The 51,029-nt window shown below is 64.7% G+C and carries 48 protein-coding genes and 2 pseudogenes; 27 read left to right on the forward strand and 23 right to left on the reverse strand.

Annotation, left to right across the window (positions count from 1 at the left end):
- Positions 1 to 95 precede the first annotated feature (95 nt).
- On the reverse strand, positions 96 to 2,099 hold the full coding sequence (locus tag IEV62_RS16110; RefSeq protein WP_188449300.1) for a TonB-dependent receptor domain-containing protein: 2,004 nt from the start codon (positions 2,097 to 2,099) through the stop codon (positions 96 to 98).
- 121 nt (positions 2,100 to 2,220) lie between these two features.
- Between IEV62_RS16110 and IEV62_RS16115 the strand changes: the two genes are divergently transcribed.
- Both IEV62_RS16115 and IEV62_RS16120 read left to right on the forward strand, forming a co-directional pair.
- On the forward strand, positions 2,221 to 2,943 hold the full coding sequence (locus IEV62_RS16115; RefSeq protein ID WP_188449302.1) for a response regulator: 723 nt from the start codon (positions 2,221 to 2,223) through the stop codon (positions 2,941 to 2,943).
- Positions 2,940 to 4,334, forward strand: coding sequence for a sensor histidine kinase (locus IEV62_RS16120; RefSeq protein ID WP_188449304.1), 1,395 nt, complete (start codon positions 2,940 to 2,942; stop codon positions 4,332 to 4,334). The genes IEV62_RS16115 and IEV62_RS16120 overlap by 4 nt, the downstream gene beginning before the upstream one ends.
- Positions 4,335 to 4,445: 111 nt before the next feature.
- On the opposite strand, the gene IEV62_RS16125 is transcribed toward IEV62_RS16120, so the two are convergent.
- Both IEV62_RS16125 and IEV62_RS16130 read right to left on the reverse strand, forming a co-directional pair.
- A complete protein-coding gene (locus tag IEV62_RS16125) occupies positions 4,446 to 4,784 on the reverse strand; it encodes a hypothetical protein (protein ID WP_188449386.1) in 339 nt (112 codons plus the stop codon).
- Between the two features lie 208 nt (positions 4,785 to 4,992).
- Entirely contained in the window at positions 4,993 to 5,829 is an 837-nt protein-coding gene (locus IEV62_RS16130; protein ID WP_188449306.1) for an alpha/beta fold hydrolase, read from the reverse strand.
- A 348-nt stretch (positions 5,830 to 6,177) separates the two neighbouring features.
- Here IEV62_RS16130 and IEV62_RS16135 point away from each other — a divergent pair, with 348 nt between their 5' ends.
- Positions 6,178 to 6,573 (forward strand): hypothetical protein, encoded by a 396-nt coding sequence (locus IEV62_RS16135; protein ID WP_188449308.1) that lies wholly within the window; start codon positions 6,178 to 6,180, stop codon positions 6,571 to 6,573.
- A gap of 4 nt (positions 6,574 to 6,577) precedes the next feature.
- On the opposite strand, the gene IEV62_RS16140 is transcribed toward IEV62_RS16135, so the two are convergent.
- Positions 6,578 to 6,790 carry a helix-turn-helix transcriptional regulator gene (locus tag IEV62_RS16140; RefSeq protein ID WP_188449310.1) on the reverse strand — a complete coding sequence of 71 codons (213 nt, stop codon included), beginning with the start codon at positions 6,788 to 6,790 and terminating at the stop codon, positions 6,578 to 6,580.
- Position 6,791: 1 nt separating this feature from the next.
- Positions 6,792 to 7,208, reverse strand: coding sequence for a hypothetical protein (locus IEV62_RS16145; protein ID WP_188449312.1), 417 nt, complete (start codon positions 7,206 to 7,208; stop codon positions 6,792 to 6,794).
- Positions 7,209 to 7,332: 124 nt separating this feature from the next.
- Between IEV62_RS16145 and panB the strand changes: the two genes are divergently transcribed.
- From panB to IEV62_RS16170, 5 genes are all read left to right on the forward strand, one after another.
- Positions 7,333 to 8,193, forward strand: a complete 861-nt coding sequence (panB, locus tag IEV62_RS16150; RefSeq protein WP_188449314.1) for a 3-methyl-2-oxobutanoate hydroxymethyltransferase — start codon at positions 7,333 to 7,335, stop codon at positions 8,191 to 8,193.
- An 89-nt stretch (positions 8,194 to 8,282) separates the two neighbouring features.
- Positions 8,283 to 8,984: a tetratricopeptide repeat protein gene (locus IEV62_RS16155; protein WP_188449315.1), complete on the forward strand. Its 702-nt coding sequence runs from the start codon at positions 8,283 to 8,285 to the stop codon at positions 8,982 to 8,984.
- Positions 8,981 to 10,333, forward strand: a complete 1,353-nt coding sequence (locus tag IEV62_RS16160) for a PQQ-like beta-propeller repeat protein (RefSeq protein WP_188449317.1) — start codon at positions 8,981 to 8,983, stop codon at positions 10,331 to 10,333. Before IEV62_RS16155 ends, IEV62_RS16160 begins: the two co-directional genes overlap by 4 nt.
- Positions 10,334 to 10,383: 50 nt before the next feature.
- Positions 10,384 to 11,781, forward strand: a complete 1,398-nt coding sequence (gene der, locus IEV62_RS16165) for a ribosome biogenesis GTPase Der (protein ID WP_188449319.1) — start codon at positions 10,384 to 10,386, stop codon at positions 11,779 to 11,781.
- Between the two features lie 148 nt (positions 11,782 to 11,929).
- A complete protein-coding gene (locus IEV62_RS16170; protein ID WP_188449321.1) occupies positions 11,930 to 12,343 on the forward strand; it encodes an Hpt domain-containing protein in 414 nt (137 codons plus the stop codon).
- A gap of 3 nt (positions 12,344 to 12,346) precedes the next feature.
- On the opposite strand, the gene IEV62_RS16175 is transcribed toward IEV62_RS16170, so the two are convergent.
- Positions 12,347 to 14,674: a coiled-coil domain-containing protein gene (locus IEV62_RS16175; RefSeq protein WP_188449323.1), complete on the reverse strand. Its 2,328-nt coding sequence runs from the start codon at positions 14,672 to 14,674 to the stop codon at positions 12,347 to 12,349.
- An 82-nt stretch (positions 14,675 to 14,756) separates the two neighbouring features.
- On the opposite strand from IEV62_RS16175, the gene IEV62_RS16180 reads away from it, so the two are divergent.
- The 6 genes from IEV62_RS16180 (at position 14,757) to IEV62_RS16205 (ending at position 20,669) form a co-directional block, all read left to right on the forward strand.
- Positions 14,757 to 15,050 carry an Hpt domain-containing protein gene (locus IEV62_RS16180; RefSeq protein WP_188449324.1) on the forward strand — a complete coding sequence of 98 codons (294 nt, stop codon included), beginning with the start codon at positions 14,757 to 14,759 and terminating at the stop codon, positions 15,048 to 15,050.
- Between the two features lie 50 nt (positions 15,051 to 15,100).
- The gene (locus IEV62_RS16185) at positions 15,101 to 16,261 is read left to right on the forward strand and encodes a hypothetical protein (RefSeq protein WP_188449326.1); all 1,161 of its coding nucleotides are present in this window, start codon (positions 15,101 to 15,103) and stop codon (positions 16,259 to 16,261) included.
- 35 nt (positions 16,262 to 16,296) lie between these two features.
- Positions 16,297 to 17,418 (forward strand): DUF2336 domain-containing protein, encoded by a 1,122-nt coding sequence (locus IEV62_RS16190; RefSeq protein ID WP_188449328.1) that lies wholly within the window; start codon positions 16,297 to 16,299, stop codon positions 17,416 to 17,418.
- The gene (locus IEV62_RS16195) at positions 17,415 to 18,794 is read left to right on the forward strand and encodes a sensor histidine kinase (protein WP_188449330.1); all 1,380 of its coding nucleotides are present in this window, start codon (positions 17,415 to 17,417) and stop codon (positions 18,792 to 18,794) included. The genes IEV62_RS16190 and IEV62_RS16195 overlap by 4 nt, the downstream gene beginning before the upstream one ends.
- A gap of 136 nt (positions 18,795 to 18,930) precedes the next feature.
- The gene (locus IEV62_RS16200) at positions 18,931 to 19,089 is read left to right on the forward strand and encodes a Flp family type IVb pilin (RefSeq protein WP_188449332.1); all 159 of its coding nucleotides are present in this window, start codon (positions 18,931 to 18,933) and stop codon (positions 19,087 to 19,089) included.
- A 137-nt stretch (positions 19,090 to 19,226) separates the two neighbouring features.
- A complete protein-coding gene (locus IEV62_RS16205) occupies positions 19,227 to 20,669 on the forward strand; it encodes a methyl-accepting chemotaxis protein (protein ID WP_308511282.1) in 1,443 nt (480 codons plus the stop codon).
- A gap of 101 nt (positions 20,670 to 20,770) precedes the next feature.
- On the opposite strand, the gene IEV62_RS16210 is transcribed toward IEV62_RS16205, so the two are convergent.
- The 3 genes from IEV62_RS16210 to gltX are packed head-to-tail and all read right to left on the reverse strand — an operon-like array spanning position 20,771 to position 23,731.
- Positions 20,771 to 20,959, reverse strand: a complete 189-nt coding sequence (locus tag IEV62_RS16210) for a hypothetical protein (RefSeq protein WP_188449334.1) — start codon at positions 20,957 to 20,959, stop codon at positions 20,771 to 20,773.
- Positions 20,956 to 22,242, reverse strand: coding sequence for a citrate synthase (locus IEV62_RS16215; RefSeq protein WP_188449336.1), 1,287 nt, complete (start codon positions 22,240 to 22,242; stop codon positions 20,956 to 20,958). The genes IEV62_RS16210 and IEV62_RS16215 overlap by 4 nt, the downstream gene beginning before the upstream one ends.
- Positions 22,243 to 22,273: 31 nt before the next feature.
- Positions 22,274 to 23,731: a glutamate--tRNA ligase gene (gene gltX / locus IEV62_RS16220; protein WP_188449338.1), complete on the reverse strand. Its 1,458-nt coding sequence runs from the start codon at positions 23,729 to 23,731 to the stop codon at positions 22,274 to 22,276.
- 27 nt (positions 23,732 to 23,758) lie between these two features.
- Here gltX and IEV62_RS16225 point away from each other — a divergent pair.
- Positions 23,759 to 25,999: pseudogene (locus IEV62_RS16225) on the forward strand (ComEC/Rec2 family competence protein).
- Positions 25,996 to 26,658: a 2OG-Fe(II) oxygenase gene (locus IEV62_RS16230; protein WP_188449340.1), complete on the forward strand. Its 663-nt coding sequence runs from the start codon at positions 25,996 to 25,998 to the stop codon at positions 26,656 to 26,658. The pseudogene IEV62_RS16225 and the gene IEV62_RS16230 overlap by 4 nt, the downstream one beginning before the upstream one ends.
- Here the strand turns inward: IEV62_RS16230 and lexA are convergent.
- On the reverse strand, positions 26,649 to 27,326 hold the full coding sequence (gene lexA, locus IEV62_RS16235; protein ID WP_188449342.1) for a transcriptional repressor LexA: 678 nt from the start codon (positions 27,324 to 27,326) through the stop codon (positions 26,649 to 26,651). The two genes, IEV62_RS16230 and lexA, sit on opposite strands and share 10 nt — an antisense overlap.
- Before the next feature lie 71 nt (positions 27,327 to 27,397).
- The gene (locus IEV62_RS16240; RefSeq protein ID WP_188449344.1) at positions 27,398 to 28,582 is read right to left on the reverse strand and encodes a molybdopterin molybdotransferase MoeA; all 1,185 of its coding nucleotides are present in this window, start codon (positions 28,580 to 28,582) and stop codon (positions 27,398 to 27,400) included.
- Between the two features lie 293 nt (positions 28,583 to 28,875).
- Here IEV62_RS16240 and IEV62_RS16245 point away from each other — a divergent pair, with 293 nt between their 5' ends.
- Positions 28,876 to 31,209, forward strand: coding sequence for a TonB-dependent receptor (locus tag IEV62_RS16245; RefSeq protein WP_188449346.1), 2,334 nt, complete (start codon positions 28,876 to 28,878; stop codon positions 31,207 to 31,209).
- Between the two features lie 106 nt (positions 31,210 to 31,315).
- Here IEV62_RS16245 and moaC read toward each other — a convergent pair whose 3' ends face one another.
- From moaC to IEV62_RS16265, 4 genes and pseudogenes are all read right to left on the reverse strand, one after another.
- Positions 31,316 to 31,774, reverse strand: coding sequence for a cyclic pyranopterin monophosphate synthase MoaC (gene moaC / locus IEV62_RS16250; RefSeq protein WP_268234246.1), 459 nt, complete (start codon positions 31,772 to 31,774; stop codon positions 31,316 to 31,318).
- A 233-nt stretch (positions 31,775 to 32,007) separates the two neighbouring features.
- Positions 32,008 to 32,793 (reverse strand): indole-3-glycerol phosphate synthase TrpC, encoded by a 786-nt coding sequence (trpC, locus tag IEV62_RS16255; RefSeq protein WP_188449350.1) that lies wholly within the window; start codon positions 32,791 to 32,793, stop codon positions 32,008 to 32,010.
- Complete coding sequence (trpD, locus tag IEV62_RS16260) at positions 32,790 to 33,776, reverse strand: anthranilate phosphoribosyltransferase (protein ID WP_188449352.1); 987 nt, start codon at positions 33,774 to 33,776, stop codon at positions 32,790 to 32,792. The genes trpC and trpD overlap by 4 nt, the downstream gene beginning before the upstream one ends.
- Positions 33,777 to 33,922: 146 nt before the next feature.
- Positions 33,923 to 34,501: pseudogene (locus IEV62_RS16265) on the reverse strand (anthranilate synthase component II); the annotation flags it as partial.
- Positions 34,502 to 34,639: 138 nt separating this feature from the next.
- Here IEV62_RS16265 and IEV62_RS16270 point away from each other — a divergent pair.
- Positions 34,640 to 35,089 (forward strand): hypothetical protein, encoded by a 450-nt coding sequence (locus IEV62_RS16270; RefSeq protein ID WP_188449354.1) that lies wholly within the window; start codon positions 34,640 to 34,642, stop codon positions 35,087 to 35,089.
- Positions 35,090 to 35,092: 3 nt separating this feature from the next.
- Here IEV62_RS16270 and trpE read toward each other — a convergent pair whose 3' ends face one another.
- Together trpE and IEV62_RS16280 are read right to left on the reverse strand one after the other, a co-directional pair.
- A complete protein-coding gene (gene trpE, locus IEV62_RS16275) occupies positions 35,093 to 36,619 on the reverse strand; it encodes an anthranilate synthase component I (RefSeq protein WP_188449356.1) in 1,527 nt (508 codons plus the stop codon).
- Positions 36,600 to 38,555 carry a peptidylprolyl isomerase gene (locus tag IEV62_RS16280; RefSeq protein WP_188449358.1) on the reverse strand — a complete coding sequence of 652 codons (1,956 nt, stop codon included), beginning with the start codon at positions 38,553 to 38,555 and terminating at the stop codon, positions 36,600 to 36,602. The genes trpE and IEV62_RS16280 overlap by 20 nt, the downstream gene beginning before the upstream one ends.
- Positions 38,556 to 38,682: 127 nt before the next feature.
- Here IEV62_RS16280 and tpiA point away from each other — a divergent pair, with 127 nt between their 5' ends.
- Positions 38,683 to 39,441, forward strand: coding sequence for a triose-phosphate isomerase (tpiA, locus tag IEV62_RS16285; protein ID WP_188449360.1), 759 nt, complete (start codon positions 38,683 to 38,685; stop codon positions 39,439 to 39,441).
- Between the two features lie 79 nt (positions 39,442 to 39,520).
- On the opposite strand, the gene IEV62_RS16290 is transcribed toward tpiA, so the two are convergent.
- From IEV62_RS16290 to IEV62_RS16300, 3 genes are read right to left on the reverse strand one after another with little or no spacing between them, the layout of a single operon-like run.
- Positions 39,521 to 39,919, reverse strand: coding sequence for a DUF1761 domain-containing protein (locus IEV62_RS16290; RefSeq protein WP_188449362.1), 399 nt, complete (start codon positions 39,917 to 39,919; stop codon positions 39,521 to 39,523).
- Complete coding sequence (locus IEV62_RS16295; RefSeq protein ID WP_188449364.1) at positions 39,916 to 41,304, reverse strand: leucyl aminopeptidase family protein; 1,389 nt, start codon at positions 41,302 to 41,304, stop codon at positions 39,916 to 39,918. Before IEV62_RS16295 ends, IEV62_RS16290 begins: the two co-directional genes overlap by 4 nt.
- Positions 41,301 to 42,701 carry a serine hydrolase domain-containing protein gene (locus IEV62_RS16300; RefSeq protein ID WP_229733286.1) on the reverse strand — a complete coding sequence of 467 codons (1,401 nt, stop codon included), beginning with the start codon at positions 42,699 to 42,701 and terminating at the stop codon, positions 41,301 to 41,303. Before IEV62_RS16300 ends, IEV62_RS16295 begins: the two co-directional genes overlap by 4 nt.
- 194 nt (positions 42,702 to 42,895) lie before the next feature.
- On the opposite strand from IEV62_RS16300, the gene IEV62_RS16305 reads away from it, so the two are divergent.
- Entirely contained in the window at positions 42,896 to 43,258 is a 363-nt protein-coding gene (locus IEV62_RS16305) for a MarR family winged helix-turn-helix transcriptional regulator (RefSeq protein WP_229733288.1), read from the forward strand.
- A 44-nt stretch (positions 43,259 to 43,302) separates the two neighbouring features.
- Entirely contained in the window at positions 43,303 to 43,896 is a 594-nt protein-coding gene (locus tag IEV62_RS16310) for a DUF8737 domain-containing protein (protein WP_188449368.1), read from the forward strand.
- Between the two features lie 108 nt (positions 43,897 to 44,004).
- Here IEV62_RS16310 and rimO read toward each other — a convergent pair whose 3' ends face one another.
- The gene (rimO, locus tag IEV62_RS16315; protein ID WP_188449370.1) at positions 44,005 to 45,336 is read right to left on the reverse strand and encodes a 30S ribosomal protein S12 methylthiotransferase RimO; all 1,332 of its coding nucleotides are present in this window, start codon (positions 45,334 to 45,336) and stop codon (positions 44,005 to 44,007) included.
- Positions 45,337 to 45,434: 98 nt separating this feature from the next.
- Between rimO and IEV62_RS16320 the strand changes: the two genes are divergently transcribed.
- The 5 genes from IEV62_RS16320 (at position 45,435) to IEV62_RS16340 (ending at position 48,303) form a co-directional block, all read left to right on the forward strand.
- Positions 45,435 to 45,731: a GIY-YIG nuclease family protein gene (locus IEV62_RS16320; RefSeq protein ID WP_188449372.1), complete on the forward strand. Its 297-nt coding sequence runs from the start codon at positions 45,435 to 45,437 to the stop codon at positions 45,729 to 45,731.
- A gap of 43 nt (positions 45,732 to 45,774) precedes the next feature.
- The gene (locus tag IEV62_RS16325; RefSeq protein WP_188449374.1) at positions 45,775 to 46,317 is read left to right on the forward strand and encodes a DOMON-like domain-containing protein; all 543 of its coding nucleotides are present in this window, start codon (positions 45,775 to 45,777) and stop codon (positions 46,315 to 46,317) included.
- Positions 46,314 to 47,510 carry an exo-beta-N-acetylmuramidase NamZ family protein gene (locus IEV62_RS16330; RefSeq protein ID WP_188449376.1) on the forward strand — a complete coding sequence of 399 codons (1,197 nt, stop codon included), beginning with the start codon at positions 46,314 to 46,316 and terminating at the stop codon, positions 47,508 to 47,510. The genes IEV62_RS16325 and IEV62_RS16330 overlap by 4 nt, the downstream gene beginning before the upstream one ends.
- 157 nt (positions 47,511 to 47,667) lie before the next feature.
- Complete coding sequence (locus IEV62_RS16335; protein WP_188449378.1) at positions 47,668 to 47,832, forward strand: hypothetical protein; 165 nt, start codon at positions 47,668 to 47,670, stop codon at positions 47,830 to 47,832.
- A gap of 51 nt (positions 47,833 to 47,883) precedes the next feature.
- Complete coding sequence (locus IEV62_RS16340) at positions 47,884 to 48,303, forward strand: nuclear transport factor 2 family protein (RefSeq protein WP_188449380.1); 420 nt, start codon at positions 47,884 to 47,886, stop codon at positions 48,301 to 48,303.
- Between the two features lie 3 nt (positions 48,304 to 48,306).
- On the opposite strand, the gene IEV62_RS16345 is transcribed toward IEV62_RS16340, so the two are convergent.
- Positions 48,307 to 49,485, reverse strand: a complete 1,179-nt coding sequence (locus tag IEV62_RS16345; RefSeq protein ID WP_188449382.1) for a vWA domain-containing protein — start codon at positions 49,483 to 49,485, stop codon at positions 48,307 to 48,309.
- Positions 49,486 to 49,596: 111 nt separating this feature from the next.
- Complete coding sequence (locus IEV62_RS16350; RefSeq protein ID WP_188449384.1) at positions 49,597 to 50,154, reverse strand: CHAP domain-containing protein; 558 nt, start codon at positions 50,152 to 50,154, stop codon at positions 49,597 to 49,599.
- A 172-nt stretch (positions 50,155 to 50,326) separates the two neighbouring features.
- Here IEV62_RS16350 and IEV62_RS16355 point away from each other — a divergent pair, with 172 nt between their 5' ends.
- A complete protein-coding gene (locus IEV62_RS16355) occupies positions 50,327 to 50,941 on the forward strand; it encodes a sulfatase-like hydrolase/transferase (protein ID WP_229733291.1) in 615 nt (204 codons plus the stop codon).
- Positions 50,942 to 51,029 lie beyond the last annotated feature (88 nt).

Raw genomic sequence — 51,029 nt, forward strand, 5'->3', positions numbered from 1 at the left:
CACGCAGGCACTCGACCTTGGGCTATCTCAGCCCCATGGACTTCGAGAAGCAGGCTCATGTAGTCTAACTTGGTGTCCATGGGACCGGCAGCAACTCAGCGCGCGAAACGTTCGGGGAAAGCGGTCTCGATTTGCGACGTCAGGATCGGCAAGGTGGCGATTGGATTGTTGATCCGCGTGCTGACATAATCGAAGCTGAGCGACAGATCGGTTTTGGGGAAAGGGCGGACATTCAACCCAAGCCGGACGAGATGGCGATCATCGTTGCGCAAATCAGGGTTGCCGCCGGAACTGCGCGCGACATCGACGACCTCGCGCCTGACGAAATCGAAGGTGCGTACATTGGGTGTCACCAGTCGCGGCCCACCGAGCTGTTCAAGCGTCGGTGCACCCTCTTCATGCGTGGCAGACGCGATGATGCTCACCGCCGGGATCGGTGACCAGCTCAGGCCATAGCCATAGCTGGTGAGTGTTCCCGCATCCGACAGGCGTTCGACCGAGCCATTGGCGTTGAAGGAGAGATTACCCAGCAGCGAGACCTGCTTGTCCTTTCTGCTAAAAATCGGCAGATCAAGGTCGATCTGGGCCGCGCCGCGATCGCGTGAGAGGTCAGCGCGAACATCGGTGATGCCAAACGATGCGCGGCTGGTGAAATCACGAAAATCGGCGCCGAACCGGACACTTGTCGACAGCGGACCGCCCGGAAGTGAAACGACGGGGCCGGAAAACAGGAAATCCACATTGGCCAGCCGGTCGATCGAACGTGCCCGATCACGGCGACTGACCCCGTCAAACGCGTCCGTCAGCACGGTCGCTTCATTATGGTCGTAATTGGCGATGGTGGTCCACTGCCAATGCCCGATGCGCCCGTTGATCGTGGTGCCGAAATGCCCGACCGTGCGATCGCTGTTCCGGCGCAAGGGGCCGTTCAGCCCCAATCCTAGCAGGCTTTCGCTGTGGTTGACGTCCACCCTGCCATTGGCCGTCGCCGACACATCGTTCAGCACGTGGCCGCTGATAACGCCGTTGAATCCAAATTGCTCGGTTTCTGGCAGCAAGGTGCGGAAGCGGCCAAGCTCGGGGGCAGCAGCGAGCTGGCGCACAGCGCGCTCGCTCTCCAACAGAGAGTCGGACCGGCCATAGGTCCCTCCCAGGCTCATCCGCGTGTCACCGTTAATTCTCAGAAAATCAGCGTTCGCGATCCCGCTTTCCCGGCCACCTTCGCCTGGGGTGAGAAAGGCGATCTGCCCGACCTTTGACCGAAATCGTTGAAACGTAACGATGTTGACCACCTTCTGATCAGCCCGATAACCGTACTTCAGTGCCACTTCCTCGGGAAAAATCTCCATCCGCTCGATCGCTTCCGACGGGATGCGCGCGATTTCGGAAAAGTCGGATACGCGCCGACCGTTCAACAGCGTGACTGGCGGACTGTCTCCCCGCCCCCGGTTGCTGACGGTCTGCGCGTTGATCGCCTCAAGTAGCGCGCCGATATTGTCAGCACCGAAGGCCCGAAGGTCGAGCTGGCTGAATGTGCGTTCGGGTGGGATGTTGCCGATCACCGATCCGCGCGGCCGTACACCGGCGACGACGATATCGGCGTTGGCCGTGTCAGCATTTCCTCCAACACCGTTTGGCGGCGGTCGGTCCTTGAACTGCTCTTCCAGCTGGCGGAGGATTTCGGGGGGCAGTGGCTTGCCGTCCGCGCGGCGGAACTCGCGCTTCTTCGGCGCTTGCGGGGCTGCTTGGGCCGGGTCACCAGATACCGAGGGCTGATCGCCGGCAGTCGGTGCCGCGAGCGGGGCAGGTGCTTTGTCGTTCTTGCGGGCGGGTAATCTCAACACGGTTCCCGCGGCAGGGACACCATTCTTGAACTGCTCTTGCAACTGGCGAACGATTTCAGGAGGCAGCGGCTTACCGTCGGCGCTACGGAATTGTAACTGCGTCGGAGTACTGTGGTCGGCGGTCGGCGCATCGCCCTTTGGCGATGGGTCGGTGGTCGGCGTTCCGGCTGGTGCAGGCGGCGCCTGCTGGGCGAGAAGTGTCGCCGGCATTAGCGAAACCACTAGCCCTGCCAGCGGTCCAAAGCTTGATTTCATGCGTGTTCTCCCAGATTGCTGATCTGGAAGGCATAAGACAGCCTCGGGTAGCGCGTTGATGGCGCGGGGGTAACAAGCACTGAAACGCAAATGCTACATTGAGCCACTACAAAGAGTCGCCATGGAGCCGGACTTCGTCGCCGTCAGTACCGTTCTCGTCGTGGACGATGATGCTAGCATTCGCGATGCCATTGCCGAATTTCTGGGTTCGCAAGGCTATGCGGTCCGCACTGCCAGCAACGCTGCGAGCTGCGAACGCACTCTGGCGATTGCGCCTGCCGATCTGATCGTGCTCGATGTGATGATGCCGGGCGAGGACGGCTTGTCGCTGTGCCGACGCCTCGCACCGGCGGGAACGCCGATTCTGATGCTGAGCGCGCTTGATGACGTGACCGACCGGATCGTGGGTCTGGAGGTCGGTGCATGGGACTATCTGACCAAGCCGTTTGAGCCGCGCGAATTGCTGGCGCGCGTCCGCGCGCTGCTGCGCCGGCCAGTGGCGGATCGGACCGATTCGGGCCGTACCGATTCGGGCGTGACCTTCGCCGGATGGCGGCTCGATCGCGAGGCGCGACGCCTGCGCGACCCGTCCGGGCGTATTTTGGCCCTCACCGAGGGGGAGCATGCGTTGCTCGCCGCCTTTGCAAGCCGCCCGGGACGCATTCTGACACGCGATGTGCTGCTCGATCTCGCGCGCGGGCTGGATGCGGCAAGTTATGACCGCGCGATCGATATCGCTGTCAGCCGCCTGCGCCGTAAACTCGCCGAGGCGGATCCAGCGCCGCTGATCGAAACGGTGCGCGGCGTGGGCTACCGATTCCTTCCGTCCGTGCGGCCGGCATGAAGCGGGCCCCCAGCGCGCTTGTCTCGATCGGCGGTTTCGGCGTCGCTGTTGCGACGCTCAGCGTGGCGACCACCGCTGCGATCGTCATCCTCGCGCCGCCGCCGCCCACGCTGCGGACCCGTGCCGTTGACGCGATTGCAGCGCTGCAACGGCCCATGTCGGGTTTCGAGCGCCGCCTGCTGCCAGCACGGCCGAAGAGCGAGCGCGTGGAGATGCTGGAGACGCTGATCGCGGCCGAGCTGAATCGGCCGCTCCGCGATGTGCTTGTCGCGTGGCTGGACAATCGTTCGAGGTTCGCCGGCGGCTTCAAAAGTACCGGACGGACGACACTGATCCGGACTGGAGCCACCAGGCTGCCATCGTCGATGGTTCTCCTTCAAGGCAAGAACAACACCTTCGAGCTTGTCACGCCAGGCACGGTATCGCGCGCCGTGCGCAATCCGCTGCTTGGCCTGCCGCTGCCAGCCTTTACCGCCAGCGTTCGCCAGGCTGACAATCGCTGGCTAAGCGTGGCACCGGCGCAACCCTTTCTTGCCGGATGGCAGCGCAGTATCCTGATCGCGCTTGCCGTCAGCCTGTTGCTGCTTGCCCCGATCGCCTGGATTTTCGCGCGCCGCCTGACGCGCCCGTTCCGTGCACTTGCCGGGGCGCTTGACCACCATAGCGATATCCTCTCGGCGGATGGACCGCGTGAACTGCGCGAGGCGGCAGCCGCGATCGCCGCCATGCGCAACCGGCTCGCGATCGAAGCGGCCGAGCGGGCGCGTATTCTCACGGCGATCGCGCACGATCTACGGACGCCGCTGACCGGGCTGAGGTTGCGCATCGAGGCCACGGCCGAGCCGCAACGCAGCCGTATGGTGGCCGATGTCGAGCGGATGCAGGCCATGATTGGCGAAGTCCTTGCCTTCGCACGCGACGCCGCGGCGCCCGTGGAAGTGCTCGACGCACGCCCCCTGCTCGCCGCGATTGTCGATGAGCGGAACGAGGAGGGCGCGCTGATCCGCCTGCTGCCTGGCGGCGACGCCTGCATTGCGGTGCCAACCCTCGCCTTCCGGCGCGCCGTTGAGAATTTGCTCCACAACGCCATCAATTATGCCGGTGGCGGCACCGTCGAGGTTCGCCGCGCCGAAGGGCAGGTCCTCGTCTCGGTTGCCGATAGCGGGCCCGGCATCCCCGTCGTTGACCGCGAACGACTCCTTCGTCCGTTCGAACGCGGCGACAGTTCGCGCAATCGTGACACGGGCGGCGCAGGCCTCGGCCTCAGCATCGTCAGAGATTTTGCGGCGCGGCATGGCGGAAACTTTACCTTGGCCCAGGCACCTGACGGTGGAACCATCGCTACACTCCGTCTGCCCGACGGCTTGGTCCATGCAGACAGGCGAGCATAGGATCAGGCGGAATGAAAAACGCAGCATCGGCAGGGCCAAACCTCAGCGCAGCCGCACGCCCAAACCGCAAACGCCACTGCCGCGCAGCGGCTTCGTGCTGTGGGACACTGATTAGCGCTGTTTCTTCGTCGTGGTTGCTGTGAAATCGGGGTCCTTCTTTGAAACCCAATCGACAAATTTGCGCACGGAGGGATTTGCCAGCAGGCTTTCCACATCGATTCCGTAGCGTTCGAGTTCGGAATTGGTGAAGTTCGCTATTACCGTCTGCTGGCAAATAGGGTGCATGGGCACGACGTCGCGTCCGCCGCGACTTTTCGGTATGGGATGATGCCATACGATGGTTTTGCCGGTCGGCCGGCTACACAGCCAACATAACGGTACCTCGACCGCCGCGTCGTCGTCAGACTGTGGCGTGTCGTACGCGCCATGTTTGGAATGCTTGCGGCCCATAGGTGTGTCCAAATCCATATTTGCACCGCCCATCGGCGGCGGCGTGGTCGGCATCCTTACAGCAGCACAGGGTCGAAACCGAGGTAGAACGCGCGGTCTGTGATGACCTGCGGTAGCGGGCCGGTCGATGCCCTGAAGACTTTTGTACATGGCGTGGCAGAGCGACGGACAATCGGGCCCCGCTCTGCCACAACCGGTTTTCGTAAGATCAGCTTTCGATGAACGCCAGCAGATCAGGATTGATGACGTCGGCATGGGTCGTCAGCATGCCGTGGGGAAAGCCAGGATAAATCTTGAGCGTTCCGTTTTGCAGCAGCTTGATTTGACGGAGCGATGCGTCGGCATAGGGCACGATCTGGTCGTCATCGCCCTGCATGACCAAGGTCGGGACGGTGATCGTCTTCAGGTCTTCGGTCTGGTCGGTCTCGGAGAAAGCCTTGATGCCCTCGTAATGCGCAAGGGCGCTGCCCATCATGCCCTGGCGCCACCAATTGCGGATCACGCCGTCGGAGACGGTCTCGGTCGGGCGGTTGAAGCCGTAAAACGGCCCCGACGCCAGATCGAGGAAGAAGCCGGCCCGGCTGTTGGCCAGTGCCGTGCGGAGACCGTCAAATACGTCGAGCGGCGTTCCGCCGGGGTTGGCTTCGGTCTGGAGCATCAAGGGCGGAACGGCGCTCACCAGCGCCGCCTTGGCGACACGCCCTTGCGGCTGACCGAATTTCGCAACGTAGCGCGCCACTTCGCCGCCGCCGGTGGAATGCCCGATATGGACGGCATTACGCAGGTCGAGATGCTCAACCACCGCAGATGCGTCGGCCGCATAATGATCCATGTCATGGCCGCTATCGATTTGTGACGAGCGACCGTGGCCGCGCCGATCATGCGCCACAACGCGGTATCCCTTGGCAAGGAAGTAAAGCATCTGCGTATCCCAGTCGTCCGCCGACAAGGGCCATCCGTGATGAAATACGATCGGCTGGGCGTCTTTCGGTCCCCAGTCCTTGAAAAAGATCTCTACGCCGTCGGTGGTGGTCAAATAGGTCATGTTTGTCCTCCGTTGGTGGCTGCACCGCGTCTGCGTCCGGCGCGATGGGGGTTGGCGGGCCATCGGGAATCGTCGTCAGGTTCGGGATGCGCCCGGATCACCCCAAACCTCGCTAACAATGTCATGAGCACGCCAATCTCGCAAAGCTGCACATGGCTGCCTTGGCCGGCGCGCCCTTTATTTTATCAGGGCTACGGTGCTGTTCTTGATCGGCCGGCCGGCCATCCGTTTGGTACGATGACGTAACTATCTTGCCACGTCAGCGCCGGAAGCGCATTCTTCCCAGGGGAACAACGGGGAGAGCGTGACATGGCTGGACGATTGAAGCCGCCGATTTGGTTTTGGCTTGTGACGATCGTGATTCTGGCGTGGGGCGCGATGGGTATTTTCGCTTTTTATGCCGATCGCACGATGGACGCGGCGGCGGTTGCGCGGATGAGCGACTATGATCGGAATTTTCGCGTAAACCAGCCGGCGTGGGAAATCTGGGCTTACGCAGTCGCAGTCTGGACCGGTTTCATCGGTGCCATCGCCTTGTTGGTGCGATCGCGCCACGCACACCCGGTGTTCGTCGTGTCGCTCGTCGCGGTGGTGGCGCTGTTCGGCTGGATTTTCGTGGCGACCGACATGATCGCGGTCAAAGGGCCGTTGGTCGCGACGGGGTTCCCGATCTTCATCGCGGTCGCGGCGGTAGCGCAGATCTGGTTCGCTGACTATGCCCGCAAGCGCGAATGGATCGGGTGATCGATTAGCCCTCCCACTGGAACACGGCGTCGAGCGGCTTGCCGAAGACCTGCGCGATCCGGAATGCGGCCTCTAGTGTCGGGGAATATTTGCCCGCTTCGATCGCGGCGATCGTCTGGCGCGTGACGCCGATCCGCTCGCCAAGCTCGGCCTGGGTCATTTCGCCGCTCATGAAGCGCAGCGTGCGGATCTGGTTGCTAATCGATGATTTGGCCATCTCAACTGGCCATCCGATAGCCAACGATCTGTGCCGCATAGTGCACGATTTCGGCGATCACGATCGCGCCCATGATTCCATATGCCATGCCAACCGCGCCGATCCCGAGATGTACGCCACCGGCGACGCACAGCACCAGCGTCAGCAAAACGGGGTAAGCGATTGCATAAGCGCGGCGCGAGATGGTGTGGTCGCGCTCGTCGCGGCTGGCGCTCGCGTCCTTTGGCGCCAGGATGGCGGTGACGATCGCGGCGACCGTGACCAGGATCGCTTGGAGCACGATCGCGGCGAAGAAGCCGACCATATAGGTCGGCCCCGGATAGCGACCGCGCGTGAGCGCCATGAAGCCGAAAAACCCGCCCCAGATCACGATTGTGCTGATGACGGAGATCCACGCGGTCTTCTCTCTGAACGGCATTACCAACTCCATGTTAGTGTCGATTGACTCAATGTATGTAAAACATAACATTGAGTCAACCTTACCATACACGACGCCGGTTCCGCGCTAGCGGGGCGGGTTCGAACTCGCTATGCCACCGCCCATGTCCACGACCTTTACCATCGATACCGCCACCAGCCGCGCCAACCCAATGCCGGCTCCGATGAAGCGGCTGACCGTCCCCGCGATCCGCAAGCAGAAGGGCGCCGCGCCGCTCGTGATGCTCACCGCCTATACGGTGCGGACCGCGCAATTGCTCGATCCGCATTGCGATATGCTGCTGGTCGGCGACAGCCTCGGGCAAGTTATCTACGGCCTGCCATCAACGGTGCCGGTCACGCTCGACATGATGGCGGCGCATGGTGCTGCGGTGGTGCGCGGCAGCTATCATGCGGTCGTGGTGATCGACATGCCGTTCGGCAGTTACGAGGCAAGCCCCGAAAAGGCGTTCGAAAGTGCCGCCTATTTGCTCAAGCAGACGGGCGCGGCTGCGGTGAAGCTGGAGGGTGGCATTGCGATGGCCCCGACCGTGAAATTCCTGTCCGAACGCGGCATTCCGGTGATGGGACATGTCGGGCTGACGCCGCAAGCGGTTAACACGCTGGGTGGCTACGGCGCGCGCGGGCGGAGCAAGGTCGAGGCGGCGAAGATCGTCGCGGATGCCGTTGCCATCGCGGATGCTGGCGCCTTTGCGATCGTAATCGAAGGCGTGATCGAGCCGATCGCGATCGAAATCACCCGCGTGGTCGGCTGTCCGACGATCGGCATCGGCGCTTCCGCGCAATGCGACGGACAGGTTTTGGTGGCTGAGGATATGCTCGGCCTGTTCGAACGCACGCCCCGGTTCGTGAAGAAGTTCGACGACATGGCGGGCCGTATCTCCGCCGCGGTCGCATCCTATGCCGAGGAGGTTCGTGCGCGTACCTTTCCCGGACCCGAGCAGATTTACGCGCCAAAGGACTGAACCAACCGGCTTTTTTGAACGCTTTTGTTTGGCGCGGCGCGGCGCTAAGGTCCGCGCCTTCCACACCCTTTCCCGACGGAGTTTCCCCCTTGGCTGTCCCGCCGAACACCGATGCTGCATTCTTGCGCGAAGTCGATGAGGAGCTGCGCCGCGATCAGCTCGCCAAGGCGTGGCGGAGCTACGGCATCGCCGCGATCGCCGTGCTGGTGCTGGCCGTGCTTGGGTTCGGCGGATGGCAGATTTGGCGCGCGCAGCAACTGAGCGGGGCGGGCGAGCAGGGTGAAACGCTGTCCAAGGCGTATGAGGATATCGGCGGCGCGCATCCCGAGGCCGCGCAAGGCAAGCTGACCACGCTCGCCGGATCGAGCGTCGAGGGGTATCGCGCGCTCGCGCTGATGAGCCAGGCCGATATCCTGCTGCAAAAGCAAGACCTGCGCGGTGCAGCGACCAAGTTCGCGCAAGTCGCGACCGATGCCTCCATCGGGCAGCCGTTCCGCGATCTGGCGCTGATCCGCCAGACCACCGCCGAATTCGATACGTTGAAGCCCGAAGTGGTCATCGGCCGCCTGCGCGGCATCGCGGTCAAGGGCAATCCGTGGTTCGGCAGCGCGGGCGAGCTTGTCGCGATTTCGTATCTGCGGATGAACCGCCGCGACTTGGCGGGAACGCTGTTCGGACAGATTGCCCGCGACCCGGACATGACCGAGACCATGCGGCAACGTGCGGTTCAGATGGCGGGCGTATTGGGCGTGGATGCCGTTATCGAGGCTAAGGACCAGAAATCGAAATGAAGATGACCAACCGTTTTCTGATCATCGCCGTGGGCGCGGTCGCGCTCAGCAGCTGCGCGACGTTCAAGGGCAAGAAAAAGACCCCCGTGCTCGGCCAGCGCATCGCGATCCTCGCTGGGGAGAACGATGTCCTCGCCGACAAGACGATCGCCGGGGTCGAAGTGCTGGTGCCGCCTGCCGCGACCAATGACACTTGGGCGCAACCCGGCGGCAACTCCGCCAAATCGGTCGGCAATATGACGCTGGGCACCAATCTGTCGCGCGCGTGGAGCGTAACGATTGACGGGGGCAGCAACCGCCAACGGCTTGGCGCAGCGCCGGTCGTGGCCGATGGTCGCCTTTATGTGATCGATGTCGATGCTGCGGTACATGCCTTTTCGGTGACCAATGGCGGATCGGTGTGGACCACCAACATTGCGACATCCGACAAGAAATCGCGCAGTGCTCGCTTTGGCGGCGGCGTCAGCTTCGATGATGGTAAGGTTTTTGCCACCGACGGGCTGGGCGATGTCGTGGCGCTCGACGCAGCCACCGGCAAAGTGGTGTGGCGCGCCAAGCCGGGCGCGCCGCTGCGCGGTTCACCGACCGTCGCGAACGGCGAAGTCTATATCCTCAGCCAGGACAATCAGCTTTACGCCTTGTCTCAGGCTGATGGCAGCGTGCAATGGACTCAGTCGGGGTCGATCGAAACGCAAGGCGTGTTCGGGGTTGCCGCACCTGCCGTCAGCCAGGGCACTGTGGTCGCCGGTTTCTCGTCGGGCGAACTCAATGCCTATCGCTATGAAAATGGCCGTACGCTGTGGCAGGACGCGCTGTCGCGCTCGACCATCTCGACCTCGGTCTCCTCGCTCGCCGATATCGATGCCGATCCGGTGATCGATCGCGGCATCGTCTTCGCGGTCGGGCAAGGCGGTCGCATGGTTGCGCTCGAAATCGTATCGGGCCAGCGACTGTGGGAGCAGAATTTCGCGGGGATCTCGACCCCATGGGTCGCGGGCGAGTGGGTGTTCATTGTCACCGACGATGCGCGGCTGGTCTGCCTCGCGCGCGCGACCGGTAAGGTGCGGTGGATCAGCCAGTTGCGCCGCTACAAGAGCGAAAAGGTAAAAAAGGACGGAACGGTCAAGGATTCGAAAAAAGCCAACCCGGTGACGTGGTACGGCCCGGTGCTGGCCGGAAACCGGCTGATTTTGACCAATTCGCAAGGGCAGATTGCCTCCGCCTCGGTCGAGACCGGCAAGGTCACCAGCGTGATCGACGCCAAGGCACCCTTCACCTTGCCCCCGATCGTGGCGAATTCGACGCTCTACGTGCTCGATCAAAAAGGGCGCGTGACCGCCTATAAATGACCCTGCCCAAGGCGGGGTGACGGAAGCATGCGTTTCCCGTAAGGGGGCGCATGTCCAGTCTCCCTGTGGTCGCGATTATCGGCCGGCCGAACGTCGGCAAATCGACCCTCTTCAACCGTCTCGTCGGCAAGAAACTCGCGCTTGTCGATGATCGACCCGGCGTGACTCGCGATCGGCGTGAGGGTGCTGCCACGCTGGTCGGCCTCGATTTCCGCGTGATCGATACCGCCGGCTATGAGGACCAGGACGCAGCATCGCTACCCGGGCGGATGCGTCAGCAGACCGAGGCGGCCGTCGCGCAAGCCGATGTCGCGCTGTTCATGATCGATTCGCGCGTTGGCCTGGTGCCGCTCGACGAAGAAATCGCGCGCTGGCTGCGCGGATCGACGACACCGGTCATTCTTGTCGCCAACAAGGCCGAGGGGAAGGCCGGGGCGGACGGGATTCTCGAATCGCTGTCGCTCGGCTTTGGCGATCCGGTCGAGCTCTCCGCCGAGCATGGCGAGGGTCTGGTCGAGCTGTTCGACGCGCTGTTGCCCTATATCGAACCCGAAAAGGATGCGGCGGGCGAGGATATCCCTAATGCCGATGTCGACGAGGAATATAGCCCCGACGCGCCGCTCAAGCTGGCGATCATCGGGCGGCCAAATGCCGGCAAGTCTACGCTGATCAATCGCATCCTTGGCGAGGAGCGGCTGATCACCGGGCCGGAGGCGGGGATCACGCGCGATTCGATCGCGGTCGACTGGATCTGGCATGATCCCGAGCGCGAGCCGGGCGAGGATGCACGCAAGGTGCGGCTGATCGATACCGCCGGCATGCGCAAGCGCGCCAATGTGCAGGACAAGCTCGAAAAGCTGTCCGTCGCCGATGCGCTCCACGCGATCGATTTTGCCGAGGTGGTGGTTCTGCTGCTGGATGCGACGCGCGGGCTCGAATCGCAGGATTTGCGCATCGCCGACGCCGCGTTGCAGGAAGGCCGCGCGCTGATCGTCGCGATCAACAAATGGGACGTGGCCGAGAACGGGTCGAGCCTGTTCAACGGGATCAAGGCCGCACTCGAGGAGGGACTTAGCCAGATCAAGGGGATGCCCGTGCTGACGGTCTCGGGCGCGACCGGCAAGGGCCTCGATACGCTGTTGAAGGTGGCGTTCGAAACGCGTGATGCCTGGTCGCGGCGCGTCGGCACCGGCGAGCTTAATCGCTGGTTCGAAAAGGCGGTCGACGCCAACCCACCGCCCGCGCCGGGCGGCAAGCGCATCAAGCTGCGCTATCTGACGCAAGCGAAGACGCGGCCACCTGGCTTCGTCCTGTTCGGGACGCGGGTGGACCAATTGCCGATGAGCTATCAGCGGTATCTCATCAACGGCATCCGTCGTGACCTGGGATTTGGCGCGGTCCCGGTACGGCTGACGCTGCGCGCGCCGAAGAATCCCTTCGATCGGTAAGTGAGTCATGCGAACCGGCCGCGCGTAGCAATGCACGGCAGCCCCGTTTCTTTTGGCGGGATCGGTGTTTCTTTCACGCGTCAACCGCTCGTTTACTTGCCCGCGGTACACCGATCAAACTTTCGGGCGATGTCGCCCGAAGCGGGAGATGACCGTGTCGCTCGACGCTAGAGAATTGATCGACTGGAACGTGTTTATGCGCGCGCGCGCCGAACTCGGCGCGGGCTTTGTCCGCATTCTTGGCTATTTCCGGGAGGATGGCGTCAAGTCGGTCGCGGCAATCGAGGCGGCGATGCGTGCGCAGAACGCCGCGGGCATGATCATCCCGGCGCATACGCTGAAAGGCGAAGCGCGCCAATTCGGCGCCGAGCCGCTGGGAGCGCTAGCCGAGCGAATCGAGACGATTGCGCGCGATTGTGTCGAAAATCGCGACACGCCCGATCAAGCGTTGGCTGACATCGTCGCCCTGCGTCCGCTGTTCGAAGCGACGCTATCGATGCTGGAGCGCGAATCGAACCCGCTGGTTGAGCGTCGTCCCGCGTTCGGTCGTCGCGCCAACTGAGCCTCAGGCGCGCAGCCGTTCGATCGCTTGCGCCAAGGCGACGTACAATTTGCCCATGTCCGACGACAGGATCGTCACGCCGAGCGGAGATCCGTCGCGTTGCGACAGGATCTGGCGCAGCATCGCTTCGAAATCGTGGATGTAGCGATTGACCTGATCGCGGAACGCCGGGTCTTCCTCATGCAGCCGCGCGATCTCGCGCGCTTCGCTCGCATCGAGCAAGCGCACCGCGCGGCGGGTAAAGACGCCGCGGTCGCCTTTCAAATAGGCCGACCACGCGCTGTCCGAGACGTCGCTGGAGAAGGCCTTGGCAATGTCGATCGACGCCGAGTTGAGCGATTCGATCAGCAGCGACACGCGGCGCGCGAGCGTGTCCTGGTCGGCATTCTCGCGCTCGACCCGAGCTTCCTCCAGGCGCGATTCGACGATCGCGGTCGAATCGGCGATCGCGAGCATCTGCCGCGTGAGGCGTTCGGACGCGCGCGCCGCGGCATCGGCGGCGGCTTCGGCGGCGGCACCAATATTGGCGATCTCGCGCCTTACGCCAGCACCGATCGCGCGCTCCATCGCCGCGGCGCTTTGCTGTTCGAGCGCGAGGGCCGCCTCGGGGATGACCGTCGCGAGCGTCTCGCGCGCGCGGTCGGCGGCGGCGCTGGCGGTGTCGCGCACCCGCAGCAGCGCTTCGACCAGCCGCGGGGCGGCGTCCTCGGCGAAGCGATGGGTGCGGCCGATCGTCTCCTCGACCATCGCGCCGAGCGCATCGGCCTTGACCTTGCCGTCGCTCAGCGTGTCGAGCAGCGTACCCGACAGCGTGTCGACGGTGTCGCGCTGGCTCGCGATGACATGGGCAATCGCCTCGATCGCGTCATGCGTGCTTTCCGCCGCCGTCACGAGCGCGAGCAATTCGGGCTTGGCCGCGCCGACGATCTTGCGACTGGAGGCAATGCGATCGTCGAGGCGATTGAGTGCCTCCGGCAGCGTCTCGTCGATCTCCCGCGCCGCCGAATCGAGCGCGAGCAAGAGCCGCTCGGTCGTGCCGATCGCGGTGGTCGCCATCGTATCGCCGGTCTTGAGCGCCTCGGTCATCGCATCGGCCGAGCCGCCGAGCGCGCTGATCGAGGCGGCAAGCGCTTGCGCGCGCGTCACCCCTTGCGCGTGAAGCGTATCGAAATTGCCGCTGACGCGCGTGATGCCGGAGTCGATCTCGCCGACGATCGTCTCGCTGGCATCGCGTTGTTCCACTAGGCGCGCGGCGACGCGATCAATCAGTGTTTCGATCTCGCCGATGCGCGCGGCGAGGCCTTCGGCACTGTCGCGCGCGGCGCGGTCGAGTGCGGCCTGGTTAGTGCCGAGCATTGCCAGCATCGCATCGCCTTGCGCTGCGATCCCCTTGCGCGCTTCGTCGACAGCGTCGGCGGTGCGGCCGAGCAGCCCGTCGACCGCGTTCGACATATTCCCGGTGACCTGTTCGAGCCGCGCGCCGGCGGTCTCGCTGGTCGCTTCCATCCGGGTGATGTGCGCGGCGAGCTTCTGCGCCGCTCCATTAGCGACCGCATCGGCCTCGCGCCCACGCTCCGACAGCGCCGTGAGTTGCGCGTCGAGCGCGGCGGCATGCTCGCTTGCGGTGACGCCGGTGGTCTTGAGCAGTTGCGCGAGCGTCTCGGTCTCGCCGTGCGCGCGGGGCAGCAAGGCGAGCAGCACTTGCAGGCGTGTGTGTGCCGAGTCCGCCGCCGCCGCCAAGGCGGCGGCATGCGAATCGGCGCTGGCGACATGTTCGGCCAACCCCGACCCGACCGTTTCGAGCCGCAGCACCGCGCCGTCGCCCAGCGCCATCAACGATGCGGTTTGCTCGGCAAGATTGGCGCGATTGGTTTCGATGCTGTTCGAAAGCGCAGCAACGGTGCGCTCCAGGCTGGCCGCTTCCGCGCGCATCGCCTGAGCGGTGCGCCCGAACCGCTTCGCCTCGGCGCTGCTGGTGCGTAAGGCCAGCAGCAGCAGCACGCCGATCAACGCGGGCGGTACGCACAAGGCGGCGATAAAGCTGGCAAGGGCAGGGGGGGCGAGCGTCGCCAGGCTGTCGCGGCACAGCCACAGCATGCCGCCGACCCAGCCAAGCGCGAGCAGCGCGCCGAGCAGCGCGAGCCATGGCCCGCTGCCGCGCGGAGCCGCCGCCACGTCGTCGGCGAACTCGGTCAGCTCGATTGGATCTTCGGGCAAGGTGTCGGATAGTGGCGCGGCGTCCACCTCCGGCACGGCCGCGTTCGCACGCGGCTCCTTGGCTGGCGCGGCACCGTGCGGCCGCAAGTCGATGATACGCGAACCCCCACTCATCTTCGTTGTTTACCACGAATGGGGCGGACGCAAAGCGAATTGCGAAACCGAACTTTAAGGCCTTGGCTCTTATGGACGAGAGATGGCCTATGATCCCGGTGCAATCGATGCGACTCTGGCGGCGGCGGTGGGCGACGAGCCCGCGCTGATCGCGGAGCTGCGTGGGGCATTTCTCGAAAGCGTCAAACGCGGTCTCGCGGTGCTGGAATGCGCCGAAGGCGACGATGCGTGGCGCGCAGCCGCGTTCCGCCTGCGCGGTCTTGCCGCCAGTTTCGGCGCGATTCGGCTGATGGCGATCGCCACCGAAGCCGCCGAGAGCGAAGCGCATGATGCCGGGCTGATGCGTCGGCTCCGGCGCGCGGTCGAACGGCTGTAATCCCCGAACGGGCTTTGCCTTAGCCGCGCTTACCCCCTAACAGCCCAGCGATGCTGGCTGGACTGATTTTTGCAACCGAAGATGCCGATGACCGTGCGGGCGTGCTTGCCGCGACGCTGCCCTTCGGCGGACTGACGCTGATCGAGTTTCAGGCGCGCTTGCTCGCTTCCGCAGGGGCTTCGCAAATCATCCTCGTGGTGGCGCGGATGACGCCCGAATTGCTCGGCGCGATCAGCCGAATCGGTCGGCGCGGGGTTGCGGTCGATGCGGTACGGACTGCCATCGAAGCAGTAGAGAAACTGCATCCGCTGGCACGTGTGCTCGTCGTTGCCGACGGCGTGGTGACGACCGGCGATGTGGTCCAGTCGCTGGCCGCAGCGGGGCAGGACACGTTGCTGGTGACCGATCAGGATGATCGGCATTACGAACGCGTCGGCGCGAATGCAGCGTGGGCGGGGCTCGCCTTGCTTGACGGCAACCGCATCGCCGAGGTCGCCGCCATGCCCCGCGATTATGATTTCCAGTCGACACTGTTGCGCGCCGCCGCGCAGGCGGGGGCCGATCAGGTGCGGCTCGATTCGCACATGGCCCCGGGGCACGGCATCGAACGCAATGCGCAGGCGCTGGCACGGCGGGGGAATGGCACCGTGGCGGCGCTTGTCGCGCGACCGCTGCGCTGGGCGGACCGGTTTCTGTTTTCGCCGCTGGTGCGGCTGGCGCTGCCGCCTTTGATGACGCGTGCGGTTCCGACGATGGCCGCACTGGCCTTGGCGCTCGCGTTGGCGATCGCGGCGGTCGCGACGATTGCGCTCGGGCATCCGGCGATCGGGATGGCGGTCGCGTGCGTGGCACTGCTTGGCGGTAAGATCGGCGCGTCGCTCGCCTGGGTGCGCGATGAGGGACCGCTGGTACGCTTTACCGACTATGCCGTGCCGGCAATGGCCGCGCTGGCGGTGTCGGTGGTCGGCTATGCTGCCGACCGGCCCGCAGGTCTGATTCTGGCCGTTGTTCTTTTGATCGCCGCCGCGTTGCTGGAACGCGCCGCACCCGCCGAGCACCAGCGCAGGCTCTGGGCCAGCCCGGTGGCATACCCGCTGGTGATGCTGCCGTTGCTGATCGCCGGCCAGCCGCTGGTCGCGCTGGCGAGTGCCGGATTATATGCCGCCGTGACTTTGGCGGCGGCGATTGAGGCCTTTCGCGAAAAGCCTTAGTCTCGCCTTAACGACAACCCCCTAGAAACGAGAACATGTCGATTGAACGTCGCGACATGGATGCTGGGACTCGTAGGGGTGCCACCGCGCTGCTTGCTCGTGCAGCGGTGGCGGACGTGCGCGCCGATGAGCGGCTGCGCGTGGCGATCGACGATTTCTTTCTCGACGAGGATGCCCGGCTCGACGATCGCACGCGCGTGGCGATGGCGGCGGTGCTGGGCGATCTCGCGCTGGGGATCGAGGCGGCGCTGCGGCGCTATGCCGCCCGCTTGCTCGCCGCGCGCGACGCCGCGACGCTGGCCGAGACGCTCAGTGCCGAGGCTCCCGCGATTCTGGAACGGCTCGTCGGCTCGGGGCTGGTGCGCGATTCCGATCTGATGCGCGAACTGTTCGGGCGCGTGCGGCAGGATCTGCTCGCCGATGCGCTACCGAGCGATGCGCCCGAAGATCCGGACCGCGCGAGCCTCCTGCCACGTCTCGCGCAACAGGGCGACAGCGTCGTCGCGGCAAGCGCGATTGCCTTGCTGTCGGCCGAAAGCCGCCGCCGCGTGCCGCCCGCGCCGGGGCAACCCAACCCAAGCGATTTGCCCGCCGAACTGCATCACCGGCTCGTCTGGTGGATTGCGGCGGCGCTGCGCGAACGCTTTGCCGGAGGCGCGGGAGAGGCGCTGCCGCTGCTCGACCGGGCGCTGGCCGAGGCGGCGCTGCGCAGCATCGCGGCGCATGACGAGGGCGACCGGTTGGAGGCGAGTGCGCTCCGCCTTGCCGCAGCTCTCGACCCGCAAGCGAACGAATTGCCAGCCTTGCTGGTCGAATCGCTCGCCGATCGCCGATTGTCGCTGTTCGTCGCCTTGCTCGCCCATGCGCTCGGGCTCGATTATGGCGATGCGCGCGAGATCGTGCTCGATCCGGGTGGCGAGCGGCTGTGGCTGTTGCTGCGCGCGCTCGAGCTCGACCGCGAAGCGATCGCGCGGATCGGCCTCGCGCTGAGCGATGCCGATCCGCGCCGCGACATCGACCGCTTCGCCGAGGGGCTCGATGCGATCGTCGCGGTCACGCCCGATGCGGCCCGTCATGCGCTTGCCCCTTTGCTGCTTCACCGCGATTATCGCGCCGCGCTGGTTGCGCTGGCCCGGCATCAGGATCGCGTGCGATGAACGTCAATGAACCGATGCTGCCGCCAGTGCGCGGGCTGATCGATCGTGATGGTCGGCTGGTCGAGGCCGACCAGCGCCTGCACGATCTCAACGCGCGCGCCGGGGGCAGTATCGGGCAGCCGTTGGCGGTGCCGCAAATCGCGACGCTGGCGCGGCTCGCGCAGCGGCTCGGAATCCTCGTGTCGCGCGGCGTCGTGGCGGGTGACGGCGATGGCGATCTCGAATTATGGGTCCGCGCTCAACCCGAACCGCGCGGCGTGCGGCTTGCCATTACCGGCTGGCGGAGCCGCGCAGCGTGGCACCCAGGCGGGATCGCCGAGGAGCGCGCGTCCGATTTCCTGCGCAGCGAAGCCGATTGGCTGTGGGAGACCGACTCCGCGCTGCGGCTGACTTTCCTCTCTGTCTCGGCTGGTGCACGCTACGGGTTCGATGCGGCGGCGATGCTCGGCCAGCCGCTGACTCGGCTGTTCGTGCTTGGTGAGAGCGATGGCGGGGCGTTTCCGATCCTGGGTGGCCTCGCGCTGCAGCAACGCTTCGACGATCAGCCCGCGACGATTCGCGATACCGGACGCGGTGTGCGGCTCGCCGCCAATCCGCGCATCGATGCGAGCGGGGCGTTTGCGGGCTTTGTCGGCGCAGCGCAGATGCTCGACGATGCGAGCGTGCCGCCGGTCGAGGCGCCACCCGCGCCCGACGCGACGACGTCTGCGTTCGCGGCTCGGCTCGACCAAGCGCTGCGCTCGCCGCTCGACCGGATCATCGCCAATGCCGACAGTATTCATGCGCAGTCCGAAGGGCCGCTGCGGCAGGATTATGCCGACTACGCCGCCGATATTGCGAGTGCCGGGCGACATTTGATGGGGCTGGTCGACGATTTGGTCGATCTGCAAGCGATCGAGCGGCCCGATTTCGTGGTGCTGCGCGAGGCGGTCGATCTCGCCGACGTGGCGCGGCGGGCGGCGGGCTTGCTCCAGGTGCGCGCGGCCGAGGCAAAGGTGCGGATCGACCGGCCTTCGCTCGGCGAAGCCTTGCCCGCGACCGGTGAATTCCGCCGCGCGTTGCAAGTGCTGGTCAATTTGATCGGCAATGCGGTGCGCTATTCGCCCATCGACGGCATGGTGTGGGTCCGTGCCGAGCGCGAGGGTGATGTCGCCGCGATCATCGTCGCCGATCAGGGCCGGGGCATCGGACTCGAGGATCAGGCGCGCATCTTCGAAAAATTCGAACGCGTTGATCCACGCGAGGCCGGCGGATCGGGGCTGGGGCTGTACATCGCACGGCGTCTGGCGCGCGCGATGGGTGGGGACGTTACCGTCGATAGCGCGCCGGGGCAGGGCGCGCGATTCGTGTTTAAGCTGCCGGTGCGGGCCGAGTGAACGGCGCGGAAGTTTAGGCTAAGGTTAGGCCAAGGGGTGTCTCTTGGCGTCGCGTAGCATTACGGATGCCCGGCTTCATCTGCGCGAAGCTTAGCGCGCTTACAGCAAGAGGCCTCAATATTTCAGAGGCACTACCATGAAAAGATTGCGCACAGACCGTCGTGGCGCGACGGCGATCGAATATGGCCTCATCGCCGCATTGATCGCCGTTGCGGCAATTGCCGCCATGCAGGGACTCGGCAATCAATTGTCGACGACCTTTGCCAATGTCACGTCGAATATGAAGGCATCCTGAGGCTGGCTGTGTCGCACGCCCGTGCGGGAAGCAGAATGGCTCGTCTGCGCGTAACGGCGAGCTAAATATTTGTTCTTTTTGATATTTGCGACGAACGGAAGCCTCGGGGTGCTCACGATCTCCTAATATGGATTTAGGTGTCGCTGATCATCAGCCGCATAAGGGGTTACCGTATGCGCTGGTTTAAAGAGGCTGCCCCGATCCGTCTGAAGCTGCTTGTTGCATTTGGCCTGCTTTGGAGTCTGACAATTTTAGCCGCCGTCGCGCCCGTGCTGTTCGGCGGTGCTGCGGTCTGGATCATCGGCGCAAGTGTGACGGCGATTTCGGGATTAGCCTGCGTCGTTTTCCGCGAGGCGATCGCGGGTCCCTATGTTGCGACGGTCGTGCGGATGGAAGCTCTCGCGGCCGGTGATCTGACATCGCCCATCCAGTTCACGAATTACACAGATTGCGTCGGGCGGCTCACGCGAGCCATGTTCACGTTCAAGGAAGCCGCCGCGACGCAGATCGCCCAGAATGCCGAGGCAGAGCGCAATTCAGATGTGGTTCGCACCATGTCGAATAATATGGAAAAGCTCGCCGATGGCGATTTGACAGCGGATATAACCGCCGACTTCCCGGCATCCTATGCCGCGCTGAAAGCGAGCTTCAACCAAGCGCTGTCCAACTTGCGGACCGTCATCGGTGGTGTCTCAAATGGCGCCGACGCGATCCGTACTGGCTCCTCGGAGATCGCTCTCGCCTCGGAGGATCTCGCCAAGCGGACCGAAAGTAATGCCGCAAATCTGGAGGAGACCAGCGCCGCGCTGGTTCAGATTGAGGGCCGCCTCAAAGCATCGGCCACCGCTGCCCAAGGCACTGTTGCTCGTGCCGACCGCGCGATCGCCTCGGTCGGATCGGGCCGGGCGACTGCGGAAATGGCAATGGCCGCTATGACTCGGGTTAGCGGCAGCGCCAAAGGGATCGATGACGTCATCGAGGGTCTCGACAAAATTGCTTTCCAGACCCGCGTGCTGGCGATGAACGCCGCGGTCGAGGCTGGCCGCGCTGGCGATGCGGGCCGTGGTTTTGCGGTCGTTGCCGACCTTGTCTCGGCGCTGGCCATGCGCGCAGAGGAGGAAGCCAAGCGCGCGCGCGAACAGCTCAGCGTAACGCAGACCGAAATCGTCACGGCAGTACAAGCGGTCGAAAAAGTCGACGGTGCTTTCTCGGATATCTCTGGTGACGTCGCCGAAGTGCATAAGTTGCTCGCCGATATGACCAATGACAATATCGCCCAATCGGCGGCAATTAGTGAGATCAGCTCTGCTGTCGGCAGCATGGATAAGGCAACGCAGCAGAACGCTGCGATGGTGGAGGAAACGTCGGCGGCGGCGCACAATCTGACTGTCGAGGTCGCAGCCCTCGCCGATCAAGCAGCGAAGTTCCGACTGGACAGTTCCCATCCAACGGCGCGCGTAACGGCAGTGCCGGTCAAGGCCAAATCAGCGCCCGCTTCGCGCGCTGCTACTGCCAACGGTTCCAAGCTTAATGGGCATGGGCGCGCGCCTGAACGCGCCGAAGAGTGGGCGAACTTCTGACCAAACAGCTACCGCGGTGGGACATGAGGATATACCTCTCGTCCCGCCGCATTAGCCGATCGACAGGGCCTGAACCGCGGACAGGACACCCGCCGTCTGCATCAGCGGCGGCGCGACCACCACAGTAACGCCGCGCCGAGCGCCGCGATGCCCAGACCGTAAACGATCCAAATTCGCGCCGCGAGCATGAAGCTCGACGCGGGCCACATGATGATGCCCGAGCCTTGGCCTGCAAACAGCAGGCCGAACGCGAGCAGGATGACGCCCGCGATCAGCGCGACGGTTTTCACGACCGCGCGTCCAGTCCGACATAATCGCGCTGCGTCGGGCCTGTATAGAGCTGGCGCGGGCGGCCGATCTTCTGCTCCGGATCGCCGATCATCTCATTCCACTGCGCGACCCAGCCGACGGTGCGCGCGAGCGCGAACAAGGCAGTGAACATCGTCGTCGGGAAACCGATCGCCGAGAGGATGACGCCCGAATAGAAATCGACATTGGGGAACAGCTTCTTTTCGATGAAATACGGGTCGCTGAGCGCCATTTCCTCGAGCTGGATCGCAACATCGAACACCGGATCGGTGACGCCCAATTCGCCGAGCACTTCGCGCACGGTCTGCTGCATCACGGTCGCGCGCGGATCGTAATTCTTATACACGCGGTGGCCGAAGCCCATCAGGCGGAACGGGTCGTTCTTGTCTTTCGCGCGCGCGATATACTCAGGGATGCGATCAGGCGTGCCGATTTCGCGCAGCATGTTGAGCGCGGCCTCATTGGCGCCGCCATGCGCCGGGCCCCACAGGCAGGCGATGCCCGCCGCGATGCACGCGAACGGATTCGCGCCCGACGAACCGGCGAGGCGCACGGTCGAGGTCGAGGCGTTCTGCTCATGATCGGCGTGGAGGATGAAGATGCGGTCCATCGCCTTTTCGACGATCGGGTTCACGACATAGGGCTCGGCGGGGACGCCAAAGGTCATGCGCAGGAAATTGCCGGTGTAGCTCAGCGAATTGTCGGGATAGAGGAAGGGCTGACCGATCGAATATTTGTACGCCATCGCTGCGATCGTCGGCATCTTGGCGATGAGACGGTGGCTCGCGATCATGCGCTGCTGCGGATCGGTGATATCGGCGCTGTCGTGGTAGAAAGCGCTGAGCGCGCCGACCACGCCGCACATGATCGCCATCGGATGCGCGTCGCGACGGAAGCCGCGATAGAAGGTCGCGAGCTGTTCGTGCAACATCGTGTGGCGGCTGATCGTGTAGCTGAACTTGTCGAGCTCGGCCTTGTTGGGCAGCTCGCCGTTGAGCAGCAGGTACGAGACTTCCATGAAGCTCGACTGTTCGGCCAATTGCCCGATCGGGTAACCACGGTGAAGCAGCACGCCCTCATCGCCGTCGATGTACGTGATCGCGCTGTCGCAGCTTGCGGTCGAGGTGAAGCCGGGGTCGTAGGTGAACATGCCGGTTTGGGCGTACAATTTGCGGATGTCGATCACGTCCGGCCCGACGCTGCCCGACAGGACCTTAAGGTCGAGATCCTTGCCAGCGGCCTTCAGCGTGACGGGGTCGGTCATCAATCGTCCTTTCGAGTATCGTGTCGAAATATCAGGCAGTCGTCTGGTCTTCGATCCGCCCCAGGCTTTCGTTACGCCCGAGCAAGTCGAGCACATCGAAGATTCCGGGTGAGGTCTTGCGCCCGGTCAACGCGGCGCGCAGCGGTTGCGCGACGTGACCAAGCTTGACCCCGGCATCCTCAGCGACCGAGCGGACCGCAGCTTCGAGCGCCTCCGTATCCCAGCCGTCAAGCGCGTCAAGCGCCGCGTGGAGCTTTGCGAGCAACGCCGGTGCTTCCCCGGCCAGCAGCGGTGCCGCATCGGGCGCGATGTCGAGCGGGCGCGTGGCGAACAGGAAGTCGGTGCCGCGCGTCAATTCGTTCAGATTGGCGGCGCGGGGTTTGAGCGAGGCCATCGCGCGGCCGAGAACGGCGCTTTGGGCGTCGGTCGGTTCGAACGAGAGGCGAGCGGTGACCAGTTCGGCGAGGCGCGCGTCGTCGGCGTCGCGGATGTAGATGCCGTTGAGGTTTTCGAGCTTCTTCAAATCGAACCGTGACGGGGATTTGCCGACGCCGTCGAGGTCGAACCATTCGATCGCTTGTTCGCGGCTGATGACTTCGTCATCGCCGTGGCCCCAGCCGAGCCGGAGCAAATAATTCTCGAGCGCTTCGGGCAGGATCCCGAGTTCGTCACGGTAAAATTCGACACCGACCGCGCCGTGGCGCTTCGACAGTTTCGCACCGTCCGAGCCGTGGATCAGCGGAATGTGCGCATAGATCGGGTCGGGCCAGCCGCCCTCAATGGCGTGCATCGCGCGGATTATGGGCAACTGACGGAAGGCGTTGTTGAGGTGATCATCGCCGCGGATGACGTGGCTGACGCCCATGTCGTGATCGTCGACCACCACCGCGAGCATATAGGTCGGCGTGCCGTCCGAACGGAGCAGGACGAGATCGTCGAGTTCGGCATTCTGCACGGTAACGCTGCCCTGAACGCGGTCCTCGATCGTTGTCGCGCCGTCGAGCGGGGCCTTCAAGCGCACGACGAACGGCTTGTCGCCGTCTTCCGCTGAATCCCGGTCGCGCCACGGGCTGCGGATGCGCAGCGGCTTCTTGGCGGCCTGCGCTTCGGCGCGCATCGCGTCGAGTTCTTGCGCGGTGAGGAAGCAGCGATACGCATGGCCGTGCGCGACCATTGTGTGCGCCACCTCGGCGTGACGGGCCATGCGCGAGAATTGATAGACTTCCGGTTCGTCCCAATCGAGCCCGAGCCAGCGCATCGAGGTGAGGATCGCGTCGATCGCCGGCTGAGTCGAGCGTGCGCGATCGGTATCCTCGATCCGTAGCAGGAATTTGCCGCCGTTGTGGCGGGCATAGAGCCAATTGAACAAAGCGGTGCGTGCGCCGCCGATGTGCAGAAACCCGGTCGGCGAGGGCGCAAACCGGGTGACGACCTGTGTGGTGGTGGCGCCGGCGGCGGGGGCCGCGGCGGGATCAGATATTGCGCTCAATCGCGCATGCTCCCAGACTATACGTGAATGGCCGGATCAGCCTCAAGCGCCCCTAGCACGCGCCTTGCCGCGCTTCAAATCGGCGGTGACAGTTTGCGCGGCGTGGGCGCGAACCTTGAGCGCTGGCTGGAGGCGGAGCGCGATCAGCTCGCCTTGTGGTTGCCGGTGGCGCTGGGCGGCGGGATCGCCCTTTGGTTCGTGCTGCCTGATGTGCGCGCGTGGCAGGCGGCGGGGCTGGCGGCGCTTGCGGTGGCGCTGGGCGGGCTGGCGGCGGGGCGATCCGGACGCGCGGCGCGGGTGGTTGCGGTTGGCGCGTTGGCGGTCGCGCTCGGGCTCGCATTGATCTGGTGGCGGGCGGAGCATGGTGCCCAAGGCGTGTTGACGCGGCCGACGATCGCGACGTTCACCGCGCGGGTCGAGCGAATCGAGCCGCTGCCGGCGCGCGATCTGGTGCGGTTGCGGTTGGCGCCTTTGCAAGTGCTGGGGGTACCAGAGACGCGCGGCCCCGCGCGGCCCTTGCCGATTTTGCCGCCGCGCATTCGGGTCAATCTGGCGACGCTCGATGTCCCGGTTGGGTTGGTCCCGGGGGCGACGCTGCGGCTGTCGGCGCGCCTGATGCCGCCGCCCGAACCGGCGGTGCCCGGTGCCTATGATTATGCGCGGACGGCGTGGTTCGACGGGATGGGCGCGACCGGGCGCGGATTCGCCCCGGTCAGCGTGGTGGCGGGCGGTAGGTCGCATGACGCTGGCCTCCGCGTGCGCTTGTCGCAGCATATCCAGGCGAGTGCAGGTGGCGGCGGTGCGGGCGGGATCGCGGCGGCGCTGGCGACGGGCGATCAGGGCGGGATACCGGCCGAGGACAATGAGGCGATGCGGCGCTCGGGCCTGGCGCATTTGCTGTCGGTGAGTGGGCTGCACATTACCGCGGCGGTCGCGGCGGTGATGCTGCTGGTGACGCGGATGCTCGCGCTCAGCCCGTGGGTGGCGTTGCGTTGGCGGATCCCGCTGATTGCGGCGGGGGCGGGGGCGCTGGCGGCGATCGGCTATACCTTGCTGACGGGATCGGAGGTGCCAACGATCCGGTCGTGCGTCGCGGCGTTGTTCGTGCTGGTGGCGCTGGTGCTGGGGCGCGAGGCGTTGACGTTGCGGCTGGTCGCGGCGGGGGCGGTGATCGTGTTGCTGCTGTATCCTGAGGCACTGGCCGGGCCGAGCTTTCAGCTGTCGTTCGCGGCGGTCGCGTCGATCATCGCGCTCAATGAGCATCCCGCCGTGCGCCGTTGGTTCGCGCCGCGCGAGCAATCGCGGCTGGCAGCGGTGGCGCGCGGGACGGCGGGGTTGCTGCTGACGGGCATCATCGTCGAGCTGGCACTGATCCCGATCTCTTTGTTCCATTTCCATAAAGCGGGCGTGTACGGCGCGGTCGCCAATATCGTCGCGATTCCGCTGACGACGTTCGTGACGATGCCGCTCGAGGCGCTGGCGCTGGTGTTCGATACCGTCGGGGCGGGGGCGCCGTTCTGGTGGCTGACGGCACGCTCGCTCGATTTGCTGCTGTGGATCGCGCGGACGACGGCGGCGATTCCCGGGTCGGTCGCGCCGCTTCCCGGGATGCCGGGCGGGGCCCATGCGCTGATGGTGGCGGGCGGGCTGTGGATCGCGTTGTGGCGCACGCAGTAGCGGCGGCTGGGCGTGATCCCGCTCGTGGCAGGGGCAGTTTGGGCGCTGGCGACCCCCGCGCCCGATTTGCTGGTGACGGGCGACGGGCGGCATCTGGCACTTCGTACCGCGAGTGGCGATCTGGCGCTGCTGCGCGACCGCATTGGCGATTACACCGCTGACATGCTGGCGGAAAATGGCGGGATCGATGGCCTGCCGATCTTGCTGTCGGACCTTCCCGACGCGCGCTGTAGCCGCGACCTGTGCCTTATGACGCGTCGCACAGATGGGCGCGACTGGCGGGTGCTGGCGACGCGGAGCGCGTATCTAGTGCCGGTTGCCGAGCTTGTTGCCGCGTGCCGCCGCGCCGATATCGTGGTTAGCGAACGGCGTTTGCCGCGTGGTTGCACGCCGCGCTGGTTGCGGCTCGACCGGCCGATGCTGGTGCGCACCGGCGGCGTGGCGGTCACGTTCGGACGGGGCTCGGTAAGGACGGTTCGCCACGCCGACGACGCGCATCCGTGGATCGCCGCCCCGCTCGCGCTTGAACGCCGCCGTTCCGATCGTCGGAGGCTGGCATATCGTCCGAGACCGCGCGAGATGGGCCAATGAGCGCGCCGATTGATTCGCCGGGAAACCCGCTGGAGCGCGCGCCGACCGTGGCGGTGCGCGACGCAATCCTGTCGGCCGACGATCTCGCCGAACTGCTCGCCTTCGCAGTGGCACACGAAACAGCGTTCAAGCCGACCGGGGTTGGTGATGCCGGGGCGAGCGCGCCCGGACTCAACGCGGAACATCGCGTTTCGCGCGCGCTGCCGCCACGGCAGTTCACGCCGTCGCGCGACCGGATCGCAGCGATCGTCGCGCCGCTGCTTCCGGGGATCCTCAGCGAACTCGGGATGAAGGCGTTCGATATCGCACGCTATGAAATCGAACTCGTTCGCCACAATGATGGCGATTATTACCGGCGTCACATCGACACCCATATGGGCCCGTCCGACGAAGCGCGGCGCGCGGTCAGCCTGGTCTATTATTTCCATGCCGAACCCAAGGCGTTCACGGGCGGTGCGCTGCGACTCTATGCGGTCAACCGCAATGACGTCTTCGTCGATATCGAACCCGAACGGAACCGGCTGGTCGCCTTCGCCTCCTGGATACCGCACGAAGTGCTGCCGATTTCTTGCCGATCGGCGCGCTTCATCGATTCACGCTTTGCGATCAATTGCTGGGTCCGGATGACGCCGCCCACCCTGCCAAAAGATCAGTCGTAGCGGCGCAGGATCCCGGCGAGCTTGCCCTGTACCCGCACTTGCGCGGGGGCATAGCGTTGCGGATCGTACGCGCGGTTGGCGGGATCGAGCCGGATCATCGCGCCTTCGCGGCGGAAGAATTTGAGCGTCGCTTCGCTTTCCTCGATCAACGCCACGACGATTTCGCCGTCGCGCGCCACTTCCTGGCGCTTGATCAGCGCATAATCGCCATCAAGAATGCCCGCCTCGACCATCGAGTCACCGGAAACCTCAAGCGCATAATGCTCGCCACTGCCGAGCAAGGCGGCCGGAACCGCGAGCATCGATGCGCCCTCGAAGGCTTCGATCGGAACGCCCGCCGCGATGCGGCCGTGCAACGGGATCTCAATCACGTCGTTGGCGGGTTCGGGAAGAGGACGCACGGTGCTCGCGGCTGCGATTGCGGCGGTCGCCTTCGCCGATGGCTTGTTCCCGCGTTCGGGCATCTTGAGCACTTCGAGCGCGCGCGCGCGGTTGGGCAAGCGGCGGATGAACTGGCGTTCCTCGAGCGCGCTGATCAGGCGGTGGACCCCCGATTTGGATTTCAGGTCGAGCGCTTCCTTCATTTCCTCGAACGACGGGGAGACGCCGGTCTCGTCGAGCCGGTCGTTGATGAAGCAAATCAACTCATGCTGCTTGCGGGTAAGCATCGCCCAGGCCCTTTCATTGGAACAGACAACGAACCTATACGGAACGAAAAAACGCGCGTCAAGCGCAACGCTTAGCCGAGCAGCAGGACTTCCACCGAGTCGCCGAGCGCGGCGGGGGGCGCATGCGGCGCGCGGACGATCAGACAGTCGGCAAGGGCGAGCGTCCGCACCATCGAAGAATCCTGGCGATCGGCCGGGGCGACGCGGCCATCGTGCGTTGCGGCACGCAAATAGTCTTGTCGGTGGTCGTTCGCGGGCAGCGCTGCGCCGAGGATTGCGTGGCGTGGCGACGGCAGCGGGTCTGCGGCGCCGGCTAAATGCGCGACCAGCGGGCGGAGGAAGATCGTCGCGGTCACGAAGGCCGAAACCGGATTGCCGGGGAGGCCGAGCACGACGGTGTCGCGCAACCGGCCCGCGAGCATCGGCTTGCCGGGCCGCAGCGCGATCCGCCAGAAATCAAGTGTGCCGCCCGCCGCCTGAAGTGCCGGGCGGATCAAGTCATGGTCACCGACCGAGGCACCGCCAGTGGTGACCAGAATGTCGGCATCGACCTGCGCGAAGGCCGCGACGATCGCGTCGAGCCGGTCGGGCAGGATGCCGAGATTGATCACCTCGACCGGCAGATCGGCGAGCAAGGCGGCGAGCATCACGCCGTTTGATTCGGGCAACGCATCTTTGGTCAGCGCAGCGCCGGGCGCGACGAGTTCGTCGCCGCTCGCCATGACCGCGATGCGGAGTCGCCGCCGCACCGCCAGCGTGCCGTGCCCGGCGATGGCGGCAAGCGCGATCCGCGCCGGTGTGAGCCGCTCCCCCGTGGCGACGAGCGTTTCGCCAGCGCCGAAATCGAGGCCTTTGCGGCGTACGTTGCCGCCGCGCACTGGGCCTTCACCCGACAGGCGAACGGTATCGCCGTCGCGCACGGCTTCTTCCTGCACGAGCACGCTGTCAGCGCCGCTGGGCATCGCGGCACCGGTGAAGATGCGGATCGCCTGCCCAGCCGCAAGCGGTAGCGCGAAGCTGCGGCCCGCGGCGCTTTCGCCGATCACGGTGAGCGGGCCCGCAAGATCGTCGAAGCGGACCGCATACCCGTCCATCGCCGAGAGGTCGGTGGTCGGTTGCGTGCGCAATGCCACCACGTCGGCTGCCGACCAGCGGCCAGCGGCCTGGCGCAACGGCACGACCTCGATTGGGACAGGGGCGCCGAGGGCGAACAAGTGGGTTTGCGCTTCGGCGACCGACAGGAGAGATGGAGGCATGCAGTCGCTCTATCGTGTTCGCAGGTGGTGCGTCGAGGGGCGAAGGCGGATTGAGACCTCGCCGGTCGTGCAGTACGGTTCGCCTCGCGGGACGACCCAAAAGCCACAGCCTGTGATAATTTGCCCGCAAATTCATACTGTCATGATAACGCCTCAAACCCGGACTAGCGCGCGGTGATCGGCGGCATTTCACCCAGATGACGGTCGCCAGACAGGATGCAGTGCAGGGGTCGGGAGGGCTCTGCGCGCGTTTTTTTACAGTCGTAGATCATTCAAAAAAGTGGGGAACCCTCATGTCCAAGTCGCTTGTCGCCAAGTCCGCACTCCTGTTCGGCACTGCCTTTTCCGCGCTTTGGGCCACCGTCGCCAGCGCACAGGACGCGCCCGCCGCCGCGCCGGCCGCCGCAGTGGCACAAAGGGCCGACAGCGATAATCTGGGCGACATTGTCGTCACGGCCGAGCGTCGCAGCGAAAATCTCCAGAAGGTCCCGCTTTCGGTCGGCGTGCTGCAGGGCGATGATCTGCGCACCTACACCACCGGCGGCAGCGATACGCTGCTCGAACTCGCCAACCGCGTCCCCGGCCTCTACGTCGAATCGACCACCGGCCGCATCTTCCCGCGCTTCTATATTCGCGGGCTCGGCAACGTCGATTTCTACCTCGGCGCGTCGCAGCCGGTGTCGATCATCCAGGACGATGTCGTGCTCGAGCATGTCGTGCTCAAATCGAACCCGGTGTTCGACGTCCGCCAGATCGAAGTGCTGCGCGGTCCGCAAGGCACGCTGTTCGGCCGCAACACGACCGCGGGCATCATCAAGTTCGACACCAACCGCCCGACCAATGAGTTCGAAGGCCGCGCCACCGCATCGTACGGCAGCTACAACACGATCAGCCTCGACGCCGGCATCGGCGGGCCGCTTGTCAAGGACGTGCTGTCGTTCCGCGTTTCGGCGCTCTACCAGCATCGCGACAATTGGATCGACAACACCTTCAACGGCGTCAGCGATGACGGCACCGTCGGCGGCAAGAACGTGCTCGGCCGCTTCGACGAAAAGGACGTGCGCATCCAGTTGATGCTGACGCCGCCGGGAACCGGCTTCACCGGTATCCTGTCGGCGCATGCGCGCGACTATAGCGGGACGGCGACGCTGTTCCATCGCGGCGCGATCAAGCTCGGGTCAAACGACGTGAGCGCGGAGCCGCGCGACAGCGTGGGGAATGACGAGGCGCTCAACAGCCCGCAGGCGTACAAGACCTATGGCGCGTCGTTCAACGCGAAGAACGATTTCGGCGGCGTCACGCTGACCTCGATTACGGCGTACGAGACGACCTCGGGGTCGAGCCGTGGCGATACCGACGGTGGCGTCGCGACCAACTTCGCGGGTGGTCGTTTCTATGGCCAGAGCCGGGGCCGTGTGGTCGATCTCGACCAGCTGAGCGAGGAAGTCCGGCTGGCGAACAATGGCAATAGTCGCTTCAAATGGCAGATCGGTGGAATCTACTTCGATTCGCGCGACACGACCGAGTTCGCGCAGCGTGGTTTCTTCCTGCTCGACAATTCGTTCGGCACCACGCCCAACCCGAACAATTTCGTCGTCCTGCGCAACATCAATACGTCGTATGCGGGCTTCGGTCAGGCCAGCTACGAAATCCTGCCCAAACTGACGCTGACCGGCGGCGTGCGCGTTACCTATGATGAGCGGACCACGCGTCTGATCACCCCACCGCGCAATGCTGCTGGCGTGGTGACCTTCCCGGCGACCGCCGCGACCTATGTCCGGCTTGCCGATACCCAGCCGAGCTGGGAGGGCAGTTTGCGCTATGAGGTCAACCCGGACGTCAACGTGTTCGCGCGCGTTTCGCACGGTTTCCGCGGGCCGACGATCCAGGGCCGCAACGCGGTGTTCAGCTCCGCCTTCGTGACCGCGACGTCGGAGACGATCACGTCGTACGAGGCGGGCTTCAAGTCGAACCTGTTCGGGAACACGCTGCGCTTCAATGCGACGGGGTTCTACTACAAGGTCAAGAACATCCAGCTGAACGGCAATGATTCGAACAATAACGGCCTGTTGTTCAACGCCAATCAGGCGCAGGCGTGGGGCGGCGAGGCGGAGCTGACGTGGCGTCCGATCCGCGACCTGACGCTCGGCCTCGGTGGCAGCGTGCTGCACACCGAGGTGAATGACACGCGGGTCTATACGCCGGTGTGCAAGCTGAACGGTGTGGTGACCTGCACCGTGCTCAACCCGACGATCAATGTGGGCACCGCGACGCTTGCGCAGATCAACGGCAACGCACTGCCCAACGCGCCGAAATATCAGTTCGACGGCAATGCCCGCTACGATCTGCCGCTCGGCAATGGCGGGAAGCTGTTTCTGGCGGGCGACGTGACGTTGCAGGGTTACACCAGCTTCGTACCGTACAAGACGATCGAATATACCTCCGACGGCACGTTCGAAGCGGGCCTGAAGGCGGGCTATTCCGGGCCGGACAATGCGTATGAGCTGGCCGTTTATGTGCGCAACGTGACCAATGAGAAGAACCTCAAGGGCGTGCTCGACAATTACAACGCCGCCGTGTTCAACGACCCGCGCATCATCGGCGTGTCGCTGAGCGGTAAGTTCTGATTGTAACGGGATCGGGCCGCTCTGTAGTGGCAGGGCGGCCCTTCCTCTGTTCTCCACCCCGGCGTCGGCCGGGGAAGCGTAATTTTATTGGAAGCGGCAGCGCAGCTTACCGCGCCCAATCCCCCGACTTGCCGCCAGATTTTGTCAGTAGGCACACGCCGCCGATGATCATGCCTTTGTCGATCGCCTTGCCCATGTCATAAATTGTCAGCAGCGTGACTGAGACGGCGGTGAGCGCTTCCATTTCCACCCCGGTTTTGCCAGCGGTCGCGGCGGTCGCGGTGGCGGTGACGCCGGTTTCGTCGACCACCAGATCGATTGCCACACGCGTCAGCGGGAGCGGGTGGCAGAGCGGGATCAGCTCGGCGGTGCGCTTGGCCGCAATGATCCCGGCAACGCGCGCAACGGCGAGAACGTCGCCTTTCAGCGCGGTGCCGTCGCGAATCGCGCGCGCGGCGTCTTTGCTCATCGCGATTCGCCCGGTGGCGACGGCTTCGCGGCGCGTGTCGGGCTTTGCACCGACATCGACCATGTGCGCGGCGCCGGTGGCATCGAGATGGGTCAATTCCCCCTCCCTCTCGCGAGTTTCAGGTGAACGATGCCCCGCATCGTTCAGGTCAGGCTGGGAGCCTGACCGACCTGGAGCTGGGTTAGGGGAGGGGATGTCGGCTGCGTCTGGCATGGATTGCGACATGCCCTCCCCCAGCCCCTCCCGCAAGCGGGAGGGGAGTTAGAAGGTGCCCCTCCCGCAAGCGGGAGGGGAATTACAAGGTGCCTCCCGCAAGCGGGAGGGGAGCGTTAGCCCACCAGCACCCGCGTCGCCGCCTCAATATCGGGCGCGCGCATCAGGGCTTCGCCGATCAGAAAACACTGAATGTCGTGCTCCGCCATCGCGTCGAGATCGGCGCGCGTCATCAACCCGCTTTCGGCGACGAAGGTGCAATCCTTGGGGGCCTTGGACACGAGTTCATAGGTTCGCGCAAAATCGACCGTGAAATCGCGCAAATCGCGGTTGTTGACGCCGATCAGGCGGGACTTGAGCTTCATCGCCCGGTCCATCTCGGCCTGGCTGTGCACCTCGATCAGCACATCCATGCCGCATTCGAGCGCGCTCGCTTCGATCTCGGCGAGCAGCACGTCGTCGAGCGCGGCCATGATCAGCAGGATCGCGTCGGCACCGATGCTGCGCGATTCGGGGACTTGCCACGGATCGACCATGAAATCCTTGCGCAGCACGGGCAGGTCGCAGACGTTGCGGGCTTCCTCCAGATAGGCGTCGGCACCCTGAAACCACGCTTCGTCGGTCAGCACCGACAGGCACGTCGCGCCGCCCGCCTGATAGGCGCGGGCGTGGGCTGCGGGATCGAAATCCTCGCGGATGATGCCCTTGGACGGACTGGCTTTCTTGACCTCGGCGACGAGCGCGTAGCCGGTGATTGCACGCGCATCGAGCGCGGCGCGGAAGCCGCGCGGTGCCGATTGGCGCGCGATGCGAGCATCCAGTTCGCTCAGCGGAACCGTCGCCTTGCGCGCGGCGACTTCGGCGCGCTTGGTTTCGAGGATGCGGTTGAGAATGTCGGTCATGAATAAGCGATCCAGCGATCGAGCAGGGTGGCGGCGGTCTTGCTGTCGATCGCTTCGGCGGCGATCTGCGCGCCATCGACAAGGTCTTGCGTGCGGCCGGCGACGACCAAGGCAGCAGCGGCGTTGAGCAACACCGCGTCGCGATAAGCGCCGGTCTCGCCTTGTAACAGGCGCCTGAGCGCGGCGGCGTTGTGCATCGGGTCGCCGCCACGGATCGCGCTGAGCGGGTGGCGCGGCAGTCCGGCATCTTCGGGCGTTATGCTGGCGGGAAGCGCCACTTGCCCGACGCCGAGCGCCACGCTGGGTCCTGCGCTCGACAGCTCGTCGAGACCCTCTTCGCCCGATACGACCAAAGCCGCTTCGGTGCCAAGCTGTTCGAGTGCGGCGGCATAGGTCGCGGTATAATCGGGGCGTGCGATGCCGATCAGCTGGCGCGTGACGCCGGCCGGATTGGCGAGCGGGCCCATCAAATTGAAGATCGTGCGCCGTCCCAGTTTCTGGCGGATCGGGGTGATGCGTTTCATCGCGGGGTGGTGGTTGGCGGCGAACAGGAAGGCGATGCCGATATCGTGCAGGCTCGCTTCGGCGTTCAGCCCGGCGCGGTGCATGTCGAGGCCGAGCGCCTCGAGCGTGTCGGCGGCACCTGCCTTGGACGAGGCGGCGCGGTTGCCATGCTTGGCGACGGGGACGCCGGTGCTGGCGACGACGATCGAGACGGCGGTCGAGACGTTGAGCGTGTGATGCCCGTCGCCGCCGGTGCCGCACACGTCGATCGCGCCTGTCGGGGCATCGATCGGGATCAAGCGGCTGCGCATCGCGCGCGCGGCCTCGGCGATTTCGATGCTGGTCTCGCCGCGTGTCGTCAGGCCGATCAGGAAGGTGGCGATTTCCTCTTCCGACGTGCGTGCGTCGAGCAGGTCGGCAAAGGCCTGCGCGGCGGTTTCGCGCGACAGCGGCGAGGCGGTGTCGGGGAGGCGGTTCAAATCCCCCTCCCGCTTGCGGGAGGGGTTAGGGGAGGGGATGTCGGGCGCTGGGTTTTTAACAGGCCCTCCCCCAACCCAGTTTCGGTCGAACGATCCCCCGGATCGTTCAGGTCAGCCTGGGGGGCTGACCGGCCCGAAACTCGCAGGCGGGAGGGGAGTTCGATTCCTGCCGCCGCCAGGAAATTGGCGAGCAGCGCATGGCCGTGTTCGGTTGCGATGCTTTCGGGGTGGAACTGGACACCATGGATCGGCAGCGACACATGCCGCACGCCCATCACCGATCCGTCATCGGCGCGCGCGTTGACGATGAGATCGGCGGGCAGATCCTCGACGATCAGCGAATGGTAGCGCGTTGCGGTGAAGGGTGAGGGAAGCCCTGCGAATACGCCCGACCCGTCATGCGTGACCGGCGAGGTCTTGCCGTGCATCAGCCCGCCGCGCACGACCGATCCGCCGAAATGCTGCCCGATCGCCTGATGGCCAAGGCATACGCCTAGCAAAGGTCGCCCCGCTGCGGCACAGGCCGCGACGAGATCGAGCGAAATCCCCGCCTCGCTCGGCGTTTTTGGCCCCGGCGAAATCAGGAACCCTTGGGCATTGCTTGCCAGCGCTTCGGCGGCGGTGAGCGCGTCGTTGCGCACGACCTTCACCTCCGCGCCCAATTCCATCAGATAATGGACCAGGTTCCAGGTGAAGCTGTCGTAATTGTCGATCACGAGTATCATATCGGGCCGCTACCGTGTTTGCGGGGGCACGACAATCTTCGTGATAGGAGCGTCCTGATTCGGGCGTCCTGATCCGGTTCGTTCAGGCTGGATCAAGCTGCGCTGCCGGACGTTGATGCACCTTAAGGAGACTCCCCAATGCTGCGTACCCTGACCGTCGCCGTCCTGCTTGCCGCGATTCCGGGTGCCGGGATCGCCCAGACCCAAACTACGCCCGTTACGACGACCGAATCGCAACAGGCCGAATCGGGCAAGCCGCCGCAGCGAATCCGCTCGATCACGCTGACCGGGAATGAGAAATGCCCGCAATCGTCCAACCCCGATGACGAGATCGTCGTGTGCGCGCGCATTGGTGAGCCATATCGCATTCCCAAGGCCTTGCGTGACGATAAGCCGATTCCGGCGCAGAATCAGAGCTGGGTCAATCGCGCGGCGCTGGCTGACGAAGTCGGGCGGCGCGCGGCGGGTTTGCCCGATACGTGCTCGCCGACGGGCTCTGGTGGCCAGACCGGCTGTGCGCGGTTGCGGGCCGAGCAATATGCGGCAGAACGCGCCGAGGCACGCCGCGTACAGGCGGCAATCCCGTAACGGTTATTGCCCGAACCCGACCGTCGCCGCTCGCGCGATCGCCTCGCGCGCGGCGGCGAGCAGCGCGCCGGCCTTGGCTTCGCATTCGCGCTGTTCGTATTCGGCGACCGAATCGGCGACGATCCCAGCGCCTGCCTGAACGTGCATGACGCCGTCCTTCACAATGGCGGTGCGCAGCACGATGCATGAATCCATCGATCCGTCGGGCGAGAAATAGCCGACGCCCCCAGCGTAGGGCCCGCGCACGGCATCTTCGAGCTCGGCGATGATCTCGCACGCGCGTACTTTTGGCGCGCCACTGACAGTGCCCGCCGGGAATCCGGCAAACAGTGCGTCGAGCGCGTCATGTTCGGGGCTTAGCCGCCCGACGACGTTCGAGACGATGTGCATGACATGGCTGTAGAATTCGGTGGTGTAGCTGGCGGTGACGGTGACGCTGCCCGCTTCGGCGACGCGACCGACATCGTTGCGCCCGAGATCGAGCAGCATGAGATGCTCGGCGCGTTCCTTGGGATCGGCGAGCAGGCTGGTGCGATTCGCTTCATCCTCCGCCGCGGTCTTGCCGCGCGGGCGCGTGCCCGCGATCGGGCGGATCGTGACTTCGCCGTCGCGGACGCGGACGAGGATTTCGGGGCTCGAGCCGGTCAACGCGAAGCCTGGCAAATCCAGATGATAGAGGAAGGGCGAGGGGTTGATGCGGCGGAGCGCGCGGTAGAGCTCGAACGGCGGCAGCGTGAAGGGCGCGGTGAAGCGCTGCGACAGCACGACCTGAAAAATGTCGCCCGCGATGATATAGTCCTTCGCCGCCGCGACCATCGCGGCATAGCGGCCGGGGGCGAGCGTGGGATGGAGCGTAATCTCCTCGGCGGCATCGCCGCGCGCCTGTGCCGGGAGCGGGGCGGTCGCGAGGCGTGCGGCGGTCGCGTCGATCCGGTCGAGGCCGTCGGCGACGATCGTCTCGGGCGAGCGCGTCGCATCGGGCCAGACAGGGGCCACGAGAAACAAAGCATCAGCAAGCCGGTCGAAGATCAGAATGACTGTTGGCCGGACAAACATCATGTCGGGCAGGCCAAGTGCGCTGGTTTCGGGACGCGGCAGGCGTTCGACCAGCCCGATCGTCTCATAGCCGAAATAGCCGACGAGACACGCGAGCGCGCGGGGGAGTTCGGGCGGCACGTCCATCCGGCACGAAGCGACGAGCGCGCGTAACGCGTCGAGCGTTGGTTCAGCGCAGGGCTCGAACGTGGCGCGGTCGGTCAGCCAGTGCGGGTTGATCGCGGCCTGATTGCCCTCGGCGCGGAAGACGAGATCGGGCGCAAGGCCGATCAGGCTGTGGCGCCCGCGCGTTTCCCCGCCCTCGACCGATTCGAGCAGGAAATCGCCGCGCCCCGGCTCGATCAGCTTGAGCGCGGCCGCGACCGGGGTTTCGGTATCGGCGACCTGGCGCTGCCACAGCAAGGCCGGACGACCCGCCGCGAGCGCCGTCAGTGCCGCCGAACGACCGGCGGGATCAGGGCTGATCGGTCGCACTCGCGCCGCCGAGCAGATCGGCCTTGAGCTTGGCAATCGCCGCGGCATTGCGCTTGACGCCTACGGCGCGCTGTACCGCCTTGCCGAACTGCGCGGCATATTCGCGGCCGATCACCTTGCCGATATCCGACCGTGTTCCGGCAATTACCTTGCCGTTGCCACGTGCATCGCCCGGCACGATCGTGTCGAGATGAATGATGAAAAACCCGGCGTTTTCCGGCGCTTCAAGCAGCTTGGTGGTGTTCTGCGCCATCGCGAACAGCAAGGCGAGCGGCGGCGGAACCGCGCGCGGGTTGGCCAGCAATTGCGCGCGCGGACCCGCGATCGGGCGGAGCGGCGGGAGTTTCAGGCCGGTTGCGCCAAGCGCTTGCGCAAGCGGCGTGCCCTTGCTTGCCGCGGCGACCACGGTTGCGGCGACTTGGCGCGCGGCGCGCTGCGACCGCTCGATCGTGAAATCGCGCGCGACGATGTCGCGGATCTGCGCGAGCGGACGCGGGGCGGCGGCGACGATCTTGTCGAGTTGCGCCAGCGCGAAACTGCCGTCGGTGCCGAGCGGGATAGTCTGCGCTTCATCGCCTGCTTGTGCAGCAAAACCCGCCGCGACGATTTGCGCGAGCGCCGGATCGGGCTTGGCGGTCGGTGCATCGGGGTCCACGCCATTGGCCAGCAAGGCGGGGGTGCGTAGCGCGGTCAGCTTGTTCTTGGCAACGAGACCGTCGAAATGATCGCGCGCCAGCGCATCATCGAAGCTTGCGCGGAGCTTGCCGAGCACCGTCCCGGTCTTTTGCGTGAGTAAAGCGGCCTTGAGTTCGGGCGTCGCCTCAGCGAGCGTTTTGGCCGCCTGCGTGCGCTGCTTTTCGATCTTCAGCACGACGAAACCAAGCGGTGCGCGCAAGGGACCGACGACGTCGCCGACCTTGCCGGCAAAGGCAGCATTGGCGATCTCGACCGAGCTTTGCGTCACGTACGCGGCTTTTTGCACGTCGGTCGCGGTGATGGGTTCTAAGCCCGCCGCACGCGCCGCGGCTTCGATCGGCGTTCCGCTGCGCACCTTGGCGGCAAGTGCGGTGGCGGCGGCCTGATCGGCCAGCACGACCTGGACGATCGTGCGCAAATCGGCAGGGGCGTATTTTGCCGACTGCGCCTTATACGCTGCGGCGATTTCGGCCTCGGTCGGCGTGATTTGCGCGGCGACGGTGGCAGGATTGACCAGCGCATAGCGCAGGATCCGCCGCTCGGGCACGCGGTAGCGCGATACGTTTCGCGCGTAATAAATGGTCAGCTCGGCATCGGTCGGGGCGGGGCCGGCGGGGACGGCCTGCGTCGGGATGAAGCCGATCACGCCGCGCCGCTGTTCCAGCAACAGGCTCGAATAGGGCAAAGCGAGCTGTACGGGGACTTGCGTGGCGCCGACCGTGGGGATGATGAGGTGACGCGTGACGATCTGGTCGGTCAGATCGTCGCGGACTTGTGCATCGGTCGATCCGATCTGCTGCAGTGCCGCTTCATATTTCTTCGGGTCGAACTTGCCGTCGATCCCGGCGAGACCCGGCTGGCTGGCAATGATGCCGTCGACCGATTTCTTGCTGATGATCATGCCTTGCTGCTTGGCATAGGCGCGGAAGGCAGCCGAATCGATCATGCGCTCGACCGTCGCCTCGAACCCGCCGCCTGCGACGAAACCGGCCATGTCGAGCTGCGGGTTTTGCTGGCGATATTGATCGACGTCGCGCTGCGCCGCTGCGCGCAACTCGGCGACGGTGATCGTCTTGTTGCCGACGGTGACCGCCACGTCGCCCTGCGCGGCGCTGCTGCCGCTGCCTGACAGGCCGGCCCGGTCGGACAGGACGAAGATCAACCCCATCAACGCGACGAAGCCGAGCGCAATGGCGGCCCCGATCGGATTGGTGATGAAGCGGCGGATGAAACTGATCATGGTCGGATAAAGCCGATCTTTTGAAGGCGGGTTGCGCGCCGCTTTAGGGGGGAGGCGTGGCGGCATCAAGCTTGCGTGCGCGGGAGAGCGCGTTATCGCGTCCGCAACAGGACCGTGAGGGGGACGCATGACACGACGCAAGCTGGTGGCGGGCAATTGGAAAATGAATGGCGACCGCGCGGCGCTGGCTGAGTTGGTGGCGATTGCGGCGGCCGGTGCGGGGGCGGTTGATGTAGCGATTGCGGTGCCGGCGACGCTGATTGCGCCGGCGGTGGCGCTGGTGCCGGGTTTCGCGATCGGCGGGGAGGATGTGCATCCTGCCGAGACGGGCGCGCATACCGGATGTCTGTCCGCCGCGCTACTCAAGGAAGCCGGCGCCAGCTTTTGCATTGTCGGACATAGCGAGCGTCGCGCCGACTGCTACGAAACCGATGCCGAGGTGAAGGCCAAGGCCGAAGCGCTGCACCGCCACGCCATGCGCGCAATCCTGTGCGTTGGCGAAACGCTGGCCCAGCGCGATGCGGGGCAGGCCGAGGCGGTGGTGACAGGGCAGATCGCCGCATCGCTGCCCGAGGGCGCGGCGGCGGACTGGCTGTCGATCGCTTATGAGCCGGTCTGGGCGATCGGAACGGGACGCACGCCGACCGTCGCGGACGTGGCGGCGATGCACGGTGCGATTCGGGCGAAGCTGCGCGCGTTGATCGGCGCGGAGGCGGATGCGATGCGGATTCTGTATGGCGGATCGGTGACGGCGGAGAATGCGGCGGCCTTGCTGCACGCGGGCGATGTCGACGGCGCGCTGGTCGGCGGCGCGAGCCTCACGGCGGCGAAGTTCGTGCCGATTGTGGCGGCGGCTGGGCAACGCATCCTCTCCCGTTCGCCCTAAGCTTGTCGAAGGGCTGCGTGCCACACGTCCGTCGCTGTTTGTGGCAAGCGGGGCTTCGACAGGCTCAGCCCGAACGGATTTAGGGGACCGAAATTGGCGGTGGGACGAGCCCGATCAGCTTCATCGCCACCGCCTGCACGACCATCGTCACCAGCCAATAGCCGCAATCGCCAAGCACCGCCGACCATGGCAGGGCGCGGTGACGCTCTGTGACGAGGATGCTCGGCAATACGAATCCGGCCCAGATGACGATTGCACTGCCGACCGCCATCACCCACGGGCTCGCTTTGTCGGGGGCGAGGATCAGCGCGCCCGCGAGAATCGCGGCGAGCCAGAATTCGCCGAGCGTGATGACCAAGAGTGTGCTGCCCGAGACGCGCGCGTGCGGCCCGAACAGCGTGCGATACGCCCCACCGATCATCAGCCCGAGCGCGGTCGCGATCAGGATCGGGACCAGGTTGAGCCAGATGTAGATCATCCCGGATAGCGCCCCTTCAGCACCGCCCAGGCCGCGCGCAAGCCGAGCGCGTCGCCGCCATTTGGTCTACCCGGCTTGGACGCTGGCCGCCATGCGAAGGTATCGAAATGCGCCCAGGGCGTGCCTGCATCGACGAAGCGGCGCAGGAACAAAGCGGCGGTCACCGACCCGGCGAAACCGCCATCGGGGGCATTGACCAGATCGGCGATGTCGGACGTCAGCATCTCATCATAGCCGTTCCACAGCGGCATCCGCCACAGCGGATCGCCGACCGCGTTCCCTGCCGCGAGTAAGGCATCGGCGAGCGTATCGTCATTGATGAAGGTCGCGGGCAAATCAGGCCCGAGCGCCACACGCGCGGCGCCGGTCAGCGTCGCGAAATCGAGGATCAGGCCGGGGTTGCCCTCCGCCGCCTTGGTCAGCGCATCGCCGAGCACCAGCCGACCCTCGGCATCGGTGTTGGTATTCTCGACCGTCAGCCCTTTGCGCGTCCGCAGCACGTCGCCGGGGCGGAAGGCGTTGCCCGCAATGCTGTTCTCGACCGCCGGGATCAGCAGATGCAGCCGCACCGGCAAGCGCAGCCCCATCACCAGCCCGGCGAGCGCGAGCGCGTGCGCGGCACCGCCCATGTCCTTCTTCATCAGCTTCATGCTGCCGCCGGTCTTGATGTCGAGCCCGCCCGAATCGAAGCACACGCCCTTGCCGACGATCGCGATGCGCGGGTTCTTCGGGTCGCCCCATTCGAGCTCGATCAAGCGCGGCTCGCGGCCTTTCGCGGCGGCTTGGCCGACGGTGTGGATCATCGGATAGCCTTGGGCCAGCGCGTCGCCCCTGGTGACCGTGAGCGTTGCCGAATGCGCCTCGGCCAGCGTCTTTGCTTCCGCTTCCAGTTCGGCGGGGCCGAGATCGGCGGCGGGGGTGTTGACGAGATCGCGCACTTTGGCGGTGGCGGTCGCGAGGCGGACGGTCTCGTCAATTTTGGCGGGCTCGCCCGTCAGCAGCACGCGCGGGCCTTGTGCGGCGTCGTCGCTCTTGTACCGATCGAATTTGTGCTGCGCGAGGCACCACCCCAGCATCGCCGCGCCGGGTTCGCCCTCGGCCAGACGATAAATGCCCTCGGGCAATTGCTCGCCGAGCGAGGCGATCCGCCACGGCGACTCGAGGGCTTCGTTGCACACCAGCAGCATCGCCCAATCATCGGGGCCATCGCCCGGCAAGACCGCACGGTTGCCCGCCTTCCCCGTCAGCCGATGCGCCGCGACAGTGGTGCGGATGCGCGGCGGTTGTGCGTTCAGCCACGCCGCCCAGGCATCGGGATGGACGACGTGGATGGTGCGCGCGGGCTGGCCGCGATCGGGCTGCAGCAGGGGTACGAAATCGATCATTGCTGGGTGGGGGCGATCAGGAATTGTTCGATCTTTCCGTTGCTGCCGGGTTCAACATAGGTGCTGAGCGCGAGCGTGATGCCGGGATAGCTGACGCGGTATACCCGGTTGACGAAGCCGCCGCGCAACCGCGCCGTGCCCATCTGAGCGAAGCTGCGCGGCGTGCCGAGCGGCGCGAGGCTGTTGCGATAATCGCCCAGCGTCGTTGCGGTGAAATAGAAGTTCGCATTTTCGGTCAGGCGGCTGCGGTCGAGCGTGCCGCTGCGTATTTGGTCGAACACGCTGCGCGCTTGCGCCAAGGCGGCGATGTCGGCGGAATCGAGGGCAGGGGCCTTGAGCACGATGCCCGACAGCTTTTGCGCGAGCGTCTTGAACGCTTCGTTCGACCAGCTGTTGGTCAGCACGACGATCGCGGCCTTGTCGTCGGGATAGACGATGTTTTCGGAGAGGAAGCCAACCGCCTCGCCACTATGTTCGATGAAGCGGTGGCCATTGCCGGCCCCGGTGAACACGCCGAGGCCATAGCCGTTGGTGGTGCCATCGGTCAGTTTGACCGGCGTTTCCTGCGCTGCCCAATCCTCCGGGGTCAGCACCGCGCGATCGAGCCGCGCGACATCCCACAGCGCCAGCGATTTTGCGCTCATCGAGAGCTCGCCTGCGGCATAGAGCCAGCCATGCGCAGCGGGCGTGACCGGGCGCACCGGCCCCAGCGCAGCGCGACCATAGCCTTGCGGAAAGCCCGGCCCGATCGCGAGGTCTTGATCGTAAGCGGTGATGCCGAGCGGCTTGAAGACGCGCGTTTGCAGGAAATCGAGCAGCGGCTGGCCCGACACTTTCTCGACGATCATCCCCACGACGACATAGCCGGTATTGGAATATTGCCATTGCGTGCCGGGCGTGAAATCGAGCGGCTTCTTGGCCCAGCGATCGACGATCTGCTGCGGGGTGACGGGGGTCGCCATCGCCTTGAAGCTGTAATCCTGCGGCCAATAATCCTCCAGCCCGGCGGTGTGGCTGAGCACTTGGCGGATCGTGATCGTCTCGCCGCCGCTGATGCCGGGGACGTATTTCGCGACGGTGTCGTCAAGGCTGAGCTTGCCGTCGCGCTGCAACAGCAGGATCGCGGCGGCGGTGAATTGCTTCGAGATCGAGGCGATCTGATACGGCGCGTCGTCACGCGTCGTGCCGGTTTCGGCTTGCTTGCCATAGGCTTTGACATAGACGATCCGCCCGCCGCGCACGATCGCGATCGAGGCCGAGGGCACGCCCGATTTAGCGAGCGTCGCGGTGACGGTGCGATCGACCCGCTGCGTCTCGGACGGGGTGAGCGATTGCGCAAGGCCGGGCGAGGCGAGGGTGAGCAGCAGAGCAGAAAACAGGGTGCGAAAGAGAATCACGCGGACATCCATTGTTCGGCGAGGCGGGATGTCGATCATGTCATTGTCCCGCCCCCAAAGGGAAGGGCCGATCGGCTCTTGCGGAAACATGTATATGCACCTATAATCGAGAAATGGACGGAGATTCCTCCCTTTCGCCCCAGCGGCTGCGCGCAGAATGCGTGTGCCTCAACCTCGCGCGAGTCTCGCGGGCGTTGACCCGGCGGTACGATGCGGCGTTTCGCTCGATTGGCCTGACCTCCGGCCAGTTTGCGATCCTTGGCGGACTCAATCAGCCCGAGCCCGTGCGTATCGGCGCGCTCGCCGATGCGCTTGGGCTCGAGCGCACGACGCTGACGCGCAACCTTGCACCGCTGCAAGCGGCGGGGCTGATCCGCACCGATATCGACGATGACGACAAGCGCGTTCGCCGCCTTGTCCTGTCGGATGCTGGCCGCGACACGCTCGGGCAAGCGGTCAGTCTGTGGCAATCCGCGCAGGACGACAGTCGCCGACGTCTCGATGGCCAAGATTGGGCGTCGCTGCGCGGCGTGCTCGATCGGCTGCAACCCGACTGACCCTTTTTTTGGCGTAATATGTGTAATTACATAGGAGGCTTGATATGGCGACGATTTCGACACAGAGAAGTTCGGTTGTAGGACAAGGCGTGCTGGCCGTGTTGCTTGCCTGGGCAGCGGCGATTTCAACCGCAGCCATGTTGGGCTGGCTGGCAGCGATGCCCAATCTTGGCGTACCGGCGATCACGACAGCGGGGATCACGATGCCGATGCTCGCATATGCGACGATCCCGGCGTTGAAGACCTGGTTCGAGCGTGTCGGACTCAAGCGGCTGACGCTGTTCCACAGTTGGCGCATTGCGGCGGCGGCGCTGTTCTTCTTTTATGGTGCGGACGGCGCGCTGCCCGCGCGACTGGTGCGCGATGCCGGGACAGGCGATTTGGTCGCCGGCGTGCTTGCCCTGATCGCCGTCGCGCTTCCCTTCGTCCGGTGGCGGTATTGGGCGGTGCATGTGTTCGGCGCGGCAGACCTGATCGTCGCGATGGCGACAGGCATCTATTTCTCGTTCGCCGATCCCGCTTCGATGGCCAATGTCAGGCTGCTGCCCTTCGCGCTGATTCCGATGTTTGGCGTGGCGGTGACGTTCAGCGCGCATTTGATCGCGTTCGATTTGCTGCGCCGGGGTAAAGTCGCATAGTCGCAAGCGCCCGGACCGCGCGGTTCGGGCGCTTGCCTTACGCCGGGAAACCGCGGCGACGTCGGTCGATCCGATTCCAGTGACGCCTGGCGCTGCCCGGCGCTTCGGTCAGCGAAGCGGGACACCGTATAAATCGTGCTCATCGGCATCCTCGATCGTGACGGGCACAATGTCGCCTAGCTTGAGATGTCCGGCATCGCGCAGGAAAACTTCGCCGTCGATTTCGGGGGCGTCGGCCTTGGAGCGGCCGGTTGCGCCGCCCTCCTCATCCACCGCGTCGATGATCACGTCGAGGCTGCGGCCGATCTTGGCCTGGAGCTTCTCGGCCGAGATGCGTGCGGTCAGTTCCATCAGGCGGGCGTAGCGCTCTTCCTTAATTTCTTCGGGCACATGGTCGGGCAGGGCGTTGGCGGCGGCGCCCTCGACCGGCTCGAAGCGGAATGCACCGACGCGGTCGAGCTGTGCTTCCTCGAGCCAGTCCATCAGATAGGCGAAATCATCCTCGGTCTCGCCGGGGAAGCCGACGACGAAGGTTGAGCGGATCGCGATGTCGGGCGCGATCGTGCGCCAATTCTTGATGCGCTCCAGCACCTTGGTTTCGTTCGCCGGGCGTTTCATTAGTTTCAGCACGTTGCGGCTGGCATGCTGGAACGGGATATCGAGATAGGGGAGCACCAGCCCCTCGGCCATCAGCGGGATGACGTGGTCGACATGCGGGTAGGGGTAAACATAGTGCAGCCGGACCCACGCGCCGAGTTTGCCCAGTTCGCGCGAGAGGTCGGTCATGTGCGCGCGGACTTCTTCGCCATGCCACATCCGCGGTTGGTGGCGGATGTCGACGCCGTAGGCCGAGGTGTCCTGACTGATCACCAGCAATTCCTTGGTGCCTGCCTCGATTAGCTTCTCGGCCTCGCGCAGGATCGCATCGGGGCGGCGGCTGACGAGATCGCCGCGCAAGCTCGGGATGATGCAGAAGCTGCAGCGGTGGTTGCAGCCCTCGCTGATCTTCAGATAGCTGTAATGGCGCGGGGTGAGTTTCAAGCCGCTGTCGGGGACGAGGTTCAGGAACGCGCTCGGCGGCATCGGGGCGGCTTCATGCACCGCGCCGACGACTTCCTCATATTGATGCGCGCCGGTGACGGCGAGCACGTTCGGAAATTTCGCGCGGATCATCTCCGCTTCCTTGCCCATACAGCCGGTGACGATGACGCGGCCATTCTCGGCCATGGCTTCGCCGATCGCCTCGAGGCTCTCCTCCTTGGCCGAATCGAGAAAGCCGCAGGTATTGACGAGCACGACGTCAGCCCCGGCATAATCGGGCGACATCTGATAGCCGTCGCTGCGCAGCTTGGTCAGGATCCGCTCGCTGTCCACGAGGTTCTTGGGACAGCCGAGCGAAACCATGCCGATTTTCGGCGGGGTGGGGAGAAGTGTTGCCATGGGAGGGGCGGCATGTAGCGATTGTATGCGGATTTTCATAGCATCGGAAAATCACGTCTCCCCGGCGAAGGCCGGGGCCCAGTTTCGGGACGCTCGCGATGGACCTACCTTCCTATGTTTACATCATGGCCAACCGCCGCAATGGTACGATCTATCTTGGGTCCACCGACGCTCTCGCGCGTCGTGCATGGCAACATCGCGAAGGCGCGATCGAAGGGTTTACGAAGAAATATGGCTGCACGCTGTTGGTTTGGTACGAGCAACATCCCACACTCGAATCTGCTCGTCTGCGCGAGCGGCGGATGAAGGAATGGAAGCGAGCGTGGAAAGTGCGCGAGATTGAAGGCATGAACCCCGATTGGGAGGATTTGTACGACCGGATTGCGCAATCATGACCGACACCGCAACTGGGCCCCGGCCTTCGCCGGGGAGGCGTTGATGGGAAGTCTTTCCCTCGTCCCGCATCCCGATTTCCCCAGTGCTGCGGTATCGTCTGTCAGCGTTGACGCCGGCAGAAGAGTCGATGGGACGCTGGCGCTTCGTTTCCGCGTTGAAGGAAATTTGGACGGCGTGAACTGGCCCGAAATTGGTGGCCCAGTCGAGCACACCGACGGTTTGTGGAAGCACACCTGCTTCGAAGCGTTCGTGCATTCGGTCGATGAACTGCGATATTTCGAGTTCAACTTTACGACGTCCCTGCAATGGGCCGTATATCAGTTCGACAGCTATCGCGTCGGGATGCGCAAGTTAGAGAATGTTGAAACTTGGGGGACCGGACAGCCTGGACTCGGAAAGGCGAACGCAAACTTCCTGGTGCCCGTGCTTGCCGCAATGTGCGAATGCCGTCTCGGCCTCTCCGCCGTCATCGAAGAAATCGACGGCACCAAATCCTATTGGGCACTAGCGCACGCGCCCGGGCCGCCGGATTTCCACAACCGGGATTGCTTTATCGCGACCCTCCCGGCACCTGACGCCCCATGAACTTCGGTATCGATCGCCTCCTCGCCGACCCCGCACTCCGAGCGCCGCTGGAAGGGAAGCGCGTCGCACTCCTCGCGCATCCGGCCTCGGTCACGGCCGACCTGACGCACAGTATCGATGCTTTGGTCGCGGCAGGCATCAACATCACCGCTGCGTTCGGGCCGCAGCACGGGATGCGCGGCGATCTGCAGGACAATATGATGGAGTCGCCCGATTTCACCGATCCGACCTTCGGTTTCCCGGTGTTCAGCCTGTATGGCGAGGTGCGTCGGCCGACCGGGCAATCGATGGGGACGTTCGACGTCGTGCTGGTCGATCTGCAGGATCTCGGCACGCGCATCTATACCTTCGTGACCACTCTACGGTACATGCTTGAGGCGTGCGCCGAGCATAAGAAGGCGCTGTGGGTGCTCGACCGGCCCAATCCGGTGGGACGGCCGATTGAAGGCCTGACCCTGCGCCCCGGCTGGGAAAGTTTCGTCGGCGCGGGTGCGATGCCGATGCGGCACGGGATGACGCTGGGCGAGTTGGGGGCTTGGTTCATCGCGACGCTGAAGCTCGATGTCGACTATCGCGTGATCGCGATGGAGGGCTGGGACCCCGACGCTGCGCCGGGGTACGGCTGGCCGGTCGATCGCGTGTGGATCAACCCCAGCCCGAACGCGCCCAACGTCAACATGGCGCGCGCCTATCCGGGGACGGTGATGGCCGAGGGTGCAACACTGTCCGAAGGGCGCGGCACGACGCGCCCGCTCGAACTGTTCGGCGCGCCCGATATCGACGCCAAGGCGGTAATCGCTAAGATGCGCGCCCAAGCCCCCGAATGGCTCCACGGCTGTACGCTGCGCGAGATCTGGTTCGAGCCGACCTTCCACAAACATGTCGGCGCGCTGTGCAGCGGCATCCACATCCATGCCGAGGGGCCATCCTATGATCACGCCGCGTTCCGCCCGTGGCGGGTGCAGGCGCTTGGTTTCAAGGCGATCCGGGCGCTCTATCCCGCGTACGATCTGTGGCGCGATTTTCCGTATGAATATGCCTTTGGGAAATTGGCGATCGACGTGATCAACGGTGGCCCGGCGTTACGCGAATGGGTCGATGATCGGGCGGCGATTCCGGCCGATCTCGACGCGATGACGCTCCACGATGAGGCAGATTGGACGGAGGTGCGGCGGCCCTTCCTGCTTTACTGAGTGCATTCAATCGCTTTGCGTTCGTTTCACCGCGGTGCAGCACCGGGTCACGCCTCTCACACAAATTGATGATGGCCACGCAGGGCGCAGTAATCCATGAAGATTTTGCCGACTCGATGGCCTGCGGGGGCCAGTTTCTGCGTACCGGAGGGATGCCGTGGAATCCGACCGCCAATTCTACATGCGGCGCGTAACCGCCGAACGTCAGGCCGCCGCGCGCGCCATCACCGAGGAAGCACGCGAGCGCCGGATGATGCTGGTCGCGATGTATATGCAGAAGCTGCAGGCGATCCCGGCCCTGAGCAAACCCGACATCTTGTAGATATTTTGCGTGTTGTGTAAATAAGACACCGTTAGCAACGGAGTCGCGTCCATGGCCCAACCTATCATGACCGGTGCGGTCTCCCACCCCCTCGTCCAAGCGATCATCACCTATCAGCAAGCGATGGCGACCGGCGACTTTGTTGCCGGGCGCAGCGTTTTTCGCGACGATGTCATCTATGTCGTACCGGGCACCAACCTTTTCTCGGGTACGTATCGCGGTCCGGATGCCGTGATGGGCTATTTCGGGAAGCTGATGGGCGAGACCGGCGGAAGTTATGCGATCGACGCGATGCAGTGGCTCGTTTGCGGCGACAAGGTTCTGCTGGAAACCAAAAATAGCGCCACCCGCGCGGGCACGTCGCTTGCGTGGGATGAAGCGATCCTATTTGTATTCGTCGACGGCAAGAAGGCACGGATCGACCTGTTCCAGGCCGATCAAGCCGCGGTGGATGCATTTTTCGCGGCTTGAGCCTCACCGCTTCCGCGTCAATTCCCTCATCGCCTCATCGAGCCCCGCCAGCGTGAGTGGGTACATGCGGTCGGTCATCAGGTCGGCGATGATACGCAGGCTCTGCGAATAGCCCCATTGCTCCTTGGGGATCGGATTGAGCCACACCGCCGCGGGATAGGTGTTGGTCAGCCGTTGCAGCCACATCGCGCCGGATTCCTCGTTGAAATGCTCGACCGACCCGCCGGGATGGGTGATTTCATACGGGCTCATCGACGCGTCGCCGACAAACACCACTTTGTAATCGTGGCCGAATTTGTGAAGCACGTCCCACATCGGCGTGCGCTCGGCAAAGCGGCGGCGATTGTCCTTCCACACGCCTTCATAGGGGCAATTGTGGAAGTAGAAGAATTCGAGATTCTTGAATTCGGTCGTCGCGGCGGAGAACAACTCCTCACAAAGCTTGACCCACGGGTCCATCGATCCACCAACATCGAGGAACAGCAGCAGCTTGACCGCATTGCGGCGTTCGGCGCGCATCACGACGTCCAGCCAGCCCTGCCGCGCAGTCCCGCTGATCGTGGCGTCGATATCGAGTTCGTCGGCGGCACCGTCGCGCGCGAACTTGCGCAGGCGGCGCATCGCGATCTTGATGTTGCGCGTGCCCAATTCACGCGTGTTGTCGAGATTCTTGAAGTCGCGCTGGTCCCACACTTTCAGGGCGCGCTTGTGCGTGCTCTCGCCGCCGATGCGGACGCCTTCGGGGTTGTAGCCGCTATTGCCGTAGGGCGACGTGCCGCCGGTGCCGACCCATTTGCTGCCGCCCTGATGGCGTTTTTCCTGCTCGTCGAGCCGCTTTTTGAGCGTCTCCATAATCTCGTCCCATGATCCCAGCGACTTGATCGCTTCCATCTCTTCGGGGGTGAGATACTTCTCCGCAACGGCCTTCAACCAGTCAGCGGGAATGTCGGCGGCGCTCTGGCCGAACGTGGTGGCGATGCCCTTGAACACCTTGGCGAAGACCTGGTCGAAGCGGTCGAGCAGGCCCTCGTCCTTCACGTACACCGCGCGCGAGAGGTAATAGAAATCCTCGGGCGTGCGGTCGATCACCTCGGCATCGAGCGCCTCAAGGAGCAACAAATGCTCTTTCAGGCTGGCGGGGATGCCGGCAGCGCGGAGCTCGTCTAGGAAGTTCAGGAACATGGCACATCTCATTCCCCTCCCGCTTGCGGGAGGGGTTAGGGGAGGGGCTGTTCGCCCGGCCCGTTGAGACATGCCCTCCCCCGGCCCCTCCGGCAAGCGGGGAGGAAGAAATTAGCGATAGGCGTCGATCAGCGCACCGACATAATCAGGGTCACTGCTGGTAAGTTCGCGGGCAGGACGGGCGGAGGCACCGTGGGCCAACGCCTTGCCGTAGATAAAGCCGTAGGTCGGATAGGCAGTGCTGCCGAGGCCCTCCATGTCGCGATACCAGACCTTGACCGTGCTCCAGTCGTTATCGGGCGATACGTCGGTCAGCGTCACGTCCTGCTCGGCATGGCCGCGCTCGCCATTCTGGCGCGACCAATTGGCGTGCGTGACCATCACGACACGCGCATCGACCACGCGGCTGATGACCGCGACATGGCCGAGCGGCAGGCGCGCCGTACGCGCGAACACGATGACCGCGCCGGCGCGCGGCGTTTCGCCGCGCTGATAATGGCCATCGGCTTTATCCCACCAAGTCCAGGCATCACCGAAAATCTGGATGCCGGATGCCGCACGCGCGAACGGGACGCATTGCCCGACATAATCAAGCAGTGCGGCAGAACGCGCCGGTGCCGACAGCGCGACGATCGCACAAGCACTCGCAAAAATAATCCCAAGCCGCATTAGGCAACCCTGACAGTCACCCCCGAAGCTTTGGTAGCGATAAATGGTTTAAGCGCCGGTTACCAGAAAGATGCTTCCGAAGGACGTTACGTCCATGTAACGTATCTCATAGATGTCATAATGATCCTGTAAACTACCCATTGGGGATGATGATGTAGCCGAGGAGCAAGTCGTGGAAAGAAACACTGTCATGGCCGCGACCGGCCCCAACATTTTGTTGATTACCTGTGACCAATATCGCTTCCCGCGATTCTGCTATGGCCCGGACGGCGGCTTTGTCGAACCGTTGAAGCAAATTCTCGGCTTTCAGGGGACGGTTGATGCGAGCAACCCCTATGCCAAGTTTTTCCCGGGCCTTTTACGGCTGCGGCAGAATGCGGTTGTACTGCGCAACCACACCATCGCGGCGAGTGCCTGCACACCAAGCCGCGCGGTGATCTATACCGGGCAATATGGCACCAAGACCGGTGTTACGCAGACCGATGGGCTGTTCAAGAATGGCGACTCGCCCAACTTCCCGTGGCTTGAGGCAGACGGCATCCCGACGCTTGGCAGCTGGCTGCGCGAGGCCGGCTATTCGACGCATTATTTCGGCAAGTGGCACGTCTCCAATCCGCCCGAACATTCGCTGAAGCGCTATGGCTTCGACGATTGGGAGGAATCCTATCCCGAACCGCACGGCGCACAGCCGAACAACCTTGGCGTGTATCGCGACGTCGGCTTTACCGACAGCGCGTGTACGTTCATTCGCCGCAAAGGGTTGGCAGCAAACGGCTTTGTTGCATAACGTCGCGAGAGCATAACCGCGCTTTTACTTGAAGATGTTATGAGAGGCGGACGGTCACCGGTGTTCCTATTTCGGAGAAGCGATTCAG

It is taken from the genome of Sphingomonas psychrolutea (assembly GCF_014636175.1).
GTDB lineage: Bacteria > Pseudomonadota > Alphaproteobacteria > Sphingomonadales > Sphingomonadaceae > Sphingomonas > Sphingomonas psychrolutea.

What these genes read in the sequence shown, in the direction of transcription:
- IEV62_RS16110 (WP_188449300.1), bottom strand. Translation starts at nt 2,099, where the DNA reads ATGAAATCAAGCTTTGGACCGCTGGCAGGGCTAGTGGTTTCGCTAATG.
- IEV62_RS16115 (WP_188449302.1), top strand. Translation starts at nt 2,221, where the DNA reads ATGGAGCCGGACTTCGTCGCCGTCAGTACCGTTCTCGTCGTGGACGAT.
- IEV62_RS16120 (WP_188449304.1), top strand. Translation starts at nt 2,940, where the DNA reads ATGAAGCGGGCCCCCAGCGCGCTTGTCTCGATCGGCGGTTTCGGCGTC.
- IEV62_RS16125 (WP_188449386.1), bottom strand. Translation starts at nt 4,784, where the DNA reads ATGGGCCGCAAGCATTCCAAACATGGCGCGTACGACACGCCACAGTCT.
- IEV62_RS16130 (WP_188449306.1), bottom strand. Translation starts at nt 5,829, where the DNA reads ATGACCTATTTGACCACCACCGACGGCGTAGAGATCTTTTTCAAGGAC.
- IEV62_RS16140 (WP_188449310.1), bottom strand. Translation starts at nt 6,790, where the DNA reads ATGGCCAAATCATCGATTAGCAACCAGATCCGCACGCTGCGCTTCATG.
- IEV62_RS16145 (WP_188449312.1), bottom strand. Translation starts at nt 7,208, where the DNA reads ATGCCGTTCAGAGAGAAGACCGCGTGGATCTCCGTCATCAGCACAATC.
- panB (WP_188449314.1), top strand. Translation starts at nt 7,333, where the DNA reads ATGTCCACGACCTTTACCATCGATACCGCCACCAGCCGCGCCAACCCA.
- IEV62_RS16160 (WP_188449317.1), top strand. Translation starts at nt 8,981, where the DNA reads ATGAAGATGACCAACCGTTTTCTGATCATCGCCGTGGGCGCGGTCGCG.
- der (WP_188449319.1), top strand. Translation starts at nt 10,384, where the DNA reads ATGTCCAGTCTCCCTGTGGTCGCGATTATCGGCCGGCCGAACGTCGGC.
- IEV62_RS16170 (WP_188449321.1), top strand. Translation starts at nt 11,930, where the DNA reads ATGACCGTGTCGCTCGACGCTAGAGAATTGATCGACTGGAACGTGTTT.
- IEV62_RS16175 (WP_188449323.1), bottom strand. Translation starts at nt 14,674, where the DNA reads ATGAGTGGGGGTTCGCGTATCATCGACTTGCGGCCGCACGGTGCCGCG.
- IEV62_RS16180 (WP_188449324.1), top strand. Translation starts at nt 14,757, where the DNA reads ATGGCCTATGATCCCGGTGCAATCGATGCGACTCTGGCGGCGGCGGTG.
- IEV62_RS16185 (WP_188449326.1), top strand. Translation starts at nt 15,101, where the DNA reads ATGCTGGCTGGACTGATTTTTGCAACCGAAGATGCCGATGACCGTGCG.
- IEV62_RS16190 (WP_188449328.1), top strand. Translation starts at nt 16,297, where the DNA reads ATGTCGATTGAACGTCGCGACATGGATGCTGGGACTCGTAGGGGTGCC.
- IEV62_RS16195 (WP_188449330.1), top strand. Translation starts at nt 17,415, where the DNA reads ATGAACGTCAATGAACCGATGCTGCCGCCAGTGCGCGGGCTGATCGAT.
- IEV62_RS16200 (WP_188449332.1), top strand. Translation starts at nt 18,931, where the DNA reads ATGAAAAGATTGCGCACAGACCGTCGTGGCGCGACGGCGATCGAATAT.
- IEV62_RS16215 (WP_188449336.1), bottom strand. Translation starts at nt 22,242, where the DNA reads ATGACCGACCCCGTCACGCTGAAGGCCGCTGGCAAGGATCTCGACCTT.
- IEV62_RS16230 (WP_188449340.1), top strand. Translation starts at nt 25,996, where the DNA reads ATGAGCGCGCCGATTGATTCGCCGGGAAACCCGCTGGAGCGCGCGCCG.
- lexA (WP_188449342.1), bottom strand. Translation starts at nt 27,326, where the DNA reads ATGCTTACCCGCAAGCAGCATGAGTTGATTTGCTTCATCAACGACCGG.
- IEV62_RS16240 (WP_188449344.1), bottom strand. Translation starts at nt 28,582, where the DNA reads ATGCCTCCATCTCTCCTGTCGGTCGCCGAAGCGCAAACCCACTTGTTC.
- IEV62_RS16245 (WP_188449346.1), top strand. Translation starts at nt 28,876, where the DNA reads ATGTCCAAGTCGCTTGTCGCCAAGTCCGCACTCCTGTTCGGCACTGCC.
- trpC (WP_188449350.1), bottom strand. Translation starts at nt 32,793, where the DNA reads ATGACCGACATTCTCAACCGCATCCTCGAAACCAAGCGCGCCGAAGTC.
- IEV62_RS16270 (WP_188449354.1), top strand. Translation starts at nt 34,640, where the DNA reads ATGCTGCGTACCCTGACCGTCGCCGTCCTGCTTGCCGCGATTCCGGGT.
- IEV62_RS16280 (WP_188449358.1), bottom strand. Translation starts at nt 38,555, where the DNA reads ATGATCAGTTTCATCCGCCGCTTCATCACCAATCCGATCGGGGCCGCC.
- tpiA (WP_188449360.1), top strand. Translation starts at nt 38,683, where the DNA reads ATGACACGACGCAAGCTGGTGGCGGGCAATTGGAAAATGAATGGCGAC.
- IEV62_RS16290 (WP_188449362.1), bottom strand. Translation starts at nt 39,919, where the DNA reads ATGATCTACATCTGGCTCAACCTGGTCCCGATCCTGATCGCGACCGCG.
- IEV62_RS16295 (WP_188449364.1), bottom strand. Translation starts at nt 41,304, where the DNA reads ATGATCGATTTCGTACCCCTGCTGCAGCCCGATCGCGGCCAGCCCGCG.
- IEV62_RS16310 (WP_188449368.1), top strand. Translation starts at nt 43,303, where the DNA reads ATGGCGACGATTTCGACACAGAGAAGTTCGGTTGTAGGACAAGGCGTG.
- rimO (WP_188449370.1), bottom strand. Translation starts at nt 45,336, where the DNA reads ATGGCAACACTTCTCCCCACCCCGCCGAAAATCGGCATGGTTTCGCTC.
- IEV62_RS16320 (WP_188449372.1), top strand. Translation starts at nt 45,435, where the DNA reads ATGGACCTACCTTCCTATGTTTACATCATGGCCAACCGCCGCAATGGT.
- IEV62_RS16325 (WP_188449374.1), top strand. Translation starts at nt 45,775, where the DNA reads ATGGGAAGTCTTTCCCTCGTCCCGCATCCCGATTTCCCCAGTGCTGCG.
- IEV62_RS16330 (WP_188449376.1), top strand. Translation starts at nt 46,314, where the DNA reads ATGAACTTCGGTATCGATCGCCTCCTCGCCGACCCCGCACTCCGAGCG.
- IEV62_RS16340 (WP_188449380.1), top strand. Translation starts at nt 47,884, where the DNA reads ATGGCCCAACCTATCATGACCGGTGCGGTCTCCCACCCCCTCGTCCAA.
- IEV62_RS16345 (WP_188449382.1), bottom strand. Translation starts at nt 49,485, where the DNA reads ATGTTCCTGAACTTCCTAGACGAGCTCCGCGCTGCCGGCATCCCCGCC.
- IEV62_RS16350 (WP_188449384.1), bottom strand. Translation starts at nt 50,154, where the DNA reads ATGCGGCTTGGGATTATTTTTGCGAGTGCTTGTGCGATCGTCGCGCTG.